Genomic DNA, 57671 nt, shown 5'->3' with positions numbered 1-57671 from the left:
GTTCGACCGCGTCGGCTTCGCCGGCGCGACGATCGCGGGCATCGCCCGCGCGGCGGGCGTCTCGCAGGGCACCCTGCACTTCCACTTCCCGACGAAGCTCGCCCTGGCGCTCGGCGTCATCGGCGAGCAGAACGCCCGCACCTTCGACGTCGTCAGTCACACCGACAGCTCGCCCGTCGCCGCGCTGATCGTGGCGTCGCACGGCATCGCCGACCTGCTCCGGACCGACCCGATCGTGCGGGCCGGGATCCGGCTGTCGCTGGAGCGCGGCGAGTTCCAGACCGCGACGCTGAGCTTCTACGAGCAGTGGATCGGCGGGATCGTCGACGTGTTCCGGTTGGCGGTCGCGAGCGGGGAACTCCGGACGGACCTGACCGCGGAGCAGCTCGGCTCGACGGTGGTGCCCTACTTCACCGGCGTGCAGCTCGTGTCCGACGTCCGGACGCGGCGCACCGACCTGATGCCGGCCGTGGCGACGATGTGGCGCGTGGTGATCGCGGCGACGGCGGACCCGAAGCACCGCGACCGGCTGCTCGACGTCGTCGAGGACGCGTTCAGCGAAGGCTGATCCGCGACGGCGTGCGGGGTCGGATCAGAGGTCGTGCAGCTCGCGGTCGCGGAACCACTTCAACAGCCAGGCAGCACTGGTCCGGTCGAACGAGCGCGGGAAGTCCATCGTGCCCGACAGGAAGGGACTGAAGCCCTCCTCGGACCGGATGTCCGAGTCGTCGAGCGCGCGGTAGGCCATCGACCAGCCGTCGAACCGCCGGCGCTCGATGTCCTCGCGCACGAGTGACTTCACCTCACCGTGCCGTCGGTCCTTCGCGATGACGTCGTACCGGTCCTGCACGCTCCACGCCGGCCCCTCGAGCAGCTGCATGAACCGGCCGCCCTTGGCGAGCAGGAGCCCGGAGACCCCGAGCGCTTCGTTGCGCAGCCGGGACTCCGCGAGCAGCACCGCCATGGCCTGGTCGTCGAAGGGGACGACGGCACGGCTCATGTAGACGATGGAGACGAGCACTCCTCCATCCTGCTGGGTGGAAGGCCGTTGCGCGAAGCGGATGTCCGCAACGCGCCCCACGGATCAGCGCCGCGGATCAGCCCTGCGGGAGCTCGTGCGCGGTGACGTCCTCGTTGCGCTTCTTCCGCCACGGACGGGCCGGGGTGTTCGGGCCGTCCCACACCAGGATCGCGCCCCAGGCGGCGGCGATCAGCGGCACCGAGATGATCGCGCCGGTGATGCCGGCGAGGACGGTGCCGGCGGTCAGCCCGATCAGGATGACGAGGCCGTGCAGCTTGAGGGTGCGCCCCATCAGCACCGGCTGCAGCAGGTTGCCCTCGAGCTGGTTCACCAGCACCACGATGCCGATCACGATGAGCGCCTGCACCGGACCGAGGGCCACGAGCGCGACCAGGGCGGCGAGGATGCCGGCGGCGGTGGCACCGACGATCGGGATGAACGCCGTGATGAAGACGATGACGGCCAGCGGCAGGGCGAGCGGGACGCCGACGATGGCGATGCCGACTCCGATGCCGATCGCGTCGACCGCCGCGACCGTGGCGGTGCCGCGGACGTACCCGCCGAGGGTGGAGACGACCCGGTCGCCGACGCGACGTGCTCGGGCGTAGCGCTCACCGGTGAAGGGGCGGAGCAGGAACTCCCAGATGCTCGGGCCGTCCTTCAGGAAGAAGAACAGCACGACGATCATCAGGACGAGCCCGGTCAGGAAGTTCGCGGTGGCCGAGGCACCGGCGAGGGCACCGGAGCCGAACTGCGCGCTCGTGACGAAGTCGGACGCCGACGCGACCGCGTCGTCGATCTGCTTGTCCGAGATCGAGAACGGCAGGTTCTTCGCGAACTCCTGCAGTTGCTGGAACCCGTCGACTGCCGACTTCTGCAGCTGCGCCCACTGGTTCTCGACCGCGACGACGATGAGCCAGCCGATCAGCCCCAGGATCGCGAGGACGCCGATGAGCACCGCGAGGGTGGCCAGCACGGACGGCACCCGGTGCTTGCGGAGCCACGACACCACCGGGTGCATGGCCGACGCGATGATGAGCGCGAGGAGCACGGGGATCGTGACGACGCTCAGGATGTTGCTCGCCCAGACGACGCCGGCGACGACCACCACGACGATGATGAGCTGCAGGCACCGGGTCGCGAAGTGCCCGGCGGAGTCGGACCACGCGGCCTGGACCCTGGACGGAGCGGCTGGGGTGGTCGGGCGCGGAGCGTCGCGGAAGAACGGCATGCCGGAGACGCTACCGACCGGACGGCCGACGCGCCGGTTCCGCCGGCTCGATCGTCCGCCCGGTGTCCTGTCCCCGCGTCGCCGGGGCGACCAGGAACGCGGCGACCAGCAGGACCAGGGGCACGAGCATCGCCGTCTGCAGGCCGAGGTGCTCCCCGACGAACCCGAGCAGCGGCGGCCCCACCAGGAACGCGATGTACCCGGCCGTGGCCACCACCGACACCCGGCGGTCGCCGTCGGTGGGGTGGTCGCCCGCGGCGGAGATCGACAGCGGGAACCCGAGGGCGATGCCGAGCCCCCAGACGCCGGCGGCGGCCGCGGTGACGACCGGACTCGGTGACAGCACGACGAGCAGGACCCCCACCGCACCGACCGCGGCACAGACCCGGACGACCGGGGCGCGACCGAACCGGGCGACGAGCGGGGTGCCGGCCGCACGACCGATGAGCATGGCGAGGGCGAACCCGGTGAACACGAGGGACCCGACGGACTCGGGGGCGTCGTGGTCGGTGGTCATCAGCAGCGGGAGCCAGTCGCTCGCGGCACCCTCGGCGAAGGCCATCGCCAGCGTGATGACAGCGATCATGGCGAGCTGCACGGTGAGGACGGAGCGGCGGGCTCCCCGACGGGTGCCGCGGGCAACGGCAGGCGCATCGCTCGGTGTCTCACGGGGCACCGGCCGCAGGTTCAGCGCCGCGAACACCGCCAGCGCGGCCATCACCGCGGCGCCGACGAGCAGGTGCACCCGGACCGGGGTCCCCGCCGCCGTCATGGCGATGCCGACGACCCCACCGACCACGCTGCCGAGGCTGAAGCAGGCGTGCAGCACCGGCACGACCGGTCGTCCGATCTGCCGCTCGACCGCGGCGGCCTCGACGTTCAGCCCGATCTCGGCGACGCCCGCCCCGAAGCCGATCAGGAACAGCCCGGCCCAGACCCCGGCGGCGACCTGCGCCGGGGCGAGCAGCGCGACGAGCACCATGCCGACGACGGGCAGCGCGCCCCCGAGCAGGATGAGCGGGCGGTTGCCGGTCCGTCGCACCAGCGCCCCGGCGCCGAGGATCCCGATCATCGATCCGATCGACAGCCCGAGCAGGACGAGGCCCATCGCCTCGATCGAGGCACCGAGCTCGTCGCGGATCGCGGGCGTCCGGGTGATCCACGTCGCGATCCCGAACCCGGTCACCGTCGACGTGGCGAAGAGTGCGAGTCGATGCCGCCCGGCCATGCCCCCATCTGATCGGTCCCCGGGCGGACCGTCAAGGGCGACCGCGTCCCGCGCTTAGGATCGGGCGCATGGCGACCGTCCTCCTCGTCCGTCACGGACGCACCACCGCGAACGCCACCGGCGTCCTGGCCGGACGCACCGCCGGCGTGCGACTCGACGCCGTCGGCCGCACCCAGGCCGAGCGGACCGCGGAGCGCATCGCCGCGGTGCCCGTCGTCGCCGTGGTGTCGAGTCCGCTCGAGCGCTGCCGACAGACCGCCCGCGCGATCCTGGACCGGCAGACGGACCGGCAGACCGACCGGCGGACCGGTGCACCCGCCTCGCTGATCGAGCGGGCCATCACCGAGGCCGACTACGGGCAGTGGCAGGGCCGGAAGCTCGCCGACCTGGCGAAGGAGCCCCTCTGGCGCACGGTGCAGGCGAACCCGAGCGCCGTCGTGTTCCCCGGCGGTGAGTCCATGCAGACGATGCAGTCCCGGGCCGTCGCGGCCGTCCGGCGCATCGACGCCGAGGTCGAGGCGGAGCACGGACCCGGCGCCGTCTGGGTCGCGGTGAGCCACGGCGACATCATCAAGAGCGTCCTCGCCGACGCGTTCGGCATGCACCTGGACCTGTTCCAGCGCATCGGCGTCGGCCCGGCCTCGGTGTCCGTCGTGCGCTACGGCGAGCACCGCCCGGAGGTCGTCGCGACGAACACCGAGTCCGGTGACCTGTCCTGGCTGCGCACCGCCCCGGCACCCAGCGGGGACGCCGCGGTCGGCGGCGGCGCGGGCCATCCGGAACCCGATGCGCACACCGGCACCGGGCGTCCGGCGCCCGACGCGCCCGCGGGTCCTGCCGGACCCTGAACGGCCGGAGCCGAGCGCTCCTACAATGCGGGTATGCCCACCATCGTCCACGGCTTCGACTGGCCGGACCGCCTCGTCGTCGGCACCATCGGCCGTCCGGGTGAGCGCGCCTTCTACATCCAGGCCCGCTCCGGTCGGCGCGTCACCAGCGTCGCGCTCGAGAAGGAGCAGACCGCCGTGCTCGCCGACAAGATCGACGAGCTCCTCGACGAGGTGGCGACCGTCGACGACAACCGCTTCAGCGTGCCACCGTCGGTGCCGGTCGAACTCCGCGACCCGGAGCCGCTCGACCAGCCCGTCGAGGCCGAGTTCCGCGCCGGGGCCCTGAGCCTGGGCTTCGACCCGTCCACCGCGCAGGTCGTCATCGAGGCGTACCCGATCGACGACGAGGTCGAGATCGTGTCCGAGGAGAGCGAGGACGGCATCGAGATCGAAGCCGTCGTCGAGATCCCCGAGCCCGCCGAGCTGTTCCAGGTGAAGATCCCGGTCGGCACCGCCCGGGCCTTCGTCGAGCGCACGCGCGAGGTCGTCGCCGCCGGTCGTCCGCCCGGCGACGCATGAGCGACGGCTCGCTGTCCGTCCGGGCGCGCATCCGTGAGGCGTCCAACGCCACCTTCCTCGCCGACCTCGACGGCGCGACCGTCGTCTACAAGCCCATCGAGGGCGAGCGCCCGCTGTGGGACTTCCCGGACGGCACGCTCGCCGGCCGCGAGATCGCCGCGCACCTGGTCTCCGAGGCGTTCGGCTGGGGTGTCGTCCCACCCACGTGGATGGGTGACGGTCCGTTCGGGCCCGGCATGGTGCAGCGCTGGCAGGACGTCGACCCCGAGCAGGACGCCGTCGACCTGGTGACGCCGGAGCTCGCCGAGGCGGACGGTTCGCCCTGGCTGCCCGTGCTCGAGGCCATCGACGAACACGACCAGCCCGTCACGCTCGTGCACGAGGACTCCGAGGCCCTGCGCCGGATGGCCGTCTTCGACGTCGTCGTGAACAACGCCGACCGCAAGGGCGGGCACGTGCTCGCGATGCCCGACGGCCACCGCTTCGGCGTCGACCACGGGCTCACCTTCCACGTCGAGCACAAGCTCCGGACGGTCCTGTGGGGCTGGATCGGGGAGCCGCTCGGGCCGGACGAGCTCGAGGGCCTCGACCGGGTGTCCGACGCCCTGCGCGGCGGTCTCGGCGACGAGCTCGCCGAGCACCTGACGGACGAGGAGATCGACACGCTCCGGGCGCGCTGCGCGGCCCTGCGCGCCGTCGGGATCTTCCCGCCGCCGCCCGGTCACGGGCCCGCCGTGCCCTGGCCGCTGTTCTAGACGCACCCAGGGACGGACTGGAGGCCCGTGGCGGTGTCGCCACGGGCCTCCAGTCCGTCTCGTGTGGGCTTCAGAGCCCCCAGTCGTCGCGGAAGAGCGCGCCGCCAGCCCCGCGACGCGAGCCGAGGTACGAACCGACCACAGCGACCCCGAGGTCGTCGTTCTCCGGTGCCACGACGCTGCCGTCCACCCGCTTCGCCATCGCGTCGATGAACCGGGCGAGCCCCGGGTCCTCGCCGAGCCGGAAGAACGTCGTCTGGGCGCCGAGGCGTCCGGCGTTCTCGAGCTCCCGCACGGTGAGCGCGATCGTCACCGGGTCGGGCGGGTAGTCGAACCAGACCTGCCCGTTCGGCTCGAGGTGCGACGTCGGCTCGCCGTCGGTGACGATGAGGAGCACCGGTTGGGCCGTGGGGTGCTTCCGGAAGTGCCGGTTGGCGAGCAGCAGGGCGTGGTGCAGGTTCGTGCCCTTGTCCCACATCGCGTCCAGGCCGACGAGCTGTTCGACGTCCATCACCTCGGCCTCGCGACCGAAGGCGATGAGCTGCAGGTCGTCGCCGCGGAACCGGGTCGACACCAGGGTGTGCAGCGCCAGGGCGGTGCGCTTCATCGGCACCCAGCGGTCCTCCATCGCCATCGAGAACGACGTGTCGACGAGCAGCGCGACGCAGGCCTGGGTGCGGGCCTCGGTCTCCTGCACCTCGACGTCCTCGATGCTCAGGCGCACGCCGGCTCCCTGCCGCCCGCTGGCCGCCGTCCGCACGACGGCGTTCGTGATCGTCCGGGGGATGTCCCACGGCTCGGTGTCGCCGAACGCCCACTGCCGCGACGCCCCCGAGGGCTCGCCCGCGGCGCCCGATCGACGGAGGTCCCGTGCGCCCTGGCGACCGGACATCCGCTGGGCGACGTCCTTGAGCAGGCTCTTGCCGAGCTGCCGCATCGCCTTCGGGGTGAGCCGGAGCTGCCCGTCGGCACCGCGGCGCATCGCCCCGGAGTTCCGGAGCGCCTGCTCGAGGCGCTGCAGGGTCTTCGCGTCGACCGCAGCCTCGTCGCCGAGCTGCCGGGACAGCGCGTCGAGGTCCAGGTCGTCGAGCTCCGAGCCCGGTCCGGACTGGGCGAGCTGGTCGGCGAGGGCGTCGAGGTCCGCGATGTCCTGGAACACCCCGGTGCCGTCGCCCAGCCCGAGCCCCTGTTCGCCCTCCATGCGCTCGGATCCGCCCCAGTCCTCGCCGGGACGCAGTGCGCGCAGGGTACGGTCGAGGTGGGACAGCTGCCCCATCAGGTCGGGGGAGCCGAAGGCCTGCTGGGCGAGGGCGTCGAGTTCGTCCCGCTGCTCCTGGGTCATCGAGTTGCGCATGCGCTGCGCCGCGGCCGCGCGGGCTGCCAGGTCGTCGAGCAGCTCGTCGACGTTCGCCGGGTTCGACGGGAAGTACTCGCCGTGCTGGTCCATGAAGTCGTCGAACTGCTGCCGGGTGTCCTCGCCGCGGGCGTGCGCCTCGAGCAGGGCGTTGAGGTCCTGCATCATCGCGCTGACCGCGGCCCGGTCCTGGTCGGTGGCACCCTCGAGCGCCTGTTTCATGCCGGCGAAGCGCTGGTCGAGCACCTCGCGGCCGAGCAGGTCCTTGATCTCGTCGTACTTCTGACGCGCGGTCGGGCTCGTCCAGTCGTAGTCGCCGAGTTCCTGCACCGCGGCGGCGGGGGAGGGCGACAGGCTGTCGAGCTGCAGTTCGGCCAGGGCCCGGTCGCCGTCGTCGAGGTCGACGTTGCGGGCGAGCTCCCCGCGCTCGGCGAGCAGCGCCTGGTCGAGGAGCTCCCGCACCTGCTGCAGGGTGCCGTCGAGGTTGTTCTTGCTCGTCAGCTCGCGGCGTCGCTCGGCCACCCGACGGGCCAGGTCGTCGAGACCGCGCTGCGTCCGGCCCCCGCGTCGCAGGAACTCCCGCATCGCGCGCTCGGGCGACGTGCCGCCCATCACGTCCTGCCCGATGGCGTCGAGCGCCTCGGCCAGGTCGACCGGGGCGGCGAGCGGGTCGGGGCCGTCGGTGTACCGGCCGTACCGGGTGTCGCGCGTCAGGCGCCGGTTCTGCCTAGCCATAGACGGCTTCGCCCCCGCCGGACTCCTTGCTGATGCGCCGGGCGAGGAACAGGCCCTCGAGCGCGAGCTCGATCGCGCCGGCCCGTTCGCCGTCGTTCGTGGCACCCATCCGGTCGCACACCTGGTCGTACAGGTCGGACTCGCCGATCGACGGCAGGCCTTCGAGGAACGCCCGGGCGCTGACCTGCTCGCCCGTGGTCACCATCGTGCCGCCGTCGAGCGCGTCCACGAGCACCGCGAAGTCGAGACCCTTGAAGCGGGAGCGCACGGTCTCGGCGGTCGCGGTGCGGAGCAGGTGCTCGAGGACCTCGTCGGCACGGTCCTCTTCGCCGTTCTCGAACTCGATCTTGCCGCCGAGGACGTCCACCGCGGTCTCGAGGTCGATCGGCCGGGCGACCGCCTCGTCCTCGCCCTGGCGTGCTGCGCGGTGCACCGCGGCCGCGGACACCGTCTCGGCACCGGCGATCGCGAACCGGGCGCTCACACCGCTGCGCTGGTCGACGGCGCTCGAACCACGCAGTGCGCGGGTGAACCGGGCGAGGATCTCGATCAGGGCGTCGGGGACCTCGGCCGTCAGCTGGGCCTCCTGCCGGATGACGGCGATCTCGTCGTCGAGCTCGATCGGGTAGTGCGTGCGGATCTCGGCGCCGAAGCGGTCCTTCAGCGGCGTGATGATCCGGCCGCGGTTCGTGTAGTCCTCGGGGTTCGCGCTCGCCACGACGAGCACGTCGAGCGGCAGCCGCAGCACGTAGCCGCGGATCTGGACGTCGCGCTCCTCCATCACGTTGAGCATCGCGACCTGGATGCGTTCGGCCAGGTCGGGCAGCTCGTTGATCGCAACGATGCCACGGTGTCCGCGGGGGACGAGTCCGAAGTGGATGGTCTCCGGGTCGCCCAGGCTGCGGCCCTCGGCGACCTTCATCGGGTCGACGTCGCCGATCAGGTCGGCGACGCTCGTGTCCGGCGTCGCGAGCTTCTCGACGTAGCGGTCGTCGCGGTGCCGCCAGCTGATCGGCAGGGCGTCGCCGAGGTCGTCGGCGCGCCGGATGCTCGCGGTCGTGATCGGTTCGTACGGGTGCTCGCCGAGCTCGGAGCCGGTGATGACCGGCGTCCACTCGTCGAGCAGGCCCTGCAGGGTGCGGAGCAGGCGGGTCTTGCCCTGGCCGCGCTCGCCGAGCAGGACGACGTCGTGGCCGGCGATGAGGGCGCGTTCGAGCTGGGGGATGACGGTGGTCTCGAAGCCGTGCAGGCCGGGCCACGGATCGGTGCCCTGGCGCAGGGCGGTGAGCAGGTTGTCGCGGATCTCGGCGCGGACCGTCTTCTGGACGTGACCAGAGGTGCGGAGCTCGCCGACCGTGCGGATGTCAGGTCGGGTCACGTTCTGGACGTTACGCCGCGTTCGCGATGGCGACCAGGGTCGGACTGGAGGCGCGTGGCGGGCCCGCACCGCGCCTCCCGTCCGCTTGTGGGTTTCCATCGCACTTGCGATCATTGAGATCCCGGCGACGGAGCCGGATTCGAAGTAGGGGGATCCGGCTCCGCCCCCGGTTGCTCGTTCCGCATCTGAACCACATCGGCGATCTCGGCGTACGGTCCCATTTCGTGAGCAGCGCGAACGCAACCATCAAGAGCCTGGTGCCCGCCAGGATGGACCGCTTGCCGTGGACCCGGTTCCACTGGAGCGTCGTCGTCGGACTCGGCGTGTCCTGGATCCTCGACGGTCTCGAGATCCAGATCGTCTCGAACGCGGGTTTCCAGGCGGACCTGAACCTGTCGACGCAGCAGGTGACGTCCCTCGGCACGATCTACCTGGTCGGCCAGGTCGTCGGTGCCCTGGTGTTCGGGCGCATGTCCGACCGGCTGGGTCGGCGCAAGCTGTTCATCCTGACGCTCGCGATCTACCTGATCGGTTCGGGCATCGCGGGCCTCGCGCAGGACTTCTGGTTCCTGGCGGCCTTCCGGTTCGTCGCGGGGCTGGGCATCGGCGGCGAGTACGCGGCGATCAACTCGGCGATCGACGAGCTCATCCCGGCGAAGTACCGCGGGCACGTCGACATCGCCATCAACGGCACGTACTGGGGCGGTGCCGCACTCGGTGCGTTCGCGAACATCTACCTGCTCGACACGTCCTACTTCGCCGAGAACATCGGCTGGCGCATCGGGTTCTTCCTCGGCCCGGTGCTCGGCATCGCCATCATCTTCCTGCGACGTCACATCCCGGAGAGTCCGCGGTGGCTGATGACGCACGGGCGCGAGGAAGAAGCCGAGGCCACCGTCTCCCGCATCGAGGCGTCGGTGGAGAAGGCGACCGGCAAGCCCCTGCCGGAGGTCGACCAGTCGAAGGCGATGACGGTCACGCCGACCGACCGCGTCGGGTTCCTGGCCATCGCGCGCGTGCTGCTGAAGCAGTACCCGACCCGCACGATCGTCGGCGCGACGATGATGATCACCCAGGCGTTCCTGTACAACGCGATCTTCTTCACCTACGCCCTCGTGCTCACGAACTTCTTCGGTCTGAAGACGGCGGAGACGGCGGTCTACTTCTTCCCGTTCGCGATCGGCAACCTGCTCGGCCCGATCATCCTGGGGCGCTTCTTCGACACCTGGGGTCGTCGGCAGATGATCTTCCTGACGTACCTGGTCTCCGGCCTCGTGCTCGCCACGTCCGCGTTCCTGTTCCGGGCGGACGCGATCTCGGCGACGGTGCAGGTCGCGTTCTGGTGCGTCTCGTTCTTCTTCGCCTCGGCCGGTGCGTCGAGCGCCTACCTGACCGTCAGCGAGATCTTCCCGCTCGAGCTGCGGTCGCAGGCGATCTCGTACTTCTTCGCCCTGGCGCAGATCTTCGGTGCGGTCGCACCGGCCATCTACGGTGCCTTCATCGGTGACGGGTCATCCCGGGAGCCGCTGTTCTGGGGGTACTTGCTCGGTTCTGCCGTGATGATCGGCGGCGGCGTGGTGGCGTTGATATTCGGGGTCGACGCCGCGCGGAAGGGGCTCGAGGACGTCACCCAACCGCTCTCGGTGCTCACCGGGGACGCGAAGTCCGACCGGAGGTGAGCCCTGCGGCGGCGGCCTGACATTCTGTATTCAGAGTGTTTAGCGCCGCCGTCGCAGCGCTGTCACTGTGCCTGCATGGCACTCCTCCACAGCGCGACACCGGCGACCACGATCCACGGCAGCGACCGCCCTCGCCTCGGGGGTGCCGTCCGTGCGTGAGCCTGGGCTGATGGAGCACACCCCCATCCGAGCCGGCGCCGGCGGCCTCGATCCCCACGGCCTGCGCCGCAGCCTGCTGCGCGACGCGGTGTTCCTGCGACTGCTCGACCACGTCCTGCGGGGGGAGTACCGCCGCGGGCAGCGCTTGCGGCTCGACACCCTGGCATCGGACATGCGGGTGTCGCGCACACCGGTGCGCGAAGCCCTCGTGACCCTCGAGTCCCTGCAGCTGGCCAGCGTGCAGCGCTACGTCGGTGTGGTGATCTCGCAGTGGTCGGTCGACCAGATGATCGAGCGACTGCGGATCGCCCAGGCTCTGCTCGTCGATCCGCCGTCGAACTCCGTCGGGTACCACGACCGGTTCGACAAGGTGTGGCTGCGGGAGTGCTGGACCGAGGCCGGTGCCTTCGTCGAACTCGGTGCCTGGTACCTGCGGCGCCGCGGGTCGTCGGTCAGTGGCGACTGGTTGCTGTCGCAGCGCATCGTGCTCGACATGTTCTTCACCGACGACGTCGCCCTGGCGAACGGGATCGATGCCGTGGTCGACCGGCGACGACGGGTCGAGATCGTCGAGCGGGCCGTGGCCGCTGCGGAGCGAGACGCCCTCGACGACTGTGCCGCGGCGCTCCTCGACCTGTCGTCCGCCCTGATCGCCCTGCCGGACCGCTTCCGGGTGGTCGTGTCCGCCTGAACCGACGTCGGCTGCGGATCCGCTCAGGTCCGCGCCGACCGCCGAGGATCCGCAGGTCGCGGCACCGCACAGTGAGCGTCACCGGTGTCCCTCGCACTGGATCGTCAGGCAACGTCGTGGCAGCCTTGACCGGTTGCCGTCCCCGGCGTGTCCACCGACGACAGGAGTGCCCGTGAACGACGTCCGCGATCGATCCCACCGCTTGAACCGAGCGTCCGGGATCGCACGGCACGGACGTCTGCGGCGCTCGAGCCCCTTCGCGACCGCTGCCAAGACGGTCTCCGCCGTCGTCGCCGTGGCCCTGGTGAGTTCGGTCTCGGTCACGGCGATCGCGGCGAAGCAGGTCACGGACGACCTCGGTGACGGCGTCGAGATCCAGGGCCAGCCCGCACCGCAGGCGAAGGGCGGCGCGAAGCCGATCAGCGCCTTCAAGGGCGGGTTCAACATGCTCGTCGTCGGCACCGACAACGACCCCGAGCAGAGTGCTGCCTTCGGGGAGCGCGATGCGACGCTCAACGACGTCAACATCCTGCTGCACGTCTCGGCTGACCACACCAACGCGACCGCGGTGAGCATCCCGCGCGACCTCGTCACGCCGATCCCGGCCTGCAAGAAGACCGACGGCACGGGCACGGCTCCGGCGATGGCGGCGCAGCCGATCAACACCTCGTTCGGCGAGGGCGGCCTGAACTGCGTCACCCAGACGGTCGCCGGGCTGACCGGCCTCGACATCCAGTACTCGGCCGCGGTGTCCTTCAAGGGCGTCATCGAGATGTCGAACGCGATCGGCGGCGTGCCGGTCTGCGTCGCCCAGCCGATCACCGACTCGTACACCGGGCTGAACCTGCCCGCCGGCACCTCGACCCTGCAGGGCGACGAGGCCCTGGCGTTCCTGCGCACCCGGCACGGGGTCGGCGACGGATCGGACCTCGGCCGGATCTCGAGCCAGCAGGTGTTCCTGTCGTCGCTGCTCCGTACCGTGAAGTCGAACGACACCCTCGGTTCTCCGGCCCGCCTGTACAAGCTGGCCCGGGCGGCGGCGTCGAACATGCAGCTGTCCCAGAGCCTGAACGACATCGGGACGATGGTGCAGATGGGCTTGGCGCTGCGCGACCTCCCGTTGGCGCAGGTGAACTTCGTGCAGTACCCGGGCACCACGGGCGGTACCGGCGTCTACGAGGGCAAGGTCGAGCCGACCACGTACCTGGCCGACCAGCTGTTCGCGAAGATCAAGGCCGACCAGTCGTTCTCCCTCGGGGCGGACAGCACGGGCATCGGGTCGGAGACGAGTCCGACGCAGCCGAGTCCGCAGCAGCCGACCGCTGCACCGTCGTCGCCGGCCGCTGCGCCGGAGCCCGCGACCCCCGCGACACCGGCAGCGCCTTCGTCTGCTGCGCCGCGCACCCCCTCGGCGACGCCCGAGACCATCGACGGGCTCGAAGGCCAGTCCGCCGACCAGCAGACCTGCTCCAAGGCGTTCGGGTACTGAGCCGCGGGCGGACGGTCGCTTGCTTGCCGCCTCCCGCCCCTGCCCCCTTCCGCGAAAGCGACAGTCTGCCGCCGAACATCCGCGACACTCTGTCGCCCTGGCACCTGTGACGGCCGAGCTCGGTGGCGCAGTGTCGCTTTCGTGGGCCCGACCAATGCCGTGCGTGCGTGCGCCCGGACGTCAGCAGTGCACCCGCCCCCGAACGCAGAAACGGGGGCGCGGTGGTGGGCCGCGCCCCCAGGTGAAGTCGCTCCCCGCCGGGCGCCACGCGATCGGGCGCGCCGGGCCCGCACGGGGAACGACGTCGGGTGCTGTGTCGCGACGACGGGGACGAGCCCCGGAACGTGATTGCCGCGTCCCGATGATGGTATGTAGTGGGGTACGCCCCGACAACCCCCACGTGTCCCCACTTCGGGGGACCGAGCGTGACGGGTCGTGCCACGCGCGGGTGTGCGGCGGGTCGAGAGTGGCGCGGTCCTCCTGTATGGTGGTCGCAGCGCTCGCGAGAGTGCTTGGAGACGTCGCATAGTCCGGCCGAGTGCACCACCCTGCTAAGGTGGAGTCCCCTTTGAGGGGACCGAGGGTTCAAATCCCTCCGTCTCCGCACGACGATGAACCCCGGTCCGATCGGACCGGGGTTTCGTCGTTCTCGGACCGGAAGCGCATCAGACCGTCGCGATGCTCCCTGTCGTCGTGGTCCGCACTCCCGCGCGTCCCCGACGCACCGCCCCCATCGCCACGAGCGTCAGCACGACGGCCGCCAGGGTGATGCCCGACCCCGCCCAGATCGGCGACGTGTACCCGAGCCCGGCGGCGATCGTCAGACCACCGATCCAGGCCCCGAGTGCGTTGCCGAGGTTGAACGCGGCGATGTTCGCCCCGCTCGCCAGGGTCGGTGCGTGGTCGGCGTACTGCATCACCCGCGTCTGCAGGGCCGGGACGGTTGCGAACCCGAACGCCCCCATCAGCACGAGGGCGATCACGGTGAGCACCGGCGAGGTCGCGACGAGGGCGAACGCCGCGAGCACCACGGTCAGCACGACGAGCACCACGAGCAGGGTGCGGTCGATCGAACGGGCCGCGAGCTTGCCCCCGGCGAAGTTGCCGACGAACAGCCCGATGCCGAACACGATGAGCAGCCACGGCACCGCCGACGACGGGAAGCCGGACACCGAGGTCAGCGTGTACGCGATGTAGGTGAAGGCGCCGAACATCCCGCCGTAGCCGAGCACGGTCATGCCGAGCGACAGCCAGACCTGCCCGGACCGGAAGGCGCCGAGCTCGCGGGCGAGGGACGGAACCTCGGTGGAGCGGACCGCGGGGACGAGGACGAGCACGCCGATCAGGGCGACGACGCCGATGGCCGCGATCGCCCAGAACGTCGCACGCCAACCGGCGGCCTGGCCGAGGAAGGTGCCGAACGGGACGCCGAGCACGTTCGACGCGGTGAGCCCGGTGAACATCAGGGCGACGGCCGAGGCGCGCTTGGACCGCTCGACCATGTTCGCGGCGACGACCGAGCCGATGCCGAAGAACGCGCCGTGGCACAGGGCGGCGATGACGCGGCCGGCCATCATCACGCCGTAGGTCGGGGCGATCGCGGACAGGGTGTTGCCGACGATGAACAGTACGAGCAGCCCGAGCAGGACGGGCTTGCGGGGGAGTCGCGTGGTCGCGGCGGTGACCCCGAGGGCCCCGACGATGACCGCCAGGGCGTATCCGGTGACGAGCCAGCCGGCGGTGGTCTCGGTGACGCCGTAGTCGGCCGCCACCTCGGGCAGCAGGCCGGTGATGACGAACTCGGTCAGGCCGATGCCGAATCCGCCGAGTGCGAGGGCGATGAGTCCCGCGGGCATGGATGTCCTTCCGTTGTGCAGCTGTGCCGCGTACGCTGGTTGTTGCAGACGCGGGATATCGATAGTTGCACACGCGGGGTATCCGCGCAAGCAACTGTCGCCGTCTGCACCGACCGAAGGAGCCCCGATGTCCGTCGACGACACCTCCACCGCCGTCCGTGCCCACGGCTGGCGCACCCTGGCGGCGCTGCACGGCCTGATCGAGACGCGCCTGGAGCGGGCCCTCCGGCAGGTCGACCTGTCCGTCGTCGAGTTCACGGTGCTCGATGCCCTGCGCCGCCAGGACGGCTTCCACATGCGCATGCAGCAGCTCGCCCGCGCGGCCGCCCTCAGCCCGAGTGCGACCACTCGACTGGTGAACCGGCTCGAGGAGCGTGCCCTGCTGACCCGTGTCCTGTGCGCCGACGACCGTCGCGGGCTCTACACGGAGCTCACGCACGCCGGGCAGGTCCTGCTCGAGCGTGCGACACCGATCCACGCCGAGGCGCTCGAGGGAGCCCTCGCCGAGGCGCACGAGGTCCCCGAACTCGCCGACCTGGCCGAGTCCGTCGACCGGCTCGAGGGTGCGCGCGTCTGACCTCGGGTCACCTCGCACCCGGCCTGGAGGCCCGGCGCACCTCCGCCCCGCCGGCGTCGGCCCCGGGGCGGTCACCACTCAGGCGCGCGGCGGTTCCGTCGTCGACCGCACGACGAGCGTCGGGGGCACGAGTGTCCTGATGGGATCCGTCGGCGTCCCCGCTGCGGCGCCGATCCGCTCGACCAACCGCGCAGCCGCCAGGCGCCCGACCTCGTCGTTGTGCGGGTCGACCGTCGTCAGGCGCAGCAGGGGTGACGCGGCGAGCGGGGTCTCGTCGTTGCCGATCACCGAGACGTCCTGCGGCACGCGGAGTCCGGCTTCCTGCACGGCGGCGATCGCCCCCATCGCCATGACGTCGTTCGCGGCGAACACCGCGGTCAGGTCGGGGTGCTCCCGCAGGGCGAGCCGCATGCCCTCGTAGCCGGTCGTCTCCGAGGTCGGGCCGGAGCCGTAGACCAGCGGCTCGATGCCGGACGCGACCAGCTGCGCGACGGTGGCGTCGCGGCGGAGCGCAGCCGGGCCTCCCGAACCGGTGACGTGGGCGATGCGGCGGTGACCCAGGCCGATCAGGTGATCCGCTGCCAACCGTCCGCCGGCGGCTTCGTCGGAGGCGACCACGTCGAGTCCGCCGGGGACGTCCTCGCGCGCGCCGGCGACCACGACCGGGGTGTCGGCGGGGACGACGACGTCGGGGAAGCCCTCGGCGGCGAGCACCACGCCGTCGACCCGCAGGGAGACCAGGTCGTCGAAGGGCGAGGAGTCGAGGTGGGCGTTGGCGCGGGTGTCGGCGAGGGTGAGGCGGAGTCCGTGCGGGGCGAGGGCCTCGCGGATGCCGTCGAGCATCGGGACGTACCAGGGGTTCCGGAAGTCGTCGACGATGACGCCGATGGTGCGGGTCCGGGTGCCGGCGAGGATGGCGGCGGCGCGGTTCGGGCGGTAGCCGAGCTCCGCGACGGCGGCGAGCACCGCGGAGCGGCGGGCGGGGGAGACCCCGGGATCGTCGCGCAGCACCATCGACACCAGGGACTTCGAGACGCCTGCGCGTGCGGCGACGTCGATGATCGTCGGCGGGCGAGGGGTCACGCTGAGCCTTTCCGGCACGGTGCTTGACAGGACATGGGCTGGTGCGGCTACAGTTTACCGACACGTTCTGGAACGTTCCAGAATCGGGATCCAGCGACCTTCTCGAAGGAGAGAACATGAGCGACAGCATCGGCGTCGCCGTCATCGGCGCGGGCATGGCGGGCAAGGCCCACATGGCTGCGTGGCGGAACGCACCCTCCCTCTTCACCTCGACGCTGCCACCGGTCCGGCTCGTCTCGGTCGGCGACGTCTACGAGCCCCTCGCCGCCGAGGCCGCACGGCGCTTCGGCTACGAGCGGCACGACACCGACTGGCGGGCCATCGCGGCAGCGGACGACATCGACGTGGTGAGCGTCGTCGTCGCGAACACCCTGCACCGCGAGATCGTCGAGGGGCTGCTCGCCGCCGGCAAGCACGTGCTCTGCGAGAAGCCGCTGTCCGACTCGCTCGACGATGCCCGCGCGATGGCGTCCGCCGCTGCCGAGGCCGCGCAGCGCGGGGTGCTCGGTCGCATCGGGTTCACCTACCGCCGGGCTCCCGGGCTCGCGGCCATCAAGGAGCTCGTCGAGGACGGCACGCTCGGCCGGGTCCTGCACGTCTCCGGCCGGTACTGGACCGACTACGGCGCCTCGCCCGACGTCCCGTTCTCGTGGCGCTTCGCGGGGGAGCCCGGGTCCGGTGCGCTCGCCGACGTCGGCTCGCACCTGTCCTACGTCGCCGAGTTCCTGGCCGGCCCGGTCCGGAGCATCAGCGGTGGGACGTTCACCACGTCGATCACCGAGCGACCCGTGGCCGCCGGACACGCCCTGCGGGGGCGGGCCGTCCCGCTCACCGGTGCGACCGAGGCCGTCGGCAACGACGACTACGCCACGTTCAGCGCACGGTTCGGCGACGGCACGGTCGTCGGGTCGCTCGAGGCCTCCCGCGTCGCGGCCGGGCACCCGAACGGCCTCGTCATCGAGGTGTTCTGCGAGCGCGGCGCCGCCCGCTGGGACCAGGAGCGCGCCTCTGAGATCGGCCTCGCGCTGCAGTCCGACGGTTCGCGTCTGGGTGGGTACCGCCAGGTCGTGCTCGGCCCGGACCACCCCTACGTCGCGGGTGGCATGGCGATGGACGCCCCGGGCGTCGGCTGGGGTCAGAACCAGATGTTCGAGTACCAGGCGCGGGCGTTCCTCGACGAGATCGCGGGGCTTTCCGGCGCCGTGCTCGACGCCCTGCCCGCGAACGCCACGTTCGACGACGGCGTGCACAACATGGAGGTCCTCGACGCGGTGGCACGGTCCGCCGCAGCCGGGGGCACGTCCGTCGACGTTGCCGACGCCGTCGTCCCGACCACGGAGGGTGGTGTCCGCGCATGAAACTCGGCCTCTACAACGCGATCCTGCACGACCGGCCCCTCGCCGACGCACTCCGGGTCATCGCGGCCAACGGCCTCACCGGCATCGAGCTGAACACCGGCGGGTTCCTGCCCCCGGTGCACGTGCCCGACATCGACGCGATCCTGCAGGACGACGGGGCGCGGGACGCGTTCCTCGCGCAGTTCGCGGGCACCGGCGTCGAGATCGCCGGCCTCAACTGCAACGGCAACCCGCTGCACCCCGACCCGGCGATCGGTCCCGCGCACGCCGAGGACGTCCGGCGGAGCATCCGCCTCGCGGCCCGCCTCGGGCAGGACCGCGTCGTCACGATGTCCGGACTGCCGGCGGGGGAGCCGGGCGGGACGCGGCCGAACTGGATCGTGAACGCCTGGAACTCGGCCGCGCTCGACGTCCTCGAGCACCAGTGGAGCGTCGCGGTGCCGTTCTGGCAGGAGATCGACGCCCTGGCCCGGGAGCACGGCGTCAAGGTCGCACTCGAGCTGCACCCGCAGAACCTCGTGTTCAACCCGGCGTCGATCCGGGAGCTCGTCGAGCGCGGCGGGCTGACCAACGTGGGGGTGGAACTCGACGCCTCGCACCTGTTCTGGCAGCAGATGGACCCGGTGGCGGTCGCCCACGACCTCGGTCCGCTCGTGTTCCACGCCGCCGCGAAGGACGTCCGGATCAACCCACACGCCGCGATCAACGGGGTGCTCGACAACTCGTTCCGCCGGTTGTCGCCCGACGAGTCACGCACGAACCTCGGCGGCGACGAGTGGGCGAACGAGTGGCCGAAGCCGTCGGCGTGGGACTTCGTCGCGCTCGGCAAGGGCCACGACGAGGCGTACTGGACGACGTTCCTCGAGGCCCTGCGTGCGATCGACCCGGACATGTGGGTGAACATCGAGCACGAGGACACCGAGCTCGGGCGCGAGGAAGGAGTCGCGGTCGCCGCACGCGTGCTGCGCGCCGCGGACGTGGCGCTGGCGCCCCGGTCCTGACGGTCCGTCAGCCGACCCGGTCACTGCCTGGAGGCCCGTGAACCGTTCCGCGAACCGGGTGACGGACCCGCAAGTGGTGGGCCGTGCCTCCCGGCCCCACCACACGCGGATCGGCCACCGGTGCGCGGAACGACCAGTCCGTGCACCCGTACCGGGTGCTGTCACCGGCCCGATGTAGCATGCACGACACCTGTCCCCGACGATGGAGCCCTGCGTGCCGGAGCCGACCCACCCCGCCTTCCCGCTCGAACACGTGCGGGCGGTGGGCGACGACATCGTGGCCTCCGTCGCCACGGTGATCGACGGCAAGGCGGAAGCCATCCGCACGGCCCTGACGGTGATGCTCGCCGAGGGGCACCTGCTCGTCGAGGACGTCCCCGGCGTCGGCAAGACCGTGCTCGCCAAGGCGCTCGGCGCCTCGGTCGGCGGGTCCGTGAACCGCATCCAGTTCACCTCGGACATGCTGCCGTCCGACGTCACGGGCGTGAACATCTTCGACCAGTCGTCGGGCACCTTCCGGTTCTCGCCCGGCCCGGTGTTCGCGAACGTGGTCATCGGCGACGAGATCAACCGCACCAGCCCGAAGACCCAGTCGGCCCTGCTCGAGGCGATGGCGGAGTCGCAGGTCACCGTCGACGGTGTGACGCGCCCGCTCGACCGCCCGTTCATGATCGTCGCGACGCAGAACCCGATCGACATGGAGGGCACGTACCCGCTGCCCGAGGCGCAGCGGGACCGCTTCATGGCGCGCATCGCGATGGGCTACCCGAGCGTCGACGCCGAACGGCAGATGCTCGCGAACCGCGGCGGCAGCGACCCGCTGTCGCGCCTGCGGCCGATCGTCGACGTCACCACGCTGCGGGCGATCATCGAGACCGTCGCCGGGGTGCACATCGCCCCCGACGTCGAGGCGTACATCATCGCGATCGTCCGGTCGACGCGCACCCACCCCGACCTCGTGCTCGGTGCGAGCCCCCGCGCGACGCTGCACCTGGCGCAGGCGGCCCGTGCGCACGCAGCCCTGCTCGGCCGCCCGTTCGTCACCCCCGACGACGTCGCGACGCTCGCCCCGATCGTGCTCGCGCACCGGCTCGTGCCGGTCGCCCGTGGGCTCGGCGGCACCGGCGAGGACACCGTGCGCGAGATCGTCGTCCGCATCGTCTCCGACACCGCCATCCCGTTCACGGCCACCCCCGTCCGCTCCTGATGGCCGGTCCATCGGCACCGCCGTCGCTGCTGCGACGCGTCGGTGCCGCGCGGTCCACGGCGGCACGGTTCGGCCGCCGGGGGCTGTCGTTGGCCCGACGCACCCCGTTCCCGCGCCCGACGATCCGGGGCTGGACGGTCATCGCCGTCGGCATCGGCCTGGTCGGCGGCGGTCTGGTCGGCACCACGAGCGTCGCCGTCACGGCCGGCCTGCTGCTGCTCGTCCTGGTCGTGCTCGGCATCGTGATGGCGTTCGTCGTCGCCACCCCGCTCCGCGGCAGCCGCAGCACCGCACGGGCGATCGTCCAGGTGGGCGAGGTCTACCGGGAACGCATCACCCTCGGCAGCACCAGCCTGCCGATCGGCCCGCGGGCGACGCTGCTCGTGCGCGAACAGCTCGAGGACGCCTTCGCCAGCCTGGCCGAGGCGGAGACCTACGCCGAGGTCGGGCCGAACCTGCCGCCGGCAGTGCTCGACGTCGAGGCACTCGCGATGCACCGTGGCCGCTCGCTGGTCGGCCCCGTGACGATCCGGGTCGAGGACCCGTTCGGCCTGCTCCGCATCGACCGTCCCGTCGTCCCTGCTGAGGAGGTCGTCGTCGTCCCCGCCTCGGCCCCCCTCGGGGCGATCGACGCCGGGGCGCTCGCCGGTGCGGTCTCGGCCGACGAGGGCCGGGTCGGACAGGGTGGCTCGGCCGACGACAGCGAACTCCGCCCGTACCGACCGGGTGACCCGATCCGCCGGGTGCACTGGGCCCAGAGCGCTCGGCGCGGTGAACTGCACGTCCGCCAGACCACCCAGGCCCAGCCGCCCGAGGCCGTGATCGCCCTCGACGTCCGGCGTGAGTCCTACCAGCGGCTCGGCCGAGAGGACCTCGCCGAGCTCTCCGACCTGGGCGGCGACCAGGCCTTCGAGCACGCCGTCGTGGTGGCCGCCAGTGTCGCCCGCGCGCTCGCAGCCCGGACCTCCCGTGTCGTGCTCGTGTTCGACGGTCCCGAAGGCGCGACCCGGCACGCGGGCGACGTCGGTGGGCTCACCGACGTGCTCGTCGGGCTCGCCGACGTCCGGCTCCGCTCCGACGCCCGCGAAGTCACCGACGTCCTGCCCGAGGTCCGCGGCCGCGACGTGCACGGCATGACCGCCGTCGTGACGGGCACCTGCACCGCGGAGGAAGCCGCCGAGCTCGTCAGCGCGACCAGCGGTTCGAGCCGCGGCATCCTGGCGACGATCGTGCCGCCGGACCCGGCCGTGCGGGGCATCCTCGACCGCGGCGGCTGGCGGACCCTCGTGGTACCGGTCGTCGGCGCGACGCCGTCCGGGGCCGCACGGTGACCGGGGTGAGCGCACCGGCGCGTGGCCGTGCCGACGTGCGCGAGATCCTCGACCGCGACGACGACCTGCGTGACGTCCCGAGCGCCTGGGTCGTGGCCCTCGCGCCGGTGCCCGTGCTCCTCGCCGCCCTCGCCATCCGGCCGCTCGTGCAGGGCATCGCCTGGTGGGCATCGGGTGTCGTCGTCGTCGCCGTGCTCGTCGCCGTGATGCTCGCCGTGCGCCGCCAGACGCCCGGCATCCGCTTCGTCGTCCTGGTCGGCACGGTCATCGCCTGCTCGTGCGCCGCCGCCCTGGTGAACGACATCCAACCGCTCGGGTGGCTCGACGCCGACGGGGCCCTCGGGGAGACGCTCGCCGCGATCCGCCTGAACCCCGCACCACTGCCGCAGACCGACGCGATCCGGCTCGTCGTCACCGCGTCGATCGGCTGGGTGGCGGCGGTCTCGCTGTTCCTCGCCGCCATCGCGCGGATCCCGTCGCTCGCCGCGGCTCCGGCCCTCGTCATCCTGATCGTGCCGGGTGTCATCACCGGGCAGCCCGCCGGCACCCCGCTCGTCATCACCACGGCGGTGGCGTTCCTCGCCCTGCTCTGGCTGTCCGTGCGTCCGGTGCAGCGGGCACTGCCGGCCGCGGTCGTCGGGGCGATCGGGCTCGTCGTGGCCATCGGGCTGCCGACGATCGTGCCGCTCAACGCCAGCTGGTTGTCCGGCGTGACCGGTGCGATCCAGTCGCCGATCCAGCCCGGACGGCCCGGCACCCTGCTCGAACTCGGCAACGACCTGCGCCGTCCGAGCGAGCTCGAGGTGTTCCGGTACCGCTCGTCCGACGGGCAGCCCGAGTACCTCAAGCTCGCCGACCTCGACGAGTTCGGCACGGGGGACTGGGTGCCGACCGTGACGAACGCGGCCGAGGCCGACACGGCCGACGAACAGCAGTGGGCCGAGGGCGTCAACCCGCGCCTGGCGAGCCGCGGCGACGTGACCGTCCGGATCACCGGGCTGTCCAGCACCTACCTGCCGGTGCCGTCGGGTGCGGTGTCGATCGAGTCGCAGTCCACCAACCTCGACCTGTCGCAGTGGCGGTGGATGGGGAACTCGAGCACCGTCCGGTCGACCGGAGCCGCAACCGCCCGCGGCGCGATGTACGAGGTCTACGGGGCCTCGACGTTCGCCAACGACTACCTCGATGCGGTCGCCGCCTCGGGGGTGCTCGCGCGATCCGACGGCCGGGGCTTCCGGGAGCCCAGCCGCCAGCAGCTGCGCACCGACCTCGCCCTGCCCGACGACCTGCCCGCCAACATCTCGACCACCGCGACCCGGGTCGCCGCCGCCGCGACTGACGACTACGGGCGGGCGCGGGCCCTCGAGCAGTGGTTCCGCAGCGACCTGTTCACCTACTCCGAGACCGCCCCCGTCGAGCAGGGCTACGACGGCGACAGCATGGACGTCGTCTCGACGTTCCTGAAGGTCCGCGACGGGTACTGCGTGCACTTCTCGTCCGCGATGGCCGTGATGGCCCGCACGCTCGGCATCCCCTCGCGCATCGCGGTCGGGTACCGTGCCGGGTCGCCGCAGCCCGACGGCGAGTACGCGGTGTCGAACCGGCAGCTGCACTCCTGGCCCGAGCTGTACATCCAGGGCGCCGGGTGGGTCGCCTTCGAGCCGACGCCCGACTCCGACGAAGCTGCGCCGTCCGAGGAGCCCTCGGCCTCGCCGACCGCAGCGGCACCGGAGACCCCGCTGCCGGCGCCCGAGCAGACCACCCCGGCGGACGAGTCAGCGTCACCGACCCCGTCGGCGTCCCCGGTTCCGGGTGCCACGGGTGCGTCCGGCACCGGCGGCGGCGGAGGACCGGTCGGGCTGCTCGTGGGCCTGCTGCTCGTGCTCGCGGTCCTCGTCGCCCCGGGCCTCGTGCGTGCTGTCCGCCGCCGGTCGAGGCTGTCGGCGATCGCTGCCGGTCGGTCACCCGCCGTGCAGGCGTGGCGCGAGTTGCTCGACGACGTCGCCGACCACGGGTACGCGCCGGGCCTCGCGCCGCCGGGTGACGCCGCCGCCGTGGCCCGGACCGCCCGAGCCGTGCTCGGACGCCTGCGGCCCGGGTTGCCGGAGTCGGTCGTGCCGCACCTGGAGGCCGCGGTCGATGCGGTCGATCGTGAGCGCTTCGCCGCCGGCGGAGCCGCATCGGTGGACACGGCGGCGTTGGAGCGTCACGTCCGTGACGCTCGGGAGGCGCTCGACGCCTCGGTCCCCACGGTGCGCGTCGTGCGGTCGCGCCTGTTGCCGCCGAGTCTGCTGCCGTCGTCCGCCTGGTCCCACGACGGGCCGAAGCCTCGCCGTCGCGATCGTCGCACGGCCTGACGCGGGCGCGTGCGCACCGTGCGAGCCTCGCACGGTGCGGGGTTCGTCGGGTGGTGCGTGGTTGGTGGCTCGGTGCGGGGCTGTGGGCGGGCACGGGGCGGTCGTGCGGGCACGGGGTCGCGAACCTCGCACGGTGCGAAGCCCCGCCGCTGCCGCCGCACGCCGCCCGCGCCCGCGCCGCCGAGCGCGGCACCCCGCGTCAGCGCCGGCGGATGACCGCCTCGACCAGGGTCGCGACGAGCTCGCCCGGATCGACCCCGGGCAGCGCCGGCGCGTCGAACACCAGGCCGACGTTCGCCCCGATGAGCACGGTCGCGAACTCCTCCGGGGTCATGCCGACCTCGACCTCGGGGTGGGCACCGAGCCACAGCCGCACCAGCTCGAGCACCCCGTCCTGCAGGATCCGGCGCTGCCGGATGAACTCGGGCAGCAGCTCCGGGTGCCGCACCGCGTACCCGCGGAACGCCGAGAGCAGCGCGAACTGCTCGCTCTGGTCGTTCTGCCCGAACGCGGCGCGCAGGACGTCCCCGACGTCGACCGCGGCGATGTCCGCGTGCACGAGTTCCTGCAGTGAGCCGAGCACGACGTTCGTGGACCGCTGCATGACCTGGGCGAGCAGGTCTTCCTTGGACGAGAAGTTCGAGTAGACCGCACCCTTGCTGAACCCCGCGCGTGCTGCGACGTCGTCGAGCCGTGCGCCGTACACACCCTGTTCGGCGAAGACCGCGGCTCCGGCGGCGAGCAGGCGTTCCCGGACCTCGGCACGCGGGATGCGCTGGGTGGGGGAAGCGTCGTCGCTCATCGGTTGCTGCTCCGACCTGTGGTGGTGGTCGTCGGGGAGAGCATCGTGGGGGAGACCTGCCGCGCCGCGCGTCTGATCCCGCGCGGCATCAGCGAAGCCCCCATCCCCACGTCTGCTCGGAACCGGCGCGTTCGGGTCGCGTCGGTGCTGTGCGGACAGCGTTCACCGGGACCATCCCCGGCAGAACTGCCAGGACGATACCCGGCGGTACTGATCGTAGCGTCGCGGGGCCGCGGAGGACAGCCCCTCAGTCCTCGTGCTCTTCTCGGACACTGCCGGCACCGGTCCGACGGCCCGGGCGCCGGAGCAACCGGAGCGCGTCCGGTCGCAGGCTCCGACCGCGCCGGAGCAGCGAACCGAGGGTCGACTTCGGCTGCCAGTCACGGCCGTTCGGCAGCCCCCAGCCCCGGCGGACCGCTCCCCAGCGGAGCCCGAGCGACAGGGTGATCGCGAGCAGGATGCCGAGGGACGGCGACCCGAGCGCCGAGGCGATCACCATCACGGCCGACGCCGCGACGGCCACGGTGGCGTACAGCGCGTTCCCGCCGAACACCGCCGGTACCCGCCGCAGGAGCAGGTCGCGCATGGCCCCGCCGCCGACCGCGGTGATGGTCCCCATGATGATCGCGGCGGGCCAGTCGAGCCCGGCGTCGTAGGTGCGCTGCACGCCGACCACGGCCCAGAACCCGATCACGGCGGCGTCGAGCACGGTGAACAGCCGGTCCCACGTGAGCTCGGAGAACGACACGAGGAACGCGATGAGCGCCCCGGCGACGGCGACCGGCACGTACAGCGGGTCGACGAGCGCGACGGGTGGCCCGTTCTGCAGCAGGGTGTCGCGGAGCATCCCGCCGCCGAGTCCGGAGACGAACCCGACGACCAGGAACCCGAACAGGTCGAAGTCCATCGCGCGGGCGATGGAGCCGCCGAGCAGGGCGGACGCGAAGACCCCGGCGAGGTCGAGCACGTTCGTGACCGACGCCAGGCCGTCGACGGACAGCAGGTTCATGAGAACCATCAAACATCACGTCGCACGACTGGCGGGCCGTTCGGCGGTTAGGTTAGCCTCACCTTCGTCATGCTCGCCACTCTCGTCATCGGTCTCCGTGAAGGCCTCGAAGCCACGCTCATCGTCGGCATCATCGCCGCGTTCCTGCGTCGCAACCGCGTCCCGCTCGCCCCGATGTGGTCGGGCGTCGGGCTCGCGGTGCTGCTCAGCATCGCCGTCGGCTTCGGGCTGCAGGCCGTCGAGCAGGCGTTGCCGCAGGCCCAGCAGGAGGGCATGGAGGCGGTCATCGGCATCGTCGCCGTCGTCTTCGTCACGGGCATGATCGTCTGGATGCGCACGCACGCGCGCACCCTGACCGCCGATCTCGAGGCCAGTGCCACCGCGGCGCTCGGCCGCGGCACCGCCTGGGCCCTCGCCGGCATGGCGTTCCTCGCCGTCCTGAAGGAGGGCTTCGAGACCTCGGTGTTCCTCCTCGCCACGTTCCAGGCGTCGTCGGACACCGGCCTCGCCGCCCTCGGCGCCGTGATCGGCATCGCGGCCGCGGTCGTCGTCGGCTTCGGCATCTACACCGGTGGCGTCCGCCTCAACCTGTCGCGGTTCTTCACCGGCACCGGGGTCTTCCTGGTCTTCGTCGCCGGCGGCCTGGTGCTGACCGTCCTCCGCCGCGCGCACGAGGCCGGCTGGATCGTCATCGGCCAGCAGCGCACCGTCGACCTGTCGTGGCTCGCCCCGAACGGTTCGGTGCAGGGCGCCCTGGTCACCGGCGTGCTCGGCATCCCGCCGGACCCGCGGGTCATCGAGGTGCTCGGCTGGGTCCTCTACGTCGTCCCGGTGCTGGCCCTGACGCTCTGGCCGCGCGCCTGGCGTCCGTCGCCGGGCCGCCTGCCCCGGGTGCGCGCCGTCGTCGCCGGCGCACTCGCCGTGGCGGCAGCGGCACTCGCGATCGCCGTACCGACGGGCGGGGTCGACCTGCCCCGCACCACCGCGGTCAGCGGCGACGCCAGCTCCGTCTCCGCCAGCGTCGACGGTGCGTCCGGCGTCCTCCGCGTGGCCGGCACCGGAACCGGCCAGGAGGCCCGAATCACCCTGCCGACGTCGGCCCACCGCCGCGTCACCCGCGCGGGCGTGGCCGCCGACCGGTGGCGCGTCGTGCAGGACGGGAACACTGAGCAGGGGAGCGGTGCCGACCGTCCGTCGACCCTGACGCTCGACGACCTCGTCACCCTGTTCGGCCGCCTGCCCGTCGGGGTCTCCCCGTCGACGAACCCCGGCCCCTTCGCAGCGCGCTGGGCCGTGCGCGACACGGTGACCCTGTGGACCGTCCGCGGTGGGGTCCTGGACGCGACCCGCGACGAACGCGAGGTGCTGACGCTGAGCGGTGGGGGCCTCCCGTCCGCGCGCACCACGACACTGGACCGCACCGTCTGGTCCGTCCCCGATGCCCGCGTCGAGCGGTCGGCCGCCTCGGTGGCCGCAGCGGACTCGCGATCAGCCGACCTGCTGCTCTGGAAGGCCTGGCTGCCGATCGCCCTCGGCATCGCGGCCGCCGCGCAGGCGCTGCTGGCCCTCCGTGACCGCCGTCGCCGGCGACTCCCCACCGTCCCCACCCCCGAACCCGTCCCCGCTCGTGGCCCTCCGGCCGCGGACCCTGCAAGGAGCACCGACCATGTCCTTCGGTAAGCCCGTCCGACCCCTGATCACCCTGGGCGCCCTCGGCGCCGTCACCGCCCTCGCACTCACCGGGTGCGCCGGCGGGTCCACCGGAGCCGACGGCTCCGGTTCCGGCGACGCGAAGGTCTCCCGCGTCACCATCACGCTCACCAACGACGGGCAGGACGCCTGTGCGGTGTCCTCGACGAAGGTCCCCGCGGGCCCCGTCACCTTCACGGTCAAGAACGAGTCGTCGACCGCGATCACCGAGGTCGAGCTGCTGCAGGACCAGCGGATCCTCGGCGAGAAGGAGAACCTGGCACCCGGCCTCGACGCCGTCCGGTTCACCGCCACGCTGACCGGTGGGAAGTACCAGGTGTACTGCCCCGGCGCCGAGACCGAGCTGACGGACTTCACCGTCACCGGCAAGGCCGCGTCGACAGCGAACAGCAGTGCCTCGACCCTGCTCCGCGACGGGACGAAGGGGTACGCGACCTACGTCGACGGCCAGGTCACCGACATGGTCGCCGCGGTCGAACAGATGCAGGAGCACATCGACGCCGGCGACCTCGACGCGGCGAAGACCGACTACGCGAACGCCCGTCCGTTCTACGAGCACGTCGAGAGCGACGTCGACGGCTTCGTCAAGAAGGGGTTCAAGGCCACCGACAACGCCGGCAACCTCGACTACCTGATCGACATGCGCGCCTCGAACCTCGACCCGGCCGTCGGCTGGAGCGGGTTCCACGCCGTCGAGAAGGACCTGTTCCAGGCCGGGAAGATCACCGCGTCGACCAAGCGGACCGCCGCGGACCTGACCGAGGACGTGCAGCTGCTCGCGAAGCTCGTGCCGACGCTCGACTACAAGCCGGAGGACCTGGCGAACGGTGCCGCGGGTCTGCTCGAAGAGGTGCAGTCGAACAAGATCACCGGCGAGGAAGAGGCGTACAGCCACATCGACCTCGTCGACCTCGCCGCCAACGTCGAGGGTGCCCGTCAGGCCTTCGCGTACCTCAAGCCGGGGCTGACCAAGCTCGACCCGACCCTGACGAAGCAGATCGCGAAGCAGTTCGACGCCACGAACACGATGATGGACGGCTACCGCGACGCTGACGACCTGGGCGGTTTCGCCACGTGGGACGCCGCCACCAAGAAGTCCGACGCGAACACGATCTCGCAGCAGATCCAGGCGCTGCAGGACCCGCTGTCCCGCCTGGCCGAGAAGGTCGCGACCGCGTGACCGAGCCGGACGAGGCACCCCGCGCGGACGAGGCACCCCGGGCGAGCGTCTCCCGCCGTGGTCTGTTCGGCGCCGGCCTGGCCGTGGCCGGCGCCGGGGTGGGCGCGGCTGCGGGCATCGGCGGCGCCACCGCGGCGACCGGCGTGAACCCGTTCACGGCGGCGACGAACGGCGACGAGTCGATCGACCTGTCGCAGAGCCAGCCGTTCTACGCCACCGCGGCCCGGCAGCCGCAGGGCGGGATCCGCACCACCCCGCAGCGGTACTGCGTCTACATGACGTTCGACCTGTCGACGACCGTCACGACCGAGCTGCAGGTGCTCCTCGCCCGCTGGTCGGCCGCGATCGCCCAGCTGCAGGCCGGCAAGACCGTCGGCAGCGTCGAACCCGCGCACGGCAACGGGGTCGGTGCCGACACCGGCGAGGCGCTCGACCTCGGGCCGGCGTCCCTGACCGTCACGGTGGGCCTGGGACCCGGCGTCTTCGACGAGCGCTTCGGGCTGGCCGACCGCCGTCCGGCCTCGCTCGCCGACATCCCGACGCTGCCGAGCGACAACCTGCAGGAGGGCCTGACCGGCGGGGACCTGTCCCTGCAGGCCTGCGCCGACGACCCCCAGGTGGCGTACCACGCGGTGCGCGACCTGGCACGGATGGCCCGCGGCACGGCGACCGTCCGCTGGACCGTGCTCGGCTTCGGTCGGGCATCGGCCGGGCCGCACCAGAGCACGCCCCGCAACCTGATGGGGTTCAAGGACGGCACCCGGAACATCACGACCGACGCCGACCACGACCGGTTCGTCTGGCTCGACCGCGACGCCGGGTGGATGGCGGGCGGCAGCTACCAGGTGGTGCGGAAGATCCGGATGAACATCGAGACCTGGGACGCCGACGTCGTCAGCGACCAGCAGCGGGTGTTCGGGCGGACGAAGATCCAGGGCGCACCGCTCTCCGGCGGACAGGAGCACACCACCCCGGACTTCCACGCCAAGGACGACGACGGTGCGACGAAGATCGACGCGACGTCGCACATCGCCCTCGCCGCGCACGAGGCGAACGGCGGCGTGAAGATCCTGCGCCGGCCGTACAACTACACCGACGGGCTCAACGAGTACGGCCAGCTCGACGCCGGGCTGCTGTTCATCGCCTACGTGAACGACCCGGACCACTTCACGCGGCTGCAGCGGAAGCTCGGTGCCTCGGACCGGCTGAACGAGTACGTCTCGCACATCGGCTCCGCGGTGTTCGCCGTGCCGCCGGCACCCCGCAAGGGGTCGTACATCGGCGAGCAGCTCTTCCGATGAGCTGAGTCGCTGACCTGAGGCGCTGACCCGAAGGGGTGGGCGCCCTCCGCCGTTTCCCTGGAGGCGGAGGACGCCCGGGTCGCGGAGTCTCGCCGAACGGAACCACCGTCGACTTGCTGAAAGCGACCCGGCACGACGCGTCGCGGTGCGACAACCCCGAGAGTACCCCGCGGATCAGCGGATCCGCAGTGATCGACCGGGATGGGACAGCAACCGTGACCGCCAGGTCGCGCGACGCGTGCGCCGGACGAGTCCCGGGCCTCCTGGCCGACGTGAACGGGCCGCCTCACCAGGGTGAGACGGCCCGTTCGCGTGTGTGCCCGCAGGCTCGGGGTCAGTCCGTCAGGACCGTCGCGGCACGTCGTGCGCGGTTGCGGCGGAGGACCACGAGTGCCGTGATCCCGGCGAGCAGGAGCAGGCCCGCCGCGATCGCCGGAGCAGTCAGGTCCGCACCCGTGTAGGCGAGGTCGCCACCGGCGCGCGGGTCGTCGTCGGTCCCGCCGACGCCACCGATGCCGGCGTCGTCACCGTCACCGGCGCCGGGGCCGGGGATGACCCCGCCGCCCGGGTTCGGGGTCGGGGCCGGGGTCGGGTCGACCGGGTCCGTGGGGTCGGTCGGGTCCGTCGGGTCGGTCGGGTCGACCGCTGCGGCGACCGGGATCGTCACGGCGAGGGTGACGGTCTGGTCACCCGGAAGGGTGACGACGAGCGGTGCGTCCGTCGTGGCGACCGGCTCGGCCACCGCGGCGAGGGAGACGGAACCGGCGGTGCGGGCGGCGGCGCGTGCGGCCGGCGCCTCGATCTCGGGGACCGTGACGGTCAGGGTCGCGCGACCCTGCTCGTCGTTCTTGTCGGTGATCGTCGGGTCGATCGCCGACGATGCGAGCTCCTTGCCGTCCGCGGTGACCGAGACGGAGCCGGCCTTCGCCGGGTCCTCGCTGCTGAACACGAGCGACGACAGGTCGAGCTCGATCTCGTCACCGGGCTGGAAGCCACCGGCCGGGGTCGGCGTGACCGTGACGCCGACGGCGCGCTGGTCGACCGGGGGCGTGACCTTCGGGTTGGCGAGGAAGTAGTCCACCTGGGCCTGCAGGTCGACCTGGCCGGAGTCGGCGACGTTCGTGCCGGTCGCGAAGGCGGCGAAGTTGTCGCCACCGGTCGACAGGAACGAGTTGACGGTCACCTTGAGGGTGTCGGTCAGCGCGATCGCCTTGCCGTCGAGGGTCATGCCGGTGATGCGCTCGCCGCGACCCTTCGACGGGTCGTAGGTGTACGCGAAGCCGTCCGAGACGCCGAGCTTCAGGAACGGACGCTCGAGGCCGTCCGGCTGCCACTGCTGCTCGAGGGCGTTCTTGATCTGCTGGCCGGTCATGTCCTTCGTCACCAGGGTGTTGGCGAACGGCTGGACGAGCGCGGCCTCCTTGTAGGTGACGGTGCCGTCCGGGTCGCCGGCGCCGCTGGACGCGTAGACCATGTCGGTACGGAGGCCACCCGGGTTCATGAAGGCGACCTGCGAGCCGTTCCGCTCGGTGGCGCTGCGCTGGACCTCGGCGATGTAGTTGCCCAGGACGGACTCGCCGCCGCGGTTCTCGGCCTTGCGGTCGGACTGCACGGCGCGACGCAGGTCACCCGTGATCTCGCCGAGCTTCTCGCCGCCCTTGACGTCGGCGACGGCCTTCGCGGCGGTCACGATGTCGCTCACGGCGTTGACCGAGGTGGTGTCGGCGGGGACACGCTTGTCCTCGTTGACGGAGGTGACCGAGGACGTGATGCCGGTGAGCTGCTTGTCGGCGTCTACGGTGAGCTGCAGGTGTCCGAGGTTCACCCCGTAGGACCCGGCCTGGATCACCGGACGCTTCGTGCCGTCGGGGCCCGCGATGGAGTGGTTGTACGTCGCGTGGGTGTGCGCCGACACGATGGCCGAGACCTTCGACGAGACGCCCGAGGTGATCTTGCCGAACGCGCCGGTGCCCGTGGCGTCGGAGAGCGCGCTCGTGGTGGCGCCCTCGTGCACGAGGAGGACGAGCACGTCGGCCTCGCCGTTGTCGTCCTTGCCGTCGGTGAGCTGCTCGGCGTACCGGTTGACCTGGCTGACGATCGGGGCCATCGCGAGGCCCTCGACGCCGCCGGGGCTGACGAGCCCGGGGATGAGGTCCTCGGTGGTGGCACCGATGAAGCCGACCTTGACGCCGCCCTTCTCCACGATGGAGTACGGCGTGAAGGCGGGGTCGGTGGTGCCGGCCTTGACGATGTTCGCCGAGACGTACGGCCAGTCGGCGCGGTCCTCGATGCGGCCGGTCAGGTCGTCCTGGCCCTTGTCGAGCTCGTGGTTGCCGATCGCGCTGACGTCGAGGTCCATGGCGTTCAGGGCGTCGATCGTGGGGGAGTCCTGCTGGATGAGCGAGGTGAAGGTCGAGGCGCCCACGTTGTCGCCGACGCTGGCGAAGATCGTGTTCGGGTTGGCCTCGCGGTACGACTGCACGACGCCGGCGAGCTTCGCGGCGCCGGCGGCCTTGTCGGCGGCGGTGCCCTCGGACTCGATGCGACCGTGGAAGTCGTTGACGTCGATGATGTCGATCGTCGTGTCGCCCTCGGCGGCGACGGCTGCGGACGGGACGGACAGTGCGACCAGGACCCCGGCGGTGGCGAGGGCCGCGCCGGCGCCGAGGCGTCGTCGGGTCGTCGCACCGGCGGTTCCGGTGGTGTGGGAAGTGTTCATCGCCGTCGAACCTACGAAGACGCACAGGCGACTCGCCAGACCCCTGCGCAACTCGTCACACGACGTTCACACGGCCGTCCCCTCCGCCCGCCCGACCCGGTTCAGTCGCGGCCGAGGGCGCCCTTCACCCGCTCGGTGACCTCGGTCGCCATCGCCTTGGCGGAGTCCTTCACGACGTCGAACTCGACCGGGTCACCCTTCAGCAGGCTCTTCGCCGTGTTGATCGCGTACTCCTTCGTGATGTGCGGGGGCAACGGCGGGACGCTCCGGCTGACGTACGCGTCGATCAGGGTCACCCCCTGGTGCGCGAACGCGCGCTCGACCGCCGCCTCGACCTCGGAGTCCTCGTGCACCGCGATGCCCTGGAACCCGAGCAGCGTCGCGTACCCGGCGTAGTCGATCGACTCGACGTCCTGCGAACCGCGCCACATCGGGTTGCCGTCCTCGGTGCGCATCTCCCACGACACCTGGCCGAGGTCGTCGTTGTGCATGACCACGATGACGAGCTGCTGGTTCGGCCAGGCCGCCAGGTACTTCTTCACGGTGATCAGCTCGTTCATGCCGAGCATCTGGAATGCACCGTCGCCGATCGTGCACACCGCCGGACGGTCCGGGAACGCGAACTTCGCCGTCACCGCGTACGGCATGGCTGCGAGCATCGTCGCGAGGCGGCCGGACATGTCGCCGCGCATGCCCTCGCGCAGCCGGATGTGGTGGCCGTACCAGTCGGCCGTCGTGCCGGCGTCCGCGGTGACCGTGACGCCGTCCGGCAGCCGGTCGTTCACGGCCTGGATCACCCGGCGCGGGTTCACGCCGTCGTCGTAGGCGACCTCGGACTGCGCACGCATCTCCGACTCCCACTCGCGCATCTCGTCGGCGACGGTCTGCTGGAAGGACCTGTCGGTCTTCTGCTCGAGCAGCGGGAGCACCGCGTCGAGCGTCGAGCCGACGTCGCCCCACAGGTTCAGCTCGGTCGGGTACCGCAGGCCGAGCTGCTCAGGCTTGATGTCGACCTGGATGCCCCGGGCCTGCCCCGTCTTCGGCATGTACTCGCCGTACGGGTAGTTCGTGCCGAGCAGCACGAGGGTGTCGCAGTCGCGGATCTGGTGCAGCGACGGCAGCGACCCGAGCAGCCCGAGCTGCTGCGAGTGGTACGGCACGTCGGACGGGATCACGTCCTTGCCGCGGAGTGCTGTGATGATCCCCGCGCCCGCCTTCTCGGCGGCGGCGAGCACCTGGGCCGTCGCACCGCGCGCACCCGCACCGACCAGGAACGTCACCTTCGACCCGGCGTTGATGATCTCCGCCATCTTCCGGACCTCGTCGGCGGGCGGCGTGATCCGGGTGGACGCGGGGACGTCGCTCGACCGCGAGGCCCAGTGCTCCAGCGGCGGCGCGTCGTACGCCATCGCCTGCACGTCGTGGGGCAGCACGACGACGGCCGGCTGCTTGCGGAGCGACGCCGTGCGGAACGCGGTGTCGAGCACCACACCGACGGCTTCGGGCGTGGCCACCGTCTGCACGTAGCAGGCGACGTCGGCGAACACGCGCTCCAGGTTCGACTCCTGCTGCGTGAACGACCCCATCGCTGCGAGCCCCTGCTGGCCGACGATCGCCACCACCGGCTGGTTGTCCATCTGCGCGTCGTACAGCCCGTTCAGCAGGTGGAAGGCGCCGGGACTCGACGTCGCGACGCAGACCCCGACCTCGCCGGTGAACTTCGCGTGCGCGGTCGCCATCAGCGCCGCGATCTCCTCGTGCGTGGGGCGGACGTACTCCAGGCCGTCGCCCGTCGACGCCGCCTTGCCGAGCGCGCCGTCGAAGGCGCCGATCCCGTCGCCGGGGTACCCGAACACGCGGGAGACCCCCCACGCCTTGATGCGGTCGATGACGAAGTCGCTCACGGTCGTGCTCATGGCACCAGCGTGCGCGGGCGCGCACGGGTCCGTTCACAGGCACCGGACTGGAGGCGCGGATCACGTGACCGACGTCGGTCACGTGATCCGGGCCTCCAGGCCAGGGCGCCTGTGCTGGCTGGTGCTCGGTGTCGGCTCCTGTTCGGTACCGGCTACTGCTCCTGCGCGATCAGCGGACGCAGCGTGCGGTGCGCGATGCGCAGCCCCTCGAGCACCCGGTCGTCGGTGCCGCCCCAGAGCGGGTCCTCGTGCTCGACGCTCAGCGTGCCGTCGAAGCCCGCCTCGTAGAGGCGGTCGACGACGCGCGGCCAGTCCACGACACCGCGTCCCGGCACCCGGAACCGCCACCAGCCCATGTCCCACGGGTCGTCGCCCTTGTCGACCTTGCCGAAGAACCCGTACTCGTTGCGCCGCTCGGGGAACAGCTCGAGGTCCTTCGCCTGGGCGTGCACGATGTGCTCGGCGAACGGCAGGATCGTCTCGACCGGGTCGATGCCGATCCACGTCAGGTGCGACGGGTCCCAGTTCAGGCCGAAGCCCAGACCGGTCACCCAACCCCAGAGCTCGGGGGAGTACGCGATGTTGCCGGGGTACCCGTCGGGGTGCCAGCCCTCCATCACGCAGTTCTCGATGACGAGCCGCACGCCGCGCTCGCCGGCGTAGTCGACGAGCTCGGGCAGGACCCGGTTCCCCTCGGCCGTGTTCTCGCGGACGGACTTCGTGGTGTCGCGCCCGATGAAGGTGCCGACGTACGGGACGCCGAGCGTCTGCGCGGTGTCGATCGCGTGCTTGAGGTGGGTCCGCACCGCGGCACGGTGCTCCGGGTCCCGGTGCAGGTTGTTCTCGTAGTACGCGAGCGCCGAGATCTCGAGGCCGGTGCGGTCGAGCAGGGCGCGGGTGGCCAGGGCGTCCTCGTCGGTGAACGTGGCGACCGGCAGGTGCGCCGCCTCGAAGTCGCGACCGCCGGTGCCGGGCCAGACGGCGACCTCGAGCCGCTCGTAGCCCTGCTGCTGGGCGAACCCGGCGATCCGGTCGAGTGACCAACCGGGCAGGCAGGCGGTCAGCATGCCGAGCTTCACCGGATCTCCCGCCAGGTCGTCTCGGCCGCGCTGCCGATCACGGCCTCGATGATGTCGGCGGAGCGGGCGCCGTCCGCGAACGTCGGCAGTCCGTCGGGGGCCACCCCGGTGCGGACCGCGGTGTAGGTGTCGGCGACGAAGGCCGCGAAGGCGTCGAGGTACCCCTGCGGGTGCCCGGCCGGCACGATCGCCAGCCGGCGCTGGTCCGGGTACCCCTGCGACGGGTCGCGGACCACGATCTGGGCGCCGCGTTCGTTGCCGAACCAGGCCGACTCGGGCTGCTCCTGGTCGAACGCCGCGCTGCCGCGGGTGCCGTCGACCTCGAACCACAGGCGGTTCTTGCGGCCCGAGGCGACCTGCGAGATCACGACGTTGCCGATGCGGCCCGTGGCCGTGCGGAAGGTGGCGACGGCGGTGTCCTCGGTGGTGACCTCGGCGCGCTCGGCCGCATCGGCCACCGGGTCCGGGTCGGGGGAGCCGGAGAACGACGGACCGGACGCCGCCGGCCGCGTCGGGTAGACGATGTCGGTCGCGGCGGACACCGAGGCGAAGCGCTCACCCGTGACGAACTCGACCAGGTCGCACCAGTGCGAGCCGATGTCGGCGAACGCGCGGGACAGCCCGCTCGAGGTCGGGTCGACCCGCCAGCTCGAGGCGTCCTCGTCGAGCATCCAGTCCTGCAGGTAGTGGCCGTGCACCGCGAGCAGCCGGCCGAGCTCCCCGTCGGCGACGCGCGCCCGGATCTCGCGGACCATCGGGTGGTACCGGTACACGAACGGCACGGTGGCCACGACACCGGCTTCGGCAGCGGCGGCGACGAGCTCGGCGGCCTGCGCGGGGTCGATCGCCAGGGGCTTCTCGCACACCACGTTGATGCCGGCCGCGATCACCGCGAGCGCCTGCGGGTGGTGCTGGTCGTTCGGGGTGCAGATGTGCACGACGTCGGGGGCGTCGGCGATGACCTCGTCGAGGGAGGCGTAGCCACGGGGCAGGTCGAGCTGCGCCGCCACCTGCTCGGACCGGGCGGCGTTCCGGCCGAGCACACCGAGGACCTCGGCGCCGGAGGCCCGGGCCGCCCGGGCGTGGACGCCGGCGATCATGCCCGTCCCGACCACGGCGACACGGAGGCGTCGCCCTTCGTACCCACTGCTCATGGTGCTCCCTCGCGCCGGACTGACACCACCGTAGCGGCCCGGTCATCCACCGGGGCCGATGAGTACCGTCTGCTGCATGTCGAGCCTCCAGACCAGCCTGCTCATCCTCGGAGCCAGCGGCGACCTGTCCAAGCGCCTGCTCCTGCCCGGCCTCGCCACCCTGCTCCAGGTGAAGGACGACTGGGACATTCAGCTCGTCGGGGCCGGTGTCGAGGACCTGTCCGACGCCGACTGGAAGGCGCAGGTGCGCGAGTCCTTCGAGAACGCGCAGGCGTCGAAGAACGAGGAGGACGAGGGCGCCTCGGGTGACACAGCGCTGCCGGAGCGACTGCAGGCCGTGGTCGACGCCTCGACCTACCGGAAGGCCGACGTCACCGACCCGGACGACCTGCGGGCACTGCTCGCCGCGTGCGAGCACGACCCCGCGATCTACTTCGCGCTGCCGCCGGCGGTCACCGAGAAGAGCTGCGAGCAGCTCGCCCACCTCGACCTGCCCGCCGGCACCCGCCTGGCGCTCGAGAAGCCGTTCGGCACCGACGCCGACAGTGCCTCGCACCTGAACGACCTGCTGCACTCGTTCATCCCCGAGGAACGCATCCACCGCGTCGACCACTTCCTCGGCCGCTCCACCGTCCTCAACCTGCTCGGGCTGCGCTTCGCCAACCGCATCATCGAACCGCTGCTCTCGTCGCAGCACGTCGAGCGCGTCGACATCGTCTACGACGAGACCCTCGGTCTCGAGGGCCGGGCGCGCTACTACGACAAGGCCGGGGCGCTCACCGACATGATCCAGAGCCACCTGCTGCAGGTGATGGCCGTCGTCGCGATGGAGGCCCCCGCCTCGATCAAGGCCGACGACCTGCGCACCCAGAAGGAGCTCGTGCTGCGGGCCGTCCGGCCGTGGGGCGGCGACGTCGTCACCGCGGGCAAGCGCGCCCGGTACACCGCCGGCACCGTCGGGGACCGCCAGCTGCCGTCGTACGTCGACGAGGACGGCGTGGACCCGTCGCTCGGCACCGAGACCCTCGCCCAGCTCACCCTGGAGATCGCGAACTGGCGCTGGGCCGGCGTCCCGTTCACCCTGCGGTCCGGCAAGGCGCTCGCCGCGCAGCGCCGCGAGATCGTCATCACGTTCAAGGACTCCCCGCACGTGCCCGAGGGGCTCACCGGCACCGAGTTGCCGGACCGGCTGCGCATCTGGATCGCCCCGGACGAGATGCAGCTCGAGCTCAACGTCAACGGCGCCGGTGACCCGTACACGATCGACCACACCAGCCTCGAGGTGACGTTCAACCCCGGGCGCCTGAGTGCCTACGGCGAGGTGCTGGCCGGCGTGCTCGAGGGCGACGCGACGCTGTCGGTCCGCGGTGACAGCGCCGTGCAGGGCTGGAAGGTCGTCGGGCCGTTCCTCGACGCGTGGAAGGCCGGCAAGGCACCCCTCGACGAGTACGCCGCCGGGTCCGTCGGCCCGGACGGCTGGGACAACATCGAGGCCTGAGCCCGAGTGGCGGCGTAGCGTCGGGCGACGTGAACACCACCGACGACGTCCTGCAGACCGTTCCCGAACCCGCCGGCGCCGACATCCGTGTCGACGACGTCCCCTACGACCACGAGGGCACCGAACTGCTCGGTGTGCTCGCGAAGGACGCCGCGGTCGCGGGCCGTCGTCCTGCCGTCCTCGTCGTGCACGACTGGCACGGCGTGAACGAGCACGTCGAGGCCCGGGTGACGATGCTCGCCCGGCTCGGCTACGTCGCGTTCGGCGCGGACATCTACGGCGCCGGTGTCCGCCCGGGCGACGACACGGCGGCCCAGGTCGCCGGCGGTTTCTACCAGGACCTGCCCCTGCTGCGGGCCCGCGCCACCGCCGGGCTCGAGCGACTGCTCGCCGACCCGGACGTCGACCCCACCCGCGTCGTCGTGATGGGGTACTGCTTCGGCGGCTCCACCGCACTCGAACTCGCACGGACCGGGGCCGACCTGGTCGGTGCCGTGGCGTTCCACGGTGGCCTCATCGCGCACGAACCCTCGGACGCCGCGGACATCCGTGCGAAGCTGCTCGTCCTCACCGGGGGCGCCGACCCCGTCGTGCCGGACGAGGCCGTGCACGCGTGGCAGGACGAGATGCGGGCGGCGCCGGACGTCGACTGGCAGGTCGTGACGTACTCGGGTGCGATGCACGCGTTCGCGGTGCCGGGCACCGACGCTCCGGACCACGGCGCGCAGTACCAGGAGCGCGCCGACCGCCGGTCGTGGCAGGCGCTCAGGGTGTTCCTGGCCGAGGTGTTCGACGAGGAGCCCGCGGCGCTGTGACGTTGCGGCCGTCGGAGACCGTTCGCGACACGCCGAGCACGGGGGCCGGAGGGCCTCGATTGGCGCCCGGGCCGCACCTGTTGTAGAGTCTTCCACGGCCGCAAGGCCACGCGCTCGTAGCTCAATGGATAGAGCATCTGACTACGGATCAGAAGGTTGGGGGTTCGAGTCCCTTCGAGCGCACAGGCAAGCAGCACGACGAAGGGCCCCGGTGGATTCCACCGGGGCCCTTCGTCGTTCCGGCCGGCGTGCGCGCACGGGTCCGTCCGTTGCGCGTCACGTCCGTGCGACTTCGTGAGCAGGAACGGTCGAGTCCCCGAGACGGACTCGACCGTTCCTGCTCACGAAGTGGCCGGCGTGTACGGCTGGGCCGCCGCGATGACCTCGGACGCACCGGCGATGCCGAACGACGTGAAGAGCGGTGCCCACAGCGCCTTGAGCTGCGCCACGAGCTCGTCGTCGGTCAGCTGCGTTGAACCGTCCACCATGCCCAGCGTCGTGTTGAGGAGCAGCAGGACGGACGGCTGGACCGCGGCCGCGTCCACGTCCGCCGCCGCGACCCCGGCGCTGACGAGCTCGCCCCGCGTCATCTCGAACCAGTCGAAGCCGCGCGGCACCGGCACGCCGGCCTTGCCGAGTTCGTGCAGGAGCCGGACCGCGCCGCCCGCGACCGAGCCCCGGCGGACGTCCATCCCGGTGGTCAGGAGGAACACCGTCAGCCGCTCGATGCCCGGCTGCGCGGGGAGTGCGTCGAAGAGTTCACGCCAGCGCTGCTGCTGCAGTTCGATGACCGCCGTCGCCAGGTCCTTCTTCGACGGGAACAGGTGGTACCCGATCGCCGACTTCGGCTTCCCCATCGCCTCGGCGACGCGGGAGAACGTGGTCGCCTCGTAGCCGAAGGCGGCGAACTGCTGCCCCGCGGCATCGATGATGGCTCGTCGAGAGGCCTCCATGGCGAGCTGCCGCTGGTTCATCTGGCGCGGTGTCCTTCCTCGCCCGGAGCTGAGCGATCAGTGAACACCACATCCTAGGGCCGCTCATGATGACGGCCCGTCCCCTGCCCGCGTCAGGCGGCGCAGAACGTGTGCCAGGCCACGTCGATCCCCTTCCGGTGCAGCGAGTCGAGTCCGACGTCGAGGTGCTTCCGCTCCGCGTCCACCAGGTGTGCGCACCGGTGGTCCTGGGCGACGGTCTGGGCCTGGCCGAGCGCGGTCACCAGGTCCGTGTCGATGGCGTCGAGCTGGGGGCGGATGGTCGTCAGGTCCGGGGCTGTCGTGGGTGCGGTCCACGGGTTGTGCGTCCAGTGGTTGATGAGGCCGCGCTGGACGACCTTGCTCGCGGCGATCTGTGCGCGGATCACCCGGGTCACCAGCACGGGGTCGACGCCCTGCTGCTCGGCCAGGGTCACCGCTTCGTCCACGACGGCCTGTTCGCGCACCGGATCGGCGACCGGCTTCCCGCTGAGCCACTTCGACTCCGCCACCGGGTCGGCGAGCTCGAGCCGTCGGAGGATGAGCGTGCCGATGGTGTCGAGCTCCGCCGTCGACGCCGCGGGACGGGAACCGTCGTGGGAGATGGTCATCGTGGAACCCGTCGGTTCGGCGGACGTGGGCAGGGGATCGGCGTTCGCCGCTGAAGTCGGCAGGGCGATGCCCGCCGCGAGCAGCCCGAAGGCCAGGGCCGTCGCGGCGGTCCGGCGGGTGCGGTGCCGGGCGGTGGTCGGGGTGGTGGGGTGTGCGGTGTTCACGGGGTTTCCTTCCCGAACCGGCGCCGGACGCGTCGGGTCAGATCGTCGATGATCGGTTTGATGACCTCGTCGTAGAACGGGTAGACGCCGAAGTGGTCGGCGCCCTCGTCGCAGTAGCAGTCCATCGAGATCGCCTCCTCGAAGTTCGAGAAGACGTAGGTGGCACGGTGCGGGAACACGGCGTGCGGCTCGTCGTCACGCGGGGTCGTGGTGGTCACGGCGGTGCTCGATCCCGGTCAGCGGCCGGTCAGTCGGCCAGCAGCGCCGCGGGGACGCCCGGGTCGCGCCCGGAGTCCACCACGGCGTCGATCTCGGTGGACCCGTTGCCCGACCCGACCGTGCGGTTCTGGATCTGGTTGAGCGACCAGTTGCCCGGCAGTGGCTCGAGCTGGTTGCCCGCCCAGGCCGGCGACATCCCGGCGACGAACGAGAAGTGCGCGAGTCCGGCGCTGCTCACGGCGGTGCACGTGGCGCGGGAGCCGTAGACGCCCGCTTTGTACAGGTTCCCCCGGTCCCGCAGGCCGGCGGCGACGCCACGGAAGTACGGCACCACGAGCGACTCGTCCTGCGCCGCGGTCGCGTCGAAGTCGGCGGCGAAGTAGACGGTGGTCTGCTTCGGGATCCCGAGCTTCCGGGCCGCGTCGTGGGCGCGGTGGGCGTCGCGGACGCCCTGTTCCTCCGTGAACCACGAGGCAGCGAACCCGCCCTCCTCGAAGATCGGCCACAGCCCGAGGCCGGCGCTCGCCATCACGCGGAGTTCCTCGGGGGTCAGGGCCTTGTCGAGTGCCCCGGAACGCTGGTGGTTCGTGAGGTACCGGCCGACGCTGGTGGCACCGGACGCCCGGACGGCGGCCGCGCGGGCGTCGTCGAGGCGCACCGCGGTGTCGGCACCGGTCGTCGCACGGTCCGGGTCACCCGTGCTCGCCGCCAGGGCTGCCCAGGTGCCGGCGTCGCACGTCCCGGTCTGCTCGGCGGGCGGGAACGCCTGGAACTGCTGGAACGCACGGACCACCGCGGCGTCCGCCGCCGAGTAGGCACTGCTGAACACGACGCGCTCGCCGTTCAGCACCAGGAGCGCCTTGACGAGCAGCACCCAGGCGCCGGTGGCCCCGACCCCGACGACGCTCGGGCCCGCGGCACGGAGCGCGGCGGCCGTCCCCGGGCCCCAGGCACCGTCGACCGTGACGCCCACCGCGACCTGCACCGCGCGGATCGCCGCCGAGTACGTGCTCGTGTCGACGAGTCCGCTCGTGCTGCCGTACGCGCCGCCGGTCGCCTCGGCGTAGGTGCGGTTGAGGTACTGCTGCACCGTGCGCACCGCTCGGGACCCGCCGGAGGCGAGTCGCACGGGGTCGACGGTCAGGAGCGCGCCGAACAGGTGCGCCGACAGCGGGAGCGCGCCGGGCTCGGCACCCAGGTCGGACCGGAGCGCCTGCACGGCCGCGACGGTGGCCGCGTCGTACTCACCGGTGAGCGTGACGGTCGAGGCGCCCTTGCAGACCAGTCCGGCCTGGACGAGCCGGCGCCAGGTGGCGGCGTCGTCGCCCGTCTCGGCCCCGACGTCGCCGTGCTGCTCGAGCTTCCGACGGGTCGTCGGCCCGAACGTCGCGACCACGGGGGAGATGCCGAGCAGCGACTGGGTGGCCTGCACGATCCCGAGCACGGTGCCGCTGCCGGTCAGCCCGTCCTCGTCCACGTGCACCCATCCGTGCAGGTGCCCGAAGGTCGTGTTGAGCCAGCGCTGCACGGCCAGCACGCCCGAGTCGGCGGAGCCGGACGAGCCGGAGGAACCGGTCGACCCGGTGGAGCCGGCCGCGCCGGACGGGGTGGCGGCGTCGGCCGGGGCCGCGAGTGCGGTCGTGACGAGCGGGACGGTGGCGGTGATGCCGATGAGCGCAGTTCGGCGCGAGATGTGCACGGGGGTGCCCCTTCAGTTGCCTCGAGCGTCCGCTGGCCGTCGATCGCGCTGTGCGATGCTGATGGCCGCGGCATGGTCCGAGCAACTTCGTCCCTCAACTTGGGACGGTCCTGCAATTCGGCAGACGATCGTCTGATGAAGCGCTCAGTCCGCCCGTTCCGGGGGGTCCGGCTCAGCGCGCGAACGCCGCCAACCGGTCCCGCAGCGCACGCTCCAGGTACGGCTCGAGCGACGACGCCCACGTCGCCGTGATGTGCGTGCTGTCCCGGTAGACCAGGACGCCCCCGACGACTGCCGGGCACGTGGTGTCGGTGCAGTAGTAGCGGCTCAGGTCGATCGAGGCTGCCTTGCCCCCGGCCGCCCGGAACGCGGCGACGGCCTCGACCGACGAGTCCGTCAGGCCGAGTGCTTCGGCGCGCGACCGGTCGCAGGCGTCCGTCGTCGGCCCGGACATCGTGCTCAGGCAGGCGACGACGTCGGGGCGGGGCACCGGGTTGTCACGGACCGCGATGACGGGCAGCTCGTCACCGGCGGCCTGCTCCCACGCGTCGACCAGGCCGTTGCGGGTGGCCTTGTCGCGGGCCGTTCCGGGCGGCAGGCTGACCGGCATCTGCGTGGTGGAGTGGGTGACGACCAGGGCGTCGGCGTCGCGGTGCTCGCGGACGTAGTCGATGGCGGCGTGCTTCCACGAGTTGCAGCCCCGCATCGACGAGGGGCTCAGTGAGTCCTGCTGCGCGGTGGTGAGGTAGCACCCGCCGGCGCCGGCCAGGTCGATCCGCCAGCCGTTGTCGTCGGCGATCTTCTCGTACGCACCGAGCAGTGCGTTGCTGTGCGAGTCGCCGATGACGATGAGGTGCTTCGACCAGCCGGTGGTCTTGCCGAGGACGCAGGGCCGGAACGTGCCGCTCCAGCACTCGGCGCGGTTGTCGTCGTCGTCCTTGGCCACGGCCGGAGCGGGCACACGGACGTCGGCGAGCTCGGGGTCGACGCAGGGGTCGGCGAAGCCGATGCGCGCGGCGGCACCGAAGCAGGACTCGTCGTCGTCCTCCTGCTCCGCGGTGACCTGCTTCGTGACCGTGGTCGCGTTGACCTCCTGCACGTAGACGGCGGTCAGGGTGGCTGCCCCGAGCGTCACGACGGTGAAGCTGCAGATGACGGCGAGGGAGACGACGCCGCGGGGCTGCAGGTCCCGCAGCCACGTCGAGAACCGGACGGGTTCCTCGAACCAGATGGTCGTCGCGGTGGCCAGACCGATCGCGACGAGCAGCACCGCCGAGCTCGTCGCCCAGTCGAGCGGACGGCCGAGCATGATCGGCAGGATGACGACGAGGGGCCAGTGCCAGAGGTAGAGCGCGTACGAGATCCGACCGAAGAAGGCGACGGGCCGCAGCGCACCGACGTCCTCGAACTCGGTCCCCGCGCCGAACAGCAGCACGAGTGCCGCACCGGCGACCGGCAGCAGCGCCGCGATCCCGGGGAACGCCGTCTCCGGGGTGATCACGACGAGGGACAGTGCGAGGGCCACGACGCCGATGCCGGTGGCGACCAGGCGGACCCGTCGGGCGACCTCGGTGCGGACCTCGGGCAGGTGCACGGTGGCGACGAGACCGCCGAGTGCGAACTCCCACGCGCGGGTGCCGGTGGAGAAGTAGGCGACGCCGGGGTCGGTGGCGGTCTGCACGATGCTCCACACGAGGGACAGCACGACGACGCTGCCGAGCAGCAGCCGCGCGGTCTCCAGCGGCGTGAACCGACGGCGTGCGAGTGCCCCGACGCCGAGCAGCAGGAGCGGCAGGAGGATGTAGAACTGCTCCTCGACCGACAGCGACCAGAAGTGCTGGAACGGTGAGGGGGCGTCGGCCGACGCCAGGTAGTCGACGGCGTTCGCCGCGAGCTCCCAGTTCTGCAGGTACACCGTCGAGGCGATCAGCTCACGCCCGTACTGTCCCCACAGCGCGTTCGGCACGGCGACGAGCACCGCGATGCCCGTGACGACGATGGTGAGGAACGCGGCCGGCAGCAGGCGTTTGGCCCGGCGCGACCAGAACCGTCCGAGCCGGATCGTGCCCGTCGCGAGCTGTTCCCGCAGCAGCAGCCCGGTGATCAGGAAGCCGGAGATCACGAAGAAGACGTCGACGCCGACGAACCCACCGTGCAGGGCGCCCGGCCACAGGTGGTAGACGACGACCGCGAGGACGGCGAACGCGCGGAGGCCCTGGATGTCCCACCGCGTGGTGTCGCGCGCTCGGTGCGCGGGGCCCCGCTCGCCCGGCGTTGCTGTACTCACTGCGTCGATCCTAGGAGACGAGGACGGCTCCGCCGGGCGTTCTCGGCGCGGACGCTACGATCCTTCTCCAGAGGGGGGGGGGCCGATGGACCTGCGCTGGTTGACCGCGTCCGACGACGAGTTCGCGGCGGAGACGGCGCGACGACCGCGGATGCGCCGCCCGCGACAAGCCCCGTGGTGGTGGAACGCGCTGCTCCTGGCGATCGAGGTCCCGCTCGCGTGGCTCGCGTCCGCGCTCGTGGTCTGGGGCACCGGGCTCGTCCACAACGGTGCGGGTGTCGGGGACGTCGTCCGCTGGGCGGCCTGGTTCGTGGTGCTCGTCGCCGGTGTGGTCGGGCTCGTCGTGCTCCTGGTCCGGGGCGAACGACGTCGGACCCTGCGTCCGGACGAGGTTCGGGCGGTGCTGACGGGGGAGGCCAGTGGGTACCCGGCGCGTCCGGTCCGTCCGAAGCCGCTCGACTCGATGATCACCCCGCGCTACTCCGGCATCCGCGTCCACCCCCGGTTCGGCGCCGCCCCCGTGCACGTCGACGGCGTCCCGGACGTCGAGTTCGGCTGCGTCCTGCGGCGCTGGATGGTCTCGCGGGACTGGACGTACCTGACCGTCCGGCTGCCCGGAGCGTTGCCGCACCTGCTCCTCGACGCCACGGCGAACGACGGTCGTCGCAGCGACCTGCCGGTGGTGCTCCGCCACCGGCAGCGGATGTCGCTGGAGGGCGACTTCGACCGGCACTTCCGGGTGTGGGCGCCGGAGGACTACGGCCGGGACGCGCTGTACGTCCTCACCCCTGACGTGATGGCGGCGCTCGTCGACCACGCGGCCGGCTGGAACGTCGAGATGGTCGACGACCGGCTGGTCTTCTCGGCGCCGGGGACCGCGGACTGGTCGCGCCCTGCGCCGTGGATGCAGGTCGAGGCAGTCCTGGGCGAGGTCGTGCCCCGTGTCGTGCGCGCCGCCTCCCGGTACCAGGACGACCGTTCGTTGCTCGAGGACGGGCACGCCGACGCGATCGCCGCCGCGGGGCGTCGCCTGGTGCTCCGCGACCGGCGGAAGAGCCGTCTGCGAGCGACGTGGGCGGGGGCCGTGTGGATGGGCGTCGTCTGCGTGTCCTACAGCGGACCGTTGGCCGTCGCGGTGGTCGGTTCGCTCTCGGTCCTCGACCACTGACCGTCGGCGCACGCCTGCGACGTGGCCCCGGTACGGAGGGGAGGCCCGTGGCGGTGTCGCCACGGGCCTCCCGTTTCTCAGGTGGTGCGTCGACTACGCGACGGTCGCGCGCGCCTCGGCCAGCGACGGGTAGTCGGTGTAGCCCTCGGCGGTCGCGCCGTAGAAGAGCTCCGGACGCGGCTCGTTGAGCTCGGCGTCGTGCTCCCAGCGGTGCGCGAGGTCCGGGTTGGCGATCGCGGCGCGGCCCACGGCGACGGCGTCGGCGTGGTCGCCGTCGACGATCGCGATGGCCTCGTCTCGCGTGGTGAGCGACGAGAAGCCCGAGTTCACGATGAACGGCGCGCCCGCGGTACGGCGGACGTGCTGCACCAGGTCACCGGTCGGCTCGGCGTGCAGGACGTCGACGAAGGCGAGGCCGAGCGGCGCGAGGCCCTCGGCGACGGCGGTGTAGGTGGCGCGCACGTCGTCCGCGTCGTCCTCGATGACGCCCTGGATCCCGTGCTCGGGCGACAGGCGGATGCCGGTGCGGTCGGCGCCGATGGCCTCGGCGATGGCCGTGGTGACCTCGATCGCGAAGCGTGCGCGGTTCTCGGGGGAGCCGCCGTACTGGTCGGTGCGGGTGTTCGACACCGGCGACATGAACTCGTGCACCAGGTAGCCGTTGGCGCCGTGGACCTCGACCCCGTCGAGTCCGGCGGCGATCGCGTTGCGGGCGGCCTGCACGAAGCCCTGCACGGCCTCCTGCACCTCGGCGGTGGTCAGCTCGTGCGGGACGGGCATGTCGGCCTTCGAGCCGTCGGCCAGGTGCGTCTGCCCGGGGGCGGCGATGGCGGACGGGGCGACGATGCGCGGGGTCTGCGAGATGTCGGTGTGCGAGACGCGGCCACCGTGCATGAGCTGCATGACGATGGTGCCGCCGGCGGCGTGCACGGCGTCGGTCACGCGGCGCCAGCCGGCGATCTGGTCGTCGGTCTCGATGCCGGGCTGCCCGGGGTACGAGCGGCCCTCCTGCACGGGCCAGGTGCCCTCGGTGATGATCATGCCGAGGCCGGCGCGCTGCCGGTAGTGCTCGACGAGCAGGTCGTTCGGGACGCCGTGCTCGCCGGCGCGGGTGCGCGTGAGCGGGGCCATGACGACGCGGTTCGACAGGGACAGGGCGCCGATGGAGGCGGGTTCGAAGAGCTTCACGTCAGGGCGAACGACGAGTTGTCCCATGCAATTCCGCCTCGGAGCACTTCTTCAGGCAGTGCGGTCAGTCGCGCGGGCACACGAGCGTCGACGAGCGCACCTGGCCCTCGGGCCGGATCACCTGGTGCTGCGAGAGTGGCTTGCCGCAGAGGGGGCAGCCCCGGTCGATCGTCCGGTCGTCGATGCCCTCGGGGCGACCGGCGCCGATCTGCGAGGGGCCCATCTTGTTGATGAGCGTCGTGTTCCACCGTTCGTACCACTGGCCGAAGCGTCCCACGGTGCATCCTTTCGTTCGTGCACGAACCATTATGGCACTGATGGCCGCGGATCACACCTGGTCGACGCGCTCCAGCAGCTCGGTCAGCTCGTCCTTCAGGGACTCGAGTCGGGCGAGTGGCCACCCGAGCCGGTCGGCGACGGCGAGCGGGACCGCCTGGGCCCGGTCGCGCAGGGCGTGCCCGGCGGTCGTCAGGGACACCTCGAGTTGGCGTTCGTCGGCGGCGCTGCGGGTGCGGCGGACGTAGCCGGAGGCCTCCAGTCGCTTGAGCAGTGGGCTCAGCGTGGCGGAGTCGAGTCGCAGCTCCCCGGCGATCTCGCGCACCGACCGCGGGTCCCGCTCCCACAGGGCGAGCATCACGAGGTACTGCGGGTGGGTCAGGCCCATCGGCTCGAGCAGGTCGCGGTACAGCCCGATGACACTGCGGCTCGTCGCCGCGAGTGCGAAGCAGAGCTGCCGGTCGAGCGCGAGCGGGTCCGGTGCGGTCTGGGTCATGCGTTCAGGGTACTTCGTTCGTGCACGAAGTGGTGTGGTCGCGACCCGGGGCGGTGGGCGCAACGGCCTGGAGGCCCGGTGCCGGTCTCGTGGACCGGCACCGGGCCTCCAGGGTGGTTGCGCTGGTGCGTCGACTACGCGCGGTGCGCGGGCGGGTGGCCCGAGTCGTGCGCGTTCGCGTCCGGCTCCACGGGGAGCGCGTGGGTGCCGGTGTGCGTGTCCTCGTGGCCGGCGACCGGGTGGGTGCGCTCGAGCTTCGCGCCCTCCACGTCGACGTCCGGCACGATGCGGTCGAGCCACTTCGGGAACCACCAGGCGCTCTTGCCGAGCAGGTGCATCGCCGACGGGATGAGCAGCATGCGGACGACGAAGGCGTCGATCAGCACACCGAACGCCAGCCCGAAGCCGATCGGCTTGATGGTGGACGAGTCCGAGAAGATGAAGCCCGCGAACACCGAGATCATGATGATCGCCGCCGCCGTGACCACCGCGCGACCCGCGTGCAGACCGCGCTGGACGGCCACCTTCGCGCTCGCGCCGTGGGCGTAGGCCTCACGCATGCCGGACACCAGGAACAGCTGGTAGTCCATCGCCAGACCGAACAGGATGCCGATCTCGATGATGGGCAGGAAGCTCAGGATCGGTGCCGGGTCGTGCACACCGAAGACCGAGCCGAGCCAGCCGAACTGGTAGATCGCGGTCAGCCCACCGAACGACGCCAGCACGGACAGGATGAACCCGGCGGTGGCGGTGATCGGCACGAGGAACGACCGGAACACGATGATCAGGATGATCAGCGAGAGCCCGACGACCACCACGAGGTAGAGCGGCAGCACGTTCGAGAGTTTCTCGGACACGTCGATGTTCGCCGACGCGTTGCCGGCGACGCCGAGGGTGACCTTGCCGTCGTCAGTGGAGACGGTCTGCTCGCGCAGGTCCTTCACGACGTTCTCGGTGGAGACGCTGTCCGGGCCGCCGGCGGGCTTCACCTGGAACGCGACGATGTCGCGGTCCTTCGAGGCGCCGATGGGCAGCACGGCCTTCACGTCGTCGTTCTTCGCGATCGCCTGGCCGATGGTGACCTCGGTCGCGGTGACGTCGCTCTTGCTGATCGACTCCGGCAGGGTCGCCACGACGAGCAGCGGGCCGTTCTGCCCGGCGCCGAACTCCTTCTCGAGCGTCTTGTAGGCCTTGTACTGGCTCGACTCGACGGCCTCGGACGAACCGCTCGGCAGGCCGAGGCGCATCTGGGTCGCGGGCAGGGCGATGGTGCCGAGCACCGCGACGCCGAGGACGAGGGTGATGACCGCGCGCCAGCTCGACATCGGCTTGTTCGGGATCCGCGTGGAGTCGGTGTTGCCGATCTTCGCGCGCTCCTTCTTCCGCAGGATCCGCATGCCGATGAGCGACAGCAGGGCCGGGGTGAACGAGGTCGCGATGAGGATCGCGAAGAGCACCGCGACCGCACCGACCGTGCCCATCAGGCCGAGGAACGGGATGCCGGTGATGTTCAGCGCGAGCAGCGCGACGATGACCGTCGCACCGGCGAACACCACGGCGTTGCCCGAGGTGCCGTTGGCGAGCCCGATCGACTCGTGCACCTGCATGCCCTGCTTCAGCTGGGTCCGGTGCCGGTTCAGGATGAACAGCGAGTAGTCGATGCCGACCGCCAGGCCCAGCATCACCCCCAGCACGGGCGTGACCGAGATGAACTCGACGACGCTCGAGAACGACAGGGCGGTGAGCGAGGCGACGCCGACGCCGAGCACGGCGCTGACGAGCGGGACCGCGGCGCCGATGACCGTTCCGAGCATCAGGAGCAGCACGATCGCGGCGATGATGACACCGCCGATCTCCCCCGGGCCGAGGATCGACGGCACACCCTGTGCGATGTCGTTCGAGACGTACACGTTGACGCCCTGGATGTCGGCCGACTCGGCGTCGTCCGCGATGGCGGTCTTCGTGTCCGCGGGGACCTCGTAGGTCGACTTCGTGAACTGCACGGTGCCGATCGCGGCGCTGCCGTTGTCCGACACGAAGCGGATGTCCTTCGACAGGTCGAGCCGGGCCGCGTTTTCGTCGAGTTCCGTCTTGCCGTCTGCCAGCTTCTTGGCCGCTGCATCGAGTTGCTGCTGGCCAGACTCCAACGACGTCTGCTGTGCGTCGAGCTTCGCCTGGGCCGCCGCGATCTGCTGCTGAGCTGCCGCCGCTGCGGCACCGGTCAGCGCCTGAGCCTGTGCCTTTTGCGCGTCGATCTGCTTCTGAGCTTGTTCGATCTGCTGATTGCCGGCATCGATCGTCTTCTGCTGGTCGCTTAGCTTCTTCTCGTTGGCTGCGAGCGTGGCCTTGCCGTCGGTTATCTTCTGCTGGCCCTCGTCGAGCTGGTCCTGGGTGGCGAAGCCGCTCGTCGTGCCCTTGACGCCGTCGAGCTTCTCGAGGCCGGTCAGGAAGTCGTCGATCTCGGACTGCTGCGACGACGAGAACGCCTTGCCGTCCTTCGTCTCGAAGACGATCGTGCCGTTGCCGCCGTTCGCCGACGGGAACTTGTCGGCGAGCTGGTCCTGCACCTGACTGGTCTTGGTGTTCGGGATCGTGATCGACGACGAGATCGTGCCGGCGAAGAGCGTGTACGTGACGCCCGCGACGGCCATGATCACGACCCAGGTGATGATCACGAGCCAGTGGCGTCGTGCGGAGAACCGTCCGAGACGGTAGAGGAGACCGGCCATGCGGTTGCCTGCGGTCCTTTCGTGTCAGGTGCTGGTGGTGCGGGGTGCGCCGGTGGACCCCTGGGGGATGAGGAGGTGGAGCGGTGTCAGTCGTCGGCCATGTAGCCGCTGCGGACGCTGTGCACGAGTCGTGCGAGCAGGTCGTCCCACGCGTCGAGCGCCGGTCGGTCGAGCTCGGGGCCGGACGTCGCCAGCCAGTGCTCCGCGATGACGACGATGCCGCTCATGAGCGACTCGACGAGCAGTGCGGCGTCCAGGGGGTCGGCGGCCGGGTAGCGCCGGGCGACCTCGTGCCGGAGTCGTTCGGTCACCCGCGAGAACGCCGTCTGGGTCAGGACCGCGGCCTTCGGGTCGTCCTTGCCGGGGTCGCCGAGGATCCGGTACATGCTGGCGATCGCGGGAGCCAGGTCGGCACCGCGGGCGGCGGACTCGAGCTCGTCGAACATCGAGGCCCGGCTGCCGTCGCCCACCGGGGTCCGGGCCATGTCGGCGAGGAACCGGTCGATGATGACGGACAGCTCCTGCTCGCACACTGCCAGCAGGACCTCGTCGAGCGAGGCGAAGTGGTTGAACACGGTGCGCCGGGCGATGTCGGCCCGGGCAGCGAGGTCGTCCACGCTGAAGTCGCGGCCGCCACGCTCGTCGATCAGGTCGCGAGCGGCCTGCAGGATCGCCGCACGGTGCTTCGCCTTGAGGGCAGCACGGCGGTCGGTCGCGATGGTCACGAGATCGAACACTAGGTGCATCGATGCACTCGGTGCAACGATGTTGAGTGCATCCCCAGGTTCGTCCCCCGGCGCAGAACGTCTGTGCTGCACCGCTGTTCAGGCGGAGGTGCCGGGTGCCAGACTGGCCGGACGAACCGCCACCGTACGAAGGAGTACCGATGCCCGTCCGCCTGTCCCCGGAGACCCTCGACGAGATCGCCGCGAGCGGTGTCGCCGTGCCCACCTACGACCGCGACGGCATCACCGCCGGCATCGTCCACTTCGGCGTCGGCGGGTTCCACCGCGCGCACCAGGCGATGGTGATCGACCGGCTCCTGCAGCGCGGCGAGGCCCGCGAGTACGGCATCTGCGGCATCGGCGTGCTCGAGCAGGACCGTCGGATGGCGACCGCGATGGCCGAGCAGGGCGGTCTGTACACGCTCGTCCTCAAGCACCCGGACGGCACCCGTGAGTCACGCGTCGTCGGCAGCATCGTCGAGTACCTGCTCGCCGTCGACGACCCGGACGCGGTCGTCGAGAAGATGGCGCACCCGGACACCAGGATCGTCAGCCTGACCATCACCGAGGGCGGCTACAACTTCGACCACGTCACCGGCGAGTTCGTCGCCGACGAGCCCGGCGTCGCGGCCGACCTGCGCGGCGACGGCCCGCCCCGCACGGTGTTCGGCCTGGTGGTCGAGGCACTGCGCCGCCGGCGGGACCGCGGCCTCGACCCGTTCACCGTGATGTCCTGCGACAACATCCAGGGCAACGGGCACGTCGCACGGTCGATGTTCACCGCCTACGCCCGGCTGCAGGACCCGGCCTTCGCGGACTGGATGGACGAGCACGTGGCGTTCCCGAACTCGATGGTCGACCGCATCACCCCGGTCACCGCCGACGAGGACCGCGCCTGGGTCCGCGACGAGCTCGGCATCGACGACGCCTGGCCCGTTGTCGCCGAACCGTTCTTCCAGTGGGTGCTCGAGGACGCCCACCCCGCCGGCCGCCCGCCCTACGAGGACGCCGACGTCCAGCTCGTCGACGACGTCGAGCCGTACGAACTCATGAAGCTCCGACTCCTCAACGCCAGCCACCAGGGGCTCTGCTACTTCGGCTACCTGTCCGGGTACCGCTACGCGCACGAGGCAACGCAGGACCCGGCGATCGCGACCTTCCTGCGCCGCTACATGGACGACGAGGGCACGCCGACGCTGCACCCGGTGCCCGGCATCGACCTGGAGGACTACAAGTCGACCCTGATCGAGCGCTTCCAGAACCCCGAGGTGCGCGACACCCTCGCCCGGCTCTGCGCCGAGTCGAGCGACCGGATCCCGAAGTGGCTGCTCCCCGTCGTGCGCGAGAACCTGGCGGCCGGTCGGCCCGTCACGCTGTCCGCCGGCATCGTCGCGTCGTGGGCCCGCTACGACGAGGGCACCGACGAGTCCGGTGAACCGATCGAGATCGTCGACCGGCTCGCCGAGCCCCTGCACCGCATCGCCCTGACCCAGCGCGACGACCGCCTCGCCTTCATCGCGAACCGCCAGGTCTTCGGCGACCTGGTCGACGACGAACGGTTCGTCGCCGCGTACCGCGACGCCCTGGACGGGCTCATCGCGGACGGCGCGCACGCCACCGTGGAGCGCCTGTCACGGTCCTGAGACGCGACCGACCGACGGACGGGAGGCCCGTGGCGGCGCCGCCACGGGCCTCCCGTCCGCCTGTTGCCCACGAGACGGGCGCGGGACGGCGGTTCGTGTCCGCGCGATGACGGTTCCGGTTCACGAACCCCGAGGATCGTGAACCAGAACCGTCAGCCGCTCACAGCGCGACGTCGTCCCACGGCACCGGGGTGCTCTCGCCCGTCTCCCAGTCGCGGCGCAGCACGCCGTAGCCGACCGACCCGACGGCCGGGCCGCCGTCGACGGGCCACGCCTCGCGGTAGTGGGCCTCCTGCACCCACCCGGCGCGGACGAAGACCCGGCGCATGGCGGTGTTGTCCTCGCGGGTCTGGCCCTCGAAACGCGTGATCGCCGGCATCGTCGTGAACACGTGGTCGGTCACCGCACGCAGGGCGGGGACGCCGAGGCCCCGACCCCGGAAGCGACCGGCCAGGCGCAGGTCGAACAGGGGGACGGGGTCGGCCAGGTCCTCGAGGCGGACCAGACCGATGCGGCCGTGATCGTCGTGGTCGAGCCAGGAGGTGTCGTGCTCGTCGTCGCGGTAGGTGCCGGAGTCGACGGCGCTCGCCGCGTCGGCCGCACTGATGCGCCGTCGGACGTGGAACGGGAACTCCTCGGACGTCAGGAACGCGAGCAGCTCCTGGCGGTCGGCGCCGGTGGGGTCCAGACGGGTGAGGCGGACGGCGGGAGCTGGCATGCCGCTCAGGGTAGTTGCACGGTCGTCGGGCAGGCTCGGGGCGTGCGAGGTGGGACGAGGATGACGGCCGCTGCTCTGACGGCGTTGGTGCTGGTCGGGCTGGTGGGGTGCTCCGGCGGCCCGGGCGGGGCGTCGACCGGGCCGACGTCGTCGGCGTCGGCTTCTGCAACGGCTTCTGGTTCTGGGTCGGCTTCCGAGTCCGTGGCGCCGTCGACCGACCCGGCCACTGCCCGGGCCTTCGCGGCGCTGGAGCGGCGGTACGACGCGCGGCTCGGGGTCGTCGCCGTCGACACCGGGGACGGTCGGACGATCGCGCACCGTGCGGGGAAGCGGTTCGCGTTCGCGTCGACGATCAAGGTGTTCATCGCGGCTGCGGTCCTCGACGCCTCGTCCGACGCCGACCTGGCGACCCTCGTGCACTACGACCGCGGCGACCTGCTCGAGTACGCGCCCGTGACGAGCGAGCACGTCGACACCGGGATGACGGTGCGCGAGCTCGTCGACGCGGCGCTCCGCTCCAGCGACAACACCGCGGCGAACCTGCTGGTGGAACGGCTCGGCGGGCCGGACGCCGTCGAGCGGTGGCTGCGCGGCATCGGGGACCGGACGACGAGCGTCGACCGGGTCGAACCCGACCTGAACCAGGCGATCCCGGGTGACCGACGGGACACGGCGACACCGGAGCGGTTCGCGGCGGACCTCCGGACGGTGCTGCTCGGGGACGCCCTCGACGCTGCCGACCGTCGGGTGCTGCGCGAGGCGATGCTCGGCAACACGACCGGGGACGCGACGATCCGTGCCGGGGTGGACCCGTCGTGGCGGGTCGCCGACAAGACCGGCACGGCGTCCTACGGGGTGCGGAACGACATCGCGGTCGTGACGCCGCCGGGGCGCGACCCCGTCGTGCTCGTGGTGATGACGAGCCGGGCCGATCCCGGTGCGGAGCCGTCGGACGCGCTCGTCGCCGCGGCGACCCGTGCCGCGGTCGCCGGGCTGGCCGACTGAGTCGCACGCGTCGCGGGACTGTCGTCGCGGGACTAGCGGAGGGTGGTCGCCCACCGCCCGATGGCGTCGTACGCCCGTTCCCGCACCTCCGGCGCGGACAGCACGACGTCGTGCAGGGCGCCTTCGAGTCGGCGGACCGTGACCTCCTCGCCGAGGGAGAGCGAGCGGTGCGCCACCGTGTCGACGTTCAGGGCGACGTCGGCCCGCGCCATGCCCGGGTCCCACCGCGGCTGGAGCATGCTCTTGTCGCTCAGCATCACCAGGGTCGGGACCCCGATGCCGAGCCCCTTCTCGACCTGTGCCTGGCCGTCGAAGACCGCGGCGAGCCACCCGGGGTGCAGGGGGAAGCCACGCTCCGGCCGCCACTGCTGCTCGTAGGTCCACGACCCCTCGCCCTCGGCCGAGACGGTGCGGGTGTAGAAGCCGGGGTCGACGGCGGGCATCGGCGCGAGGGGGTTCCGACGGGCACCGAGCTTGATGACCGGTGCGACGATGGCCCGGCCGACCGCGGTGGCCTGGAACTCGAGCCACGGGCTGTTCAACACGAGGCCGTGCACGAGCTCCGGGTGCCGGGCTGCCCAGAGCGACAGGGTCAAGCCGCCGGTGGAGTGGCCCATCGGGACGAGTCGGCGGCGGTCCGAGCCGGGGTGCTCGGCCGAGATCGCGTCGAGCGCTGCGGCGATGTCCTCGTCGTACACCGCCAGGTCGTCGACCATGCCCGGGGTCTGGTACGGGCGCAGGCTCCGACCGTACTTCCGCAGGTCCAGCGCGTGGAACCGGGCACCGAGCCGTTCGAGGCGCTCGGCGAGCTCCACCTGGAAGAAGTAGTCCGACCAGCCGTGCACGTAGAGCACGTCGACCCCGTGCAGGGGCCCGCGACCGTGCAGCAGCAGGTCCGTCGGGGTGTGCCGGCGGCGGACCAGGGTGGCGACGACGGGTCCCTCGGAGTCGGTGCCGAGCGGCAGTTCGAGCCGCTCGTACGGTGCTCCGAGCACGTCCTCGTGCCACCCCTGGTCCGTCATGCGCCGAGCGTATCCGGCGCTGCTGCGGGTGGTGCTGGTGCGGCGGGGTCCCACGGCCGTCACCCGACCAGGACCACGACCTTGCCGCTGATCCGTCCGGCGGCCGCCTCGGCGTGCAGGGACGGCAGTTCGGTCAGCGGGATGCGCCGGGTGACCTCGACCGTGAGCACCCCGGCGTCGACCAGGGACACCAGCTCCGCCAGGCGTTCGCGGTTGCGCAGGACGAACACCGTCGCCGCCCGGACCCCGCGGGACTCGTCGCCCGGCGTGGCCATGAACGCCGTGGTGCTCACGACCGCGCCGCCGTCGCGCACGACGTCGACCAGTGCCGCGAAGTCCTGCGGGTCGATCGGGGCGAGGTTGAGCAGCGCGTCGACCGGCTCCGTCACGGCGGCACGGACGTCGGCCGTGGTGTGGTCGATGACCTCGTGGGCGCCGGCTGCCCGGACGGCCTCGATGCTGCGCGGACTCGCCGTCGCGATCACGTGGACCCCGGCGCGGACGGCGAGCTGGATCGCGTACTTGCCCACCACGCCGCCGGCTCCCATGACCAGCAGGCGTTGGCCTGCCTCGAGCCGCCCGTCGTCGAACAGTGCCTGCCACGCGGTGAGTGCCACCGAGGGCAGCGCCGCCGCGTCGGCCAGCGGGATGCTCGTCGGTGCGGCGACCACCGCGTCCGCCGGGGCGATGACGTACTCGGCCGCCCCGCCGTCGAGTTCCATCGGCAGGAACGCGACGACCGCGTCCCCGATCGCGATCCCCTCGACGCCGTCGCCGAGCGCGTCGACGGTGCCGGACACGTCGTAGCCGGGGACGTGCGGCAGCTGGACCGGGATCGGCAGGAACCCGCCCCGCATCCCGTTGTCCGCCGCGTTGAACGCCGAGGCGGCGACGCGGAGTCGCACCTGCCCGGCGCTCGGGGTGGGCTGCTCGACGTCCTCGGTGCGGAGCACCTCGGGACCGCCGACCTCGTGGAACCGTACTGCCTGCATGATCGTGCCCTTCGTCGGTGTTGCTCGTGTGCTTCGAGTTCGAAGCAACTGTCGGTGACGCTAGCACTGCTTCGAATTCGAAGCAACAAGTAGGATGGAACTTGTGACCGATGCGCCGAACTCCCTGACCCCGACGCAGCTCGGGGCGTACTTCGCCTTCACCGAGGTGAGCAGCCTGCTGCGCCACGCGGTCGAGCGGCAGCTGCGCGACGTCGGCGGCCTGAGCTACGTGCAGTTCCAGCTGCTCGCCCGGCTCGGTGATGCTCCGGGCGGGCAGCAGCGCATGACCGACCTCGCCGACGGGGTCGTCTACAGCCGCAGCGGGCTGACCTACCAGGCGCAACTGCTCGAGCAGCGCGGGCTGGTCACCCGCGGGCCCTCGCCCGACGACGAACGCAGCACGGTCGTGACGATCACCCGGGCCGGTCGTGACGTCCTCGCCGCGGTCTTCCCCGGACACATCGAGGCGCTGCACACCCTGCTGTTCGCGTCGATGTCGGACGCGGACGTCGACGACCTCGCGCGGATCCTCGGGGGAGCGGCGGAGCACCTGCGCGCGAATCCGCCACGCTCCGCGGGCGCGCGGCGGCGCAGCTGACCGAACGGTCGCGCCGGCGGGGGGGGGGGGGGGTAGCTGCGGGGGGCCCGCACCAGGAACAGCGTGAGGGGGCCGAG

The 57671-nt window shown here is 71.8% G+C and carries 48 protein-coding genes and 2 tRNA genes (1 of these 50 running past the window's edge); 24 read left to right on the top strand and 26 right to left on the bottom strand.

Annotation, left to right across the window (positions count from 1 at the left end; genetic code table 11):
* Window positions 1-568, top strand: the 3' portion of a protein-coding gene (locus DEJ05_RS05440; RefSeq protein ID WP_146245026.1) for a ScbR family autoregulator-binding transcription factor. Its footprint begins 41 nt before the window's first position; only the last 568 of its 609 coding nucleotides appear in the window; its start codon lies off the left edge, out of view; it ends in the stop codon at window positions 566-568.
* Window positions 569-592: 24 nt separating this feature from the next.
* Here DEJ05_RS05440 and DEJ05_RS05435 read toward each other — a convergent pair whose 3' ends face one another.
* From DEJ05_RS05435 to DEJ05_RS05425, 3 genes are all read right to left on the bottom strand, one after another.
* Window positions 593-1021 carry a BLUF domain-containing protein gene (locus tag DEJ05_RS05435; protein ID WP_110865510.1) on the bottom strand — a complete coding sequence of 143 codons (429 nt, stop codon included), beginning with the start codon at window positions 1019-1021 and terminating at the stop codon, window positions 593-595.
* 76 nt (window positions 1022-1097) lie between these two features.
* Window positions 1098-2252 (bottom strand): AI-2E family transporter, encoded by a 1155-nt coding sequence (locus DEJ05_RS05430; protein WP_111047677.1) that lies wholly within the window; start codon window positions 2250-2252, stop codon window positions 1098-1100.
* A 10-nt stretch (window positions 2253-2262) separates the two neighbouring features.
* Window positions 2263-3480 (bottom strand): MFS transporter, encoded by a 1218-nt coding sequence (locus tag DEJ05_RS05425; RefSeq protein ID WP_111109947.1) that lies wholly within the window; start codon window positions 3478-3480, stop codon window positions 2263-2265.
* A gap of 68 nt (window positions 3481-3548) precedes the next feature.
* On the opposite strand from DEJ05_RS05425, the gene DEJ05_RS05420 reads away from it, so the two are divergent.
* The 3 genes from DEJ05_RS05420 to DEJ05_RS05410 are packed head-to-tail and all read left to right on the top strand — an operon-like array spanning window position 3549 to window position 5644.
* Entirely contained in the window at window positions 3549-4328 is a 780-nt protein-coding gene (locus DEJ05_RS05420; RefSeq protein ID WP_111109946.1) for an MSMEG_4193 family putative phosphomutase, read from the top strand.
* Window positions 4329-4361: 33 nt separating this feature from the next.
* Window positions 4362-4889 (top strand): DUF3090 domain-containing protein, encoded by a 528-nt coding sequence (locus tag DEJ05_RS05415; protein ID WP_071406497.1) that lies wholly within the window; start codon window positions 4362-4364, stop codon window positions 4887-4889.
* Complete coding sequence (locus DEJ05_RS05410; RefSeq protein WP_111109945.1) at window positions 4886-5644, top strand: SCO1664 family protein; 759 nt, start codon at window positions 4886-4888, stop codon at window positions 5642-5644. Before DEJ05_RS05415 ends, DEJ05_RS05410 begins: the two co-directional genes overlap by 4 nt.
* Before the next feature lie 70 nt (window positions 5645-5714).
* Here DEJ05_RS05410 and DEJ05_RS05405 read toward each other — a convergent pair whose 3' ends face one another.
* Together DEJ05_RS05405 and DEJ05_RS05400 are read right to left on the bottom strand one after the other, a co-directional pair.
* Entirely contained in the window at window positions 5715-7733 is a 2019-nt protein-coding gene (locus DEJ05_RS05405) for a VWA domain-containing protein (protein ID WP_111109944.1), read from the bottom strand.
* The gene (locus DEJ05_RS05400) at window positions 7726-9111 is read right to left on the bottom strand and encodes an AAA family ATPase (RefSeq protein ID WP_027466108.1); all 1386 of its coding nucleotides are present in this window, start codon (window positions 9109-9111) and stop codon (window positions 7726-7728) included. The genes DEJ05_RS05405 and DEJ05_RS05400 overlap by 8 nt, the downstream gene beginning before the upstream one ends.
* Before the next feature lie 224 nt (window positions 9112-9335).
* Here DEJ05_RS05400 and DEJ05_RS05395 point away from each other — a divergent pair, with 224 nt between their 5' ends.
* From DEJ05_RS05395 to DEJ05_RS05380, 4 genes are all read left to right on the top strand, one after another.
* Window positions 9336-10790: an MFS transporter gene (locus tag DEJ05_RS05395; RefSeq protein ID WP_375334830.1), complete on the top strand. Its 1455-nt coding sequence runs from the start codon at window positions 9336-9338 to the stop codon at window positions 10788-10790.
* 169 nt (window positions 10791-10959) lie between these two features.
* Window positions 10960-11640, top strand: coding sequence for a GntR family transcriptional regulator (locus DEJ05_RS05390; protein WP_111105088.1), 681 nt, complete (start codon window positions 10960-10962; stop codon window positions 11638-11640).
* A 202-nt stretch (window positions 11641-11842) separates the two neighbouring features.
* A complete protein-coding gene (locus tag DEJ05_RS05385; protein ID WP_258376091.1) occupies window positions 11843-13129 on the top strand; it encodes an LCP family protein in 1287 nt (428 codons plus the stop codon).
* 514 nt (window positions 13130-13643) lie between these two features.
* Window positions 13644-13733 (top strand) — tRNA-Ser (locus DEJ05_RS05380).
* Window positions 13734-13794: 61 nt separating this feature from the next.
* Here DEJ05_RS05380 and DEJ05_RS05375 read toward each other — a convergent pair.
* Window positions 13795-14985 carry an MFS transporter gene (locus tag DEJ05_RS05375; protein ID WP_111109943.1) on the bottom strand — a complete coding sequence of 397 codons (1191 nt, stop codon included), beginning with the start codon at window positions 14983-14985 and terminating at the stop codon, window positions 13795-13797.
* A 127-nt stretch (window positions 14986-15112) separates the two neighbouring features.
* Between DEJ05_RS05375 and DEJ05_RS05370 the strand changes: the two genes are divergently transcribed.
* Window positions 15113-15562 (top strand): MarR family winged helix-turn-helix transcriptional regulator, encoded by a 450-nt coding sequence (locus DEJ05_RS05370; protein ID WP_071406491.1) that lies wholly within the window; start codon window positions 15113-15115, stop codon window positions 15560-15562.
* A 78-nt stretch (window positions 15563-15640) separates the two neighbouring features.
* Here DEJ05_RS05370 and DEJ05_RS05365 read toward each other — a convergent pair whose 3' ends face one another.
* Window positions 15641-16645 (bottom strand): LacI family DNA-binding transcriptional regulator, encoded by a 1005-nt coding sequence (locus DEJ05_RS05365; RefSeq protein ID WP_111109942.1) that lies wholly within the window; start codon window positions 16643-16645, stop codon window positions 15641-15643.
* Between the two features lie 116 nt (window positions 16646-16761).
* On the opposite strand from DEJ05_RS05365, the gene DEJ05_RS05360 reads away from it, so the two are divergent.
* The 5 genes from DEJ05_RS05360 (at window position 16762) to DEJ05_RS05340 (ending at window position 23899) form a co-directional block, all read left to right on the top strand.
* A complete protein-coding gene (locus DEJ05_RS05360; RefSeq protein WP_111109941.1) occupies window positions 16762-18003 on the top strand; it encodes a Gfo/Idh/MocA family protein in 1242 nt (413 codons plus the stop codon).
* Window positions 18000-19004, top strand: a complete 1005-nt coding sequence (locus DEJ05_RS05355) for a sugar phosphate isomerase/epimerase (protein WP_111109940.1) — start codon at window positions 18000-18002, stop codon at window positions 19002-19004. Before DEJ05_RS05360 ends, DEJ05_RS05355 begins: the two co-directional genes overlap by 4 nt.
* Before the next feature lie 202 nt (window positions 19005-19206).
* Window positions 19207-20211 carry a MoxR family ATPase gene (locus tag DEJ05_RS05350; RefSeq protein ID WP_071406487.1) on the top strand — a complete coding sequence of 335 codons (1005 nt, stop codon included), beginning with the start codon at window positions 19207-19209 and terminating at the stop codon, window positions 20209-20211.
* Window positions 20211-21542, top strand: coding sequence for a DUF58 domain-containing protein (locus DEJ05_RS05345; protein WP_111032893.1), 1332 nt, complete (start codon window positions 20211-20213; stop codon window positions 21540-21542). The genes DEJ05_RS05350 and DEJ05_RS05345 overlap by 1 nt, the downstream gene beginning before the upstream one ends.
* 5 nt (window positions 21543-21547) lie before the next feature.
* Entirely contained in the window at window positions 21548-23899 is a 2352-nt protein-coding gene (locus DEJ05_RS05340) for a DUF3488 and transglutaminase-like domain-containing protein (protein WP_146245025.1), read from the top strand.
* A 199-nt stretch (window positions 23900-24098) separates the two neighbouring features.
* Here the strand turns inward: DEJ05_RS05340 and DEJ05_RS05335 are convergent, their stop codons facing one another.
* Together DEJ05_RS05335 and DEJ05_RS05330 are read right to left on the bottom strand one after the other, a co-directional pair.
* Window positions 24099-24701, bottom strand: a complete 603-nt coding sequence (locus DEJ05_RS05335; RefSeq protein ID WP_111029886.1) for a TetR/AcrR family transcriptional regulator — start codon at window positions 24699-24701, stop codon at window positions 24099-24101.
* A 247-nt stretch (window positions 24702-24948) separates the two neighbouring features.
* Window positions 24949-25710, bottom strand: a complete 762-nt coding sequence (locus tag DEJ05_RS05330; protein WP_071406483.1) for a trimeric intracellular cation channel family protein — start codon at window positions 25708-25710, stop codon at window positions 24949-24951.
* Between the two features lie 69 nt (window positions 25711-25779).
* Here DEJ05_RS05330 and efeU point away from each other — a divergent pair, with 69 nt between their 5' ends.
* From efeU to efeB, 3 genes are read left to right on the top strand one after another with little or no spacing between them, the layout of a single operon-like run.
* Window positions 25780-27390: an iron uptake transporter permease EfeU gene (gene efeU / locus DEJ05_RS05325; RefSeq protein ID WP_111109938.1), complete on the top strand. Its 1611-nt coding sequence runs from the start codon at window positions 25780-25782 to the stop codon at window positions 27388-27390.
* The gene (gene efeO, locus DEJ05_RS05320; protein WP_111032887.1) at window positions 27377-28600 is read left to right on the top strand and encodes an iron uptake system protein EfeO; all 1224 of its coding nucleotides are present in this window, start codon (window positions 27377-27379) and stop codon (window positions 28598-28600) included. The genes efeU and efeO overlap by 14 nt, the downstream gene beginning before the upstream one ends.
* A complete protein-coding gene (gene efeB / locus DEJ05_RS05315) occupies window positions 28597-29901 on the top strand; it encodes an iron uptake transporter deferrochelatase/peroxidase subunit (protein WP_111104323.1) in 1305 nt (434 codons plus the stop codon). Before efeO ends, efeB begins: the two co-directional genes overlap by 4 nt.
* Before the next feature lie 334 nt (window positions 29902-30235).
* On the opposite strand, the gene DEJ05_RS05310 is transcribed toward efeB, so the two are convergent.
* The 4 genes from DEJ05_RS05310 to DEJ05_RS05295 all read right to left on the bottom strand — a co-directional run bounded on the left by DEJ05_RS05310 (window position 30236) and on the right by DEJ05_RS05295 (window position 36769).
* Window positions 30236-32620, bottom strand: a complete 2385-nt coding sequence (locus tag DEJ05_RS05310; RefSeq protein WP_111109937.1) for a bifunctional UDP-sugar hydrolase/5'-nucleotidase — start codon at window positions 32618-32620, stop codon at window positions 30236-30238.
* Window positions 32621-32721: 101 nt separating this feature from the next.
* A complete protein-coding gene (locus DEJ05_RS05305; protein WP_111109936.1) occupies window positions 32722-34536 on the bottom strand; it encodes a thiamine pyrophosphate-requiring protein in 1815 nt (604 codons plus the stop codon).
* 152 nt (window positions 34537-34688) lie between these two features.
* Window positions 34689-35615 carry a sugar phosphate isomerase/epimerase gene (locus DEJ05_RS05300; RefSeq protein WP_111109935.1) on the bottom strand — a complete coding sequence of 309 codons (927 nt, stop codon included), beginning with the start codon at window positions 35613-35615 and terminating at the stop codon, window positions 34689-34691.
* Window positions 35612-36769, bottom strand: a complete 1158-nt coding sequence (locus DEJ05_RS05295; RefSeq protein WP_181440662.1) for a Gfo/Idh/MocA family protein — start codon at window positions 36767-36769, stop codon at window positions 35612-35614. Before DEJ05_RS05295 ends, DEJ05_RS05300 begins: the two co-directional genes overlap by 4 nt.
* A 76-nt stretch (window positions 36770-36845) precedes the next feature.
* On the opposite strand from DEJ05_RS05295, the gene DEJ05_RS05290 reads away from it, so the two are divergent.
* The 3 genes from DEJ05_RS05290 to DEJ05_RS05280 all read left to right on the top strand — a co-directional run bounded on the left by DEJ05_RS05290 (window position 36846) and on the right by DEJ05_RS05280 (window position 39265).
* Window positions 36846-38267, top strand: a complete 1422-nt coding sequence (locus DEJ05_RS05290) for a glucose-6-phosphate dehydrogenase (protein ID WP_111109933.1) — start codon at window positions 36846-36848, stop codon at window positions 38265-38267.
* 29 nt (window positions 38268-38296) lie between these two features.
* Window positions 38297-39082: a dienelactone hydrolase family protein gene (locus tag DEJ05_RS05285; protein ID WP_111109932.1), complete on the top strand. Its 786-nt coding sequence runs from the start codon at window positions 38297-38299 to the stop codon at window positions 39080-39082.
* A 110-nt stretch (window positions 39083-39192) separates the two neighbouring features.
* Window positions 39193-39265, top strand: a tRNA-Arg gene (locus DEJ05_RS05280).
* 158 nt (window positions 39266-39423) lie between these two features.
* Here DEJ05_RS05280 and DEJ05_RS05275 read toward each other — a convergent pair.
* The 5 genes from DEJ05_RS05275 to DEJ05_RS05250 all read right to left on the bottom strand — a co-directional run bounded on the left by DEJ05_RS05275 (window position 39424) and on the right by DEJ05_RS05250 (window position 45034).
* On the bottom strand, window positions 39424-40056 hold the full coding sequence (locus DEJ05_RS05275; protein WP_111109931.1) for a TetR/AcrR family transcriptional regulator: 633 nt from the start codon (window positions 40054-40056) through the stop codon (window positions 39424-39426).
* 92 nt (window positions 40057-40148) lie between these two features.
* Window positions 40149-40829, bottom strand: a complete 681-nt coding sequence (gene aroQ, locus DEJ05_RS05270; protein WP_258376090.1) for a gamma subclass chorismate mutase AroQ — start codon at window positions 40827-40829, stop codon at window positions 40149-40151.
* The gene (locus tag DEJ05_RS05265; protein WP_071406470.1) at window positions 40826-41047 is read right to left on the bottom strand and encodes a hypothetical protein; all 222 of its coding nucleotides are present in this window, start codon (window positions 41045-41047) and stop codon (window positions 40826-40828) included. The genes aroQ and DEJ05_RS05265 overlap by 4 nt, the downstream gene beginning before the upstream one ends.
* Before the next feature lie 29 nt (window positions 41048-41076).
* Complete coding sequence (locus DEJ05_RS05260; protein ID WP_181440661.1) at window positions 41077-42747, bottom strand: glycoside hydrolase domain-containing protein; 1671 nt, start codon at window positions 42745-42747, stop codon at window positions 41077-41079.
* A gap of 172 nt (window positions 42748-42919) precedes the next feature.
* Complete coding sequence (locus DEJ05_RS05250; protein ID WP_111109928.1) at window positions 42920-45034, bottom strand: acyltransferase family protein; 2115 nt, start codon at window positions 45032-45034, stop codon at window positions 42920-42922.
* Window positions 45035-45119: 85 nt separating this feature from the next.
* On the opposite strand from DEJ05_RS05250, the gene DEJ05_RS05245 reads away from it, so the two are divergent.
* Window positions 45120-46202, top strand: a complete 1083-nt coding sequence (locus DEJ05_RS05245; RefSeq protein WP_111109927.1) for a hypothetical protein — start codon at window positions 45120-45122, stop codon at window positions 46200-46202.
* A 93-nt stretch (window positions 46203-46295) separates the two neighbouring features.
* On the opposite strand, the gene DEJ05_RS05240 is transcribed toward DEJ05_RS05245, so the two are convergent.
* The 5 genes from DEJ05_RS05240 to DEJ05_RS05220 all read right to left on the bottom strand — a co-directional run bounded on the left by DEJ05_RS05240 (window position 46296) and on the right by DEJ05_RS05220 (window position 51616).
* Entirely contained in the window at window positions 46296-47417 is a 1122-nt protein-coding gene (locus DEJ05_RS05240) for an alkene reductase (RefSeq protein WP_111047733.1), read from the bottom strand.
* A gap of 37 nt (window positions 47418-47454) precedes the next feature.
* On the bottom strand, window positions 47455-47667 hold the full coding sequence (locus tag DEJ05_RS05235; protein WP_027466129.1) for a hypothetical protein: 213 nt from the start codon (window positions 47665-47667) through the stop codon (window positions 47455-47457).
* A gap of 51 nt (window positions 47668-47718) precedes the next feature.
* Window positions 47719-48162: a MarR family winged helix-turn-helix transcriptional regulator gene (locus DEJ05_RS05230; RefSeq protein ID WP_017888357.1), complete on the bottom strand. Its 444-nt coding sequence runs from the start codon at window positions 48160-48162 to the stop codon at window positions 47719-47721.
* Between the two features lie 134 nt (window positions 48163-48296).
* Entirely contained in the window at window positions 48297-50891 is a 2595-nt protein-coding gene (locus DEJ05_RS05225) for an MMPL family transporter (protein WP_111109926.1), read from the bottom strand.
* 86 nt (window positions 50892-50977) lie between these two features.
* A complete protein-coding gene (locus tag DEJ05_RS05220; RefSeq protein ID WP_181436729.1) occupies window positions 50978-51616 on the bottom strand; it encodes a TetR/AcrR family transcriptional regulator in 639 nt (212 codons plus the stop codon).
* Window positions 51617-51777: 161 nt separating this feature from the next.
* Between DEJ05_RS05220 and DEJ05_RS05215 the strand changes: the two genes are divergently transcribed.
* Window positions 51778-53259 carry a mannitol dehydrogenase family protein gene (locus tag DEJ05_RS05215; protein WP_111109924.1) on the top strand — a complete coding sequence of 494 codons (1482 nt, stop codon included), beginning with the start codon at window positions 51778-51780 and terminating at the stop codon, window positions 53257-53259.
* A 160-nt stretch (window positions 53260-53419) separates the two neighbouring features.
* On the opposite strand, the gene DEJ05_RS05210 is transcribed toward DEJ05_RS05215, so the two are convergent.
* Window positions 53420-53977, bottom strand: coding sequence for a GNAT family N-acetyltransferase (locus DEJ05_RS05210; RefSeq protein ID WP_111109923.1), 558 nt, complete (start codon window positions 53975-53977; stop codon window positions 53420-53422).
* Window positions 53978-54019: 42 nt separating this feature from the next.
* Between DEJ05_RS05210 and bla the strand changes: the two genes are divergently transcribed.
* A complete protein-coding gene (gene bla / locus DEJ05_RS05205; RefSeq protein ID WP_220037005.1) occupies window positions 54020-54982 on the top strand; it encodes a class A beta-lactamase in 963 nt (320 codons plus the stop codon).
* 32 nt (window positions 54983-55014) lie between these two features.
* Here bla and DEJ05_RS05200 read toward each other — a convergent pair whose 3' ends face one another.
* Entirely contained in the window at window positions 55015-56004 is a 990-nt protein-coding gene (locus DEJ05_RS05200) for an alpha/beta hydrolase (RefSeq protein WP_111109921.1), read from the bottom strand.
* Window positions 56005-56063: 59 nt separating this feature from the next.
* Window positions 56064-56996, bottom strand: a complete 933-nt coding sequence (locus DEJ05_RS05195; protein WP_111109920.1) for an NADP-dependent oxidoreductase — start codon at window positions 56994-56996, stop codon at window positions 56064-56066.
* Window positions 56997-57099: 103 nt separating this feature from the next.
* Between DEJ05_RS05195 and DEJ05_RS05190 the strand changes: the two genes are divergently transcribed.
* Window positions 57100-57594 (top strand): MarR family winged helix-turn-helix transcriptional regulator, encoded by a 495-nt coding sequence (locus DEJ05_RS05190; RefSeq protein ID WP_111109919.1) that lies wholly within the window; start codon window positions 57100-57102, stop codon window positions 57592-57594.
* Window positions 57595-57671: the final 77 nt, after the last annotated feature.

The organism is Curtobacterium sp. MCLR17_045, assembly GCF_003234405.1.
Classification (GTDB): Bacteria; Actinomycetota; Actinomycetes; order Actinomycetales; family Microbacteriaceae; genus Curtobacterium; species Curtobacterium flaccumfaciens.
Note: the sequence above shows the minus strand (reverse complement) of the source record. Positions and strands in the feature narration are given on the sequence as shown.

Excerpts from the sequence above, each read along its gene's own strand:
- DEJ05_RS05430 (WP_111047677.1), bottom strand. The coding sequence starts at position 2,252 with ATGCCGTTCTTCCGCGACGCTCCGCGCCCGACCACCCCAGCCGCTCCG.
- DEJ05_RS05425 (WP_111109947.1), bottom strand. The coding sequence starts at position 3,480 with ATGGCCGGGCGGCATCGACTCGCACTCTTCGCCACGTCGACGGTGACC.
- DEJ05_RS05420 (WP_111109946.1), top strand. The coding sequence starts at position 3,549 with ATGGCGACCGTCCTCCTCGTCCGTCACGGACGCACCACCGCGAACGCC.
- DEJ05_RS05415 (WP_071406497.1), top strand. The coding sequence starts at position 4,362 with ATGCCCACCATCGTCCACGGCTTCGACTGGCCGGACCGCCTCGTCGTC.
- DEJ05_RS05410 (WP_111109945.1), top strand. The coding sequence starts at position 4,886 with ATGAGCGACGGCTCGCTGTCCGTCCGGGCGCGCATCCGTGAGGCGTCC.
- DEJ05_RS05405 (WP_111109944.1), bottom strand. The coding sequence starts at position 7,733 with ATGGCTAGGCAGAACCGGCGCCTGACGCGCGACACCCGGTACGGCCGG.
- DEJ05_RS05390 (WP_111105088.1), top strand. The coding sequence starts at position 10,960 with ATGGAGCACACCCCCATCCGAGCCGGCGCCGGCGGCCTCGATCCCCAC.
- DEJ05_RS05375 (WP_111109943.1), bottom strand. The coding sequence starts at position 14,985 with ATGCCCGCGGGACTCATCGCCCTCGCACTCGGCGGATTCGGCATCGGC.
- DEJ05_RS05370 (WP_071406491.1), top strand. The coding sequence starts at position 15,113 with ATGTCCGTCGACGACACCTCCACCGCCGTCCGTGCCCACGGCTGGCGC.
- DEJ05_RS05360 (WP_111109941.1), top strand. The coding sequence starts at position 16,762 with ATGAGCGACAGCATCGGCGTCGCCGTCATCGGCGCGGGCATGGCGGGC.
- DEJ05_RS05355 (WP_111109940.1), top strand. The coding sequence starts at position 18,000 with ATGAAACTCGGCCTCTACAACGCGATCCTGCACGACCGGCCCCTCGCC.
- DEJ05_RS05350 (WP_071406487.1), top strand. The coding sequence starts at position 19,207 with ATGGAGCCCTGCGTGCCGGAGCCGACCCACCCCGCCTTCCCGCTCGAA.
- DEJ05_RS05345 (WP_111032893.1), top strand. The coding sequence starts at position 20,211 with ATGGCCGGTCCATCGGCACCGCCGTCGCTGCTGCGACGCGTCGGTGCC.
- DEJ05_RS05335 (WP_111029886.1), bottom strand. The coding sequence starts at position 24,701 with ATGAGCGACGACGCTTCCCCCACCCAGCGCATCCCGCGTGCCGAGGTC.
- DEJ05_RS05330 (WP_071406483.1), bottom strand. The coding sequence starts at position 25,710 with ATGAACCTGCTGTCCGTCGACGGCCTGGCGTCGGTCACGAACGTGCTC.
- efeU (WP_111109938.1), top strand. The coding sequence starts at position 25,780 with ATGCTCGCCACTCTCGTCATCGGTCTCCGTGAAGGCCTCGAAGCCACG.
- efeO (WP_111032887.1), top strand. The coding sequence starts at position 27,377 with ATGTCCTTCGGTAAGCCCGTCCGACCCCTGATCACCCTGGGCGCCCTC.
- DEJ05_RS05310 (WP_111109937.1), bottom strand. The coding sequence starts at position 32,620 with ATGAACACTTCCCACACCACCGGAACCGCCGGTGCGACGACCCGACGA.
- DEJ05_RS05305 (WP_111109936.1), bottom strand. The coding sequence starts at position 34,536 with ATGAGCACGACCGTGAGCGACTTCGTCATCGACCGCATCAAGGCGTGG.
- DEJ05_RS05295 (WP_181440662.1), bottom strand. The coding sequence starts at position 36,769 with ATGAGCAGTGGGTACGAAGGGCGACGCCTCCGTGTCGCCGTGGTCGGG.
- DEJ05_RS05290 (WP_111109933.1), top strand. The coding sequence starts at position 36,846 with ATGTCGAGCCTCCAGACCAGCCTGCTCATCCTCGGAGCCAGCGGCGAC.
- DEJ05_RS05275 (WP_111109931.1), bottom strand. The coding sequence starts at position 40,056 with ATGAACCAGCGGCAGCTCGCCATGGAGGCCTCTCGACGAGCCATCATC.
- DEJ05_RS05245 (WP_111109927.1), top strand. The coding sequence starts at position 45,120 with ATGGACCTGCGCTGGTTGACCGCGTCCGACGACGAGTTCGCGGCGGAG.
- DEJ05_RS05240 (WP_111047733.1), bottom strand. The coding sequence starts at position 47,417 with ATGGGACAACTCGTCGTTCGCCCTGACGTGAAGCTCTTCGAACCCGCC.
- DEJ05_RS05230 (WP_017888357.1), bottom strand. The coding sequence starts at position 48,162 with ATGACCCAGACCGCACCGGACCCGCTCGCGCTCGACCGGCAGCTCTGC.
- DEJ05_RS05225 (WP_111109926.1), bottom strand. The coding sequence starts at position 50,891 with ATGGCCGGTCTCCTCTACCGTCTCGGACGGTTCTCCGCACGACGCCAC.
- DEJ05_RS05215 (WP_111109924.1), top strand. The coding sequence starts at position 51,778 with ATGCCCGTCCGCCTGTCCCCGGAGACCCTCGACGAGATCGCCGCGAGC.
- DEJ05_RS05210 (WP_111109923.1), bottom strand. The coding sequence starts at position 53,977 with ATGCCAGCTCCCGCCGTCCGCCTCACCCGTCTGGACCCCACCGGCGCC.
- DEJ05_RS05200 (WP_111109921.1), bottom strand. The coding sequence starts at position 56,004 with ATGACGGACCAGGGGTGGCACGAGGACGTGCTCGGAGCACCGTACGAG.
- DEJ05_RS05195 (WP_111109920.1), bottom strand. The coding sequence starts at position 56,996 with ATGCAGGCAGTACGGTTCCACGAGGTCGGCGGTCCCGAGGTGCTCCGC.